54 protein-coding genes (1 of these 54 only partly in view) are annotated in these 56,925 nt (G+C 63.2%); 27 read left to right on the top strand and 27 right to left on the bottom strand.

The features are described 5' to 3' along the window. Positions 1–879, bottom strand: partial view of a DUF808 domain-containing protein gene (locus KBX17_RS07695; protein ID WP_256004494.1) — the 5' portion only. Its footprint begins 51 nt before the window's first position; the window shows 879 of its 930 coding nt (coding positions 1–879); its start codon is at positions 877–879; the stop codon falls past the left edge of the window. A gap of 58 nt (positions 880–937) precedes the next feature. Between KBX17_RS07695 and KBX17_RS07690 the strand changes: the two genes are divergently transcribed. Then, on the top strand, positions 938–1,270 hold the full coding sequence (locus tag KBX17_RS07690) for a DUF2218 domain-containing protein (protein ID WP_040423787.1): 333 nt from the start codon (positions 938–940) through the stop codon (positions 1,268–1,270). On the opposite strand, the gene KBX17_RS07685 is transcribed toward KBX17_RS07690, so the two are convergent. Then, positions 1,267–1,845 carry a DUF402 domain-containing protein gene (locus KBX17_RS07685; RefSeq protein ID WP_005290838.1) on the bottom strand — a complete coding sequence of 193 codons (579 nt, stop codon included), beginning with the start codon at positions 1,843–1,845 and terminating at the stop codon, positions 1,267–1,269. The two genes, KBX17_RS07690 and KBX17_RS07685, sit on opposite strands and share 4 nt — an antisense overlap. A 28-nt stretch (positions 1,846–1,873) precedes the next feature. Beyond that, the gene (locus tag KBX17_RS07680) at positions 1,874–2,614 is read right to left on the bottom strand and encodes a hypothetical protein (protein ID WP_256019213.1); all 741 of its coding nucleotides are present in this window, start codon (positions 2,612–2,614) and stop codon (positions 1,874–1,876) included. Positions 2,615–2,919: 305 nt separating this feature from the next. On the opposite strand from KBX17_RS07680, the gene typA reads away from it, so the two are divergent. The 7 genes from typA (at position 2,920) to KBX17_RS07645 (ending at position 10,047) form a co-directional block, all read left to right on the top strand. Next, complete coding sequence (gene typA / locus KBX17_RS07675) at positions 2,920–4,836, top strand: translational GTPase TypA (protein ID WP_255995256.1); 1,917 nt, start codon at positions 2,920–2,922, stop codon at positions 4,834–4,836. Between the two features lie 11 nt (positions 4,837–4,847). After that, the gene (locus tag KBX17_RS07670) at positions 4,848–6,545 is read left to right on the top strand and encodes an ABC transporter family substrate-binding protein (protein ID WP_256019211.1); all 1,698 of its coding nucleotides are present in this window, start codon (positions 4,848–4,850) and stop codon (positions 6,543–6,545) included. After that, positions 6,517–7,458, top strand: coding sequence for an N-acetyl-1-D-myo-inositol-2-amino-2-deoxy-alpha-D-glucopyranoside deacetylase (gene mshB, locus KBX17_RS07665; RefSeq protein WP_256019209.1), 942 nt, complete (start codon positions 6,517–6,519; stop codon positions 7,456–7,458). Before KBX17_RS07670 ends, mshB begins: the two co-directional genes overlap by 29 nt. Next, positions 7,455–7,841: a hypothetical protein gene (locus tag KBX17_RS07660; RefSeq protein WP_255995259.1), complete on the top strand. Its 387-nt coding sequence runs from the start codon at positions 7,455–7,457 to the stop codon at positions 7,839–7,841. The genes mshB and KBX17_RS07660 overlap by 4 nt, the downstream gene beginning before the upstream one ends. A gap of 39 nt (positions 7,842–7,880) precedes the next feature. Beyond that, positions 7,881–8,204: a ferredoxin gene (gene fdxA, locus KBX17_RS07655; protein ID WP_255995260.1), complete on the top strand. Its 324-nt coding sequence runs from the start codon at positions 7,881–7,883 to the stop codon at positions 8,202–8,204. Then, complete coding sequence (dapC, locus tag KBX17_RS07650; RefSeq protein ID WP_005290818.1) at positions 8,205–9,305, top strand: succinyldiaminopimelate transaminase; 1,101 nt, start codon at positions 8,205–8,207, stop codon at positions 9,303–9,305. Positions 9,306–9,471: 166 nt separating this feature from the next. Continuing rightward, positions 9,472–10,047, top strand: coding sequence for a GtrA family protein (locus KBX17_RS07645; protein ID WP_370687597.1), 576 nt, complete (start codon positions 9,472–9,474; stop codon positions 10,045–10,047). 48 nt (positions 10,048–10,095) lie between these two features. On the opposite strand, the gene KBX17_RS07640 is transcribed toward KBX17_RS07645, so the two are convergent. The 5 genes from KBX17_RS07640 to KBX17_RS07620 all read right to left on the bottom strand — a co-directional run bounded on the left by KBX17_RS07640 (position 10,096) and on the right by KBX17_RS07620 (position 16,305). After that, positions 10,096–11,214 carry an HNH endonuclease signature motif containing protein gene (locus KBX17_RS07640; RefSeq protein WP_256019200.1) on the bottom strand — a complete coding sequence of 373 codons (1,119 nt, stop codon included), beginning with the start codon at positions 11,212–11,214 and terminating at the stop codon, positions 10,096–10,098. A gap of 67 nt (positions 11,215–11,281) precedes the next feature. Next, positions 11,282–12,247 (bottom strand): 2,3,4,5-tetrahydropyridine-2,6-dicarboxylate N-succinyltransferase, encoded by a 966-nt coding sequence (dapD, locus tag KBX17_RS07635; protein ID WP_256019198.1) that lies wholly within the window; start codon positions 12,245–12,247, stop codon positions 11,282–11,284. A 123-nt stretch (positions 12,248–12,370) separates the two neighbouring features. Next, positions 12,371–13,705: an amino acid permease gene (locus KBX17_RS07630; RefSeq protein WP_256019279.1), complete on the bottom strand. Its 1,335-nt coding sequence runs from the start codon at positions 13,703–13,705 to the stop codon at positions 12,371–12,373. A gap of 128 nt (positions 13,706–13,833) precedes the next feature. Next, positions 13,834–15,300 carry an amino acid permease gene (locus KBX17_RS07625; RefSeq protein WP_305086235.1) on the bottom strand — a complete coding sequence of 489 codons (1,467 nt, stop codon included), beginning with the start codon at positions 15,298–15,300 and terminating at the stop codon, positions 13,834–13,836. A gap of 57 nt (positions 15,301–15,357) precedes the next feature. Continuing rightward, a complete protein-coding gene (locus KBX17_RS07620) occupies positions 15,358–16,305 on the bottom strand; it encodes a succinyltransferase (protein WP_255997016.1) in 948 nt (315 codons plus the stop codon). A gap of 51 nt (positions 16,306–16,356) precedes the next feature. On the opposite strand from KBX17_RS07620, the gene dapE reads away from it, so the two are divergent. The 7 genes from dapE to KBX17_RS07585 all read left to right on the top strand — a co-directional run bounded on the left by dapE (position 16,357) and on the right by KBX17_RS07585 (position 21,301). Then, a complete protein-coding gene (gene dapE / locus KBX17_RS07615) occupies positions 16,357–17,442 on the top strand; it encodes a succinyl-diaminopimelate desuccinylase (protein ID WP_256004506.1) in 1,086 nt (361 codons plus the stop codon). A 69-nt stretch (positions 17,443–17,511) separates the two neighbouring features. Beyond that, entirely contained in the window at positions 17,512–18,309 is a 798-nt protein-coding gene (locus tag KBX17_RS07610; RefSeq protein ID WP_256019197.1) for a TIGR00730 family Rossman fold protein, read from the top strand. Continuing rightward, a complete protein-coding gene (gene folP / locus KBX17_RS07605) occupies positions 18,309–19,157 on the top strand; it encodes a dihydropteroate synthase (RefSeq protein ID WP_256019195.1) in 849 nt (282 codons plus the stop codon). The genes KBX17_RS07610 and folP overlap by 1 nt, the downstream gene beginning before the upstream one ends. Further along, a complete protein-coding gene (locus KBX17_RS07600) occupies positions 19,157–19,867 on the top strand; it encodes a glucosyl-3-phosphoglycerate synthase (protein WP_005290790.1) in 711 nt (236 codons plus the stop codon). Before folP ends, KBX17_RS07600 begins: the two co-directional genes overlap by 1 nt. Positions 19,868–19,877: 10 nt before the next feature. Then, positions 19,878–20,243, top strand: a complete 366-nt coding sequence (locus KBX17_RS07595; RefSeq protein ID WP_255995269.1) for a cell division protein DivIVA — start codon at positions 19,878–19,880, stop codon at positions 20,241–20,243. Positions 20,244–20,249: 6 nt separating this feature from the next. Next, on the top strand, positions 20,250–20,420 hold the full coding sequence (locus tag KBX17_RS07590) for a DUF3117 domain-containing protein (protein ID WP_083770323.1): 171 nt from the start codon (positions 20,250–20,252) through the stop codon (positions 20,418–20,420). A gap of 5 nt (positions 20,421–20,425) precedes the next feature. Beyond that, on the top strand, positions 20,426–21,301 hold the full coding sequence (locus KBX17_RS07585) for a methyltransferase domain-containing protein (RefSeq protein WP_256019193.1): 876 nt from the start codon (positions 20,426–20,428) through the stop codon (positions 21,299–21,301). Positions 21,302–21,328: 27 nt separating this feature from the next. Here KBX17_RS07585 and KBX17_RS07580 read toward each other — a convergent pair whose 3' ends face one another. After that, positions 21,329–22,717: a GH32 C-terminal domain-containing protein gene (locus KBX17_RS07580; RefSeq protein WP_256019187.1), complete on the bottom strand. Its 1,389-nt coding sequence runs from the start codon at positions 22,715–22,717 to the stop codon at positions 21,329–21,331. A gap of 13 nt (positions 22,718–22,730) precedes the next feature. Further along, positions 22,731–23,903 carry a glycogen synthase gene (gene glgA, locus KBX17_RS07575; protein ID WP_256019185.1) on the bottom strand — a complete coding sequence of 391 codons (1,173 nt, stop codon included), beginning with the start codon at positions 23,901–23,903 and terminating at the stop codon, positions 22,731–22,733. A gap of 65 nt (positions 23,904–23,968) precedes the next feature. On the opposite strand from glgA, the gene glgC reads away from it, so the two are divergent. After that, positions 23,969–25,195 (top strand): glucose-1-phosphate adenylyltransferase, encoded by a 1,227-nt coding sequence (gene glgC, locus KBX17_RS07570; protein WP_256019183.1) that lies wholly within the window; start codon positions 23,969–23,971, stop codon positions 25,193–25,195. Here the strand turns inward: glgC and KBX17_RS07565 are convergent. Next, a complete protein-coding gene (locus KBX17_RS07565; RefSeq protein ID WP_256019182.1) occupies positions 25,192–25,851 on the bottom strand; it encodes an O-methyltransferase in 660 nt (219 codons plus the stop codon). The genes glgC and KBX17_RS07565 overlap by 4 nt on opposite strands. Positions 25,852–25,901: 50 nt before the next feature. Here KBX17_RS07565 and sigE point away from each other — a divergent pair, with 50 nt between their 5' ends. The 3 genes from sigE to tatB are packed head-to-tail and all read left to right on the top strand — an operon-like array spanning position 25,902 to position 27,354. After that, positions 25,902–26,537: an RNA polymerase sigma factor SigE gene (gene sigE, locus KBX17_RS07560; protein WP_370687594.1), complete on the top strand. Its 636-nt coding sequence runs from the start codon at positions 25,902–25,904 to the stop codon at positions 26,535–26,537. Between the two features lie 12 nt (positions 26,538–26,549). After that, positions 26,550–26,849, top strand: a complete 300-nt coding sequence (locus KBX17_RS07555; RefSeq protein ID WP_256019180.1) for a zf-HC2 domain-containing protein — start codon at positions 26,550–26,552, stop codon at positions 26,847–26,849. Between the two features lie 4 nt (positions 26,850–26,853). Then, on the top strand, positions 26,854–27,354 hold the full coding sequence (gene tatB / locus KBX17_RS07550) for a Sec-independent protein translocase protein TatB (RefSeq protein ID WP_256019178.1): 501 nt from the start codon (positions 26,854–26,856) through the stop codon (positions 27,352–27,354). A 16-nt stretch (positions 27,355–27,370) separates the two neighbouring features. Here tatB and KBX17_RS07545 read toward each other — a convergent pair whose 3' ends face one another. The 3 genes from KBX17_RS07545 to KBX17_RS07535 form a co-directional block, all read right to left on the bottom strand. After that, on the bottom strand, positions 27,371–28,021 hold the full coding sequence (locus KBX17_RS07545; protein WP_256004522.1) for a hypothetical protein: 651 nt from the start codon (positions 28,019–28,021) through the stop codon (positions 27,371–27,373). 6 nt (positions 28,022–28,027) lie between these two features. Continuing rightward, positions 28,028–28,216: a hypothetical protein gene (locus KBX17_RS07540; protein ID WP_040423784.1), complete on the bottom strand. Its 189-nt coding sequence runs from the start codon at positions 28,214–28,216 to the stop codon at positions 28,028–28,030. Between the two features lie 107 nt (positions 28,217–28,323). Further along, entirely contained in the window at positions 28,324–29,466 is a 1,143-nt protein-coding gene (locus KBX17_RS07535) for an Mrp/NBP35 family ATP-binding protein (RefSeq protein ID WP_256019176.1), read from the bottom strand. A 98-nt stretch (positions 29,467–29,564) separates the two neighbouring features. Between KBX17_RS07535 and KBX17_RS07530 the strand changes: the two genes are divergently transcribed. Together KBX17_RS07530 and KBX17_RS07525 are read left to right on the top strand one after the other, a co-directional pair. After that, positions 29,565–30,284, top strand: coding sequence for a general stress protein (locus tag KBX17_RS07530; protein ID WP_256019175.1), 720 nt, complete (start codon positions 29,565–29,567; stop codon positions 30,282–30,284). Continuing rightward, positions 30,285–31,145 (top strand): hypothetical protein, encoded by an 861-nt coding sequence (locus KBX17_RS07525; RefSeq protein ID WP_256019173.1) that lies wholly within the window; start codon positions 30,285–30,287, stop codon positions 31,143–31,145. Positions 31,146–31,228: 83 nt separating this feature from the next. Here KBX17_RS07525 and KBX17_RS07520 read toward each other — a convergent pair whose 3' ends face one another. The 3 genes from KBX17_RS07520 to KBX17_RS07510 form a co-directional block, all read right to left on the bottom strand. Next, on the bottom strand, positions 31,229–35,011 hold the full coding sequence (locus tag KBX17_RS07520; protein ID WP_256019171.1) for a multifunctional oxoglutarate decarboxylase/oxoglutarate dehydrogenase thiamine pyrophosphate-binding subunit/dihydrolipoyllysine-residue succinyltransferase subunit: 3,783 nt from the start codon (positions 35,009–35,011) through the stop codon (positions 31,229–31,231). 156 nt (positions 35,012–35,167) lie between these two features. Then, on the bottom strand, positions 35,168–38,839 hold the full coding sequence (locus KBX17_RS07515; protein ID WP_370687596.1) for an ABC transporter ATP-binding protein: 3,672 nt from the start codon (positions 38,837–38,839) through the stop codon (positions 35,168–35,170). Then, positions 38,836–39,822 carry a hypothetical protein gene (locus KBX17_RS07510; RefSeq protein ID WP_256019164.1) on the bottom strand — a complete coding sequence of 329 codons (987 nt, stop codon included), beginning with the start codon at positions 39,820–39,822 and terminating at the stop codon, positions 38,836–38,838. Before KBX17_RS07510 ends, KBX17_RS07515 begins: the two co-directional genes overlap by 4 nt. A gap of 103 nt (positions 39,823–39,925) precedes the next feature. On the opposite strand from KBX17_RS07510, the gene KBX17_RS07505 reads away from it, so the two are divergent. Next, entirely contained in the window at positions 39,926–41,491 is a 1,566-nt protein-coding gene (locus KBX17_RS07505; RefSeq protein ID WP_256004532.1) for a carboxylesterase/lipase family protein, read from the top strand. Positions 41,492–41,584: 93 nt separating this feature from the next. Then, positions 41,585–42,385, top strand: coding sequence for a hypothetical protein (locus tag KBX17_RS07500; RefSeq protein ID WP_256004533.1), 801 nt, complete (start codon positions 41,585–41,587; stop codon positions 42,383–42,385). Positions 42,386–42,395: 10 nt separating this feature from the next. Here the strand turns inward: KBX17_RS07500 and KBX17_RS07495 are convergent, their stop codons facing one another. Continuing rightward, entirely contained in the window at positions 42,396–42,875 is a 480-nt protein-coding gene (locus KBX17_RS07495) for a hypothetical protein (RefSeq protein WP_256004535.1), read from the bottom strand. 155 nt (positions 42,876–43,030) lie between these two features. On the opposite strand from KBX17_RS07495, the gene KBX17_RS07490 reads away from it, so the two are divergent. Then, entirely contained in the window at positions 43,031–44,242 is a 1,212-nt protein-coding gene (locus KBX17_RS07490; RefSeq protein ID WP_256019162.1) for an MFS transporter, read from the top strand. Further along, entirely contained in the window at positions 44,239–45,234 is a 996-nt protein-coding gene (locus KBX17_RS07485; RefSeq protein WP_256019161.1) for a nucleoside hydrolase, read from the top strand. Before KBX17_RS07490 ends, KBX17_RS07485 begins: the two co-directional genes overlap by 4 nt. Here KBX17_RS07485 and KBX17_RS07480 read toward each other — a convergent pair. From KBX17_RS07480 to KBX17_RS07455, 6 genes are all read right to left on the bottom strand, one after another. After that, on the bottom strand, positions 45,231–46,286 hold the full coding sequence (locus KBX17_RS07480; protein WP_370687595.1) for a ParA family protein: 1,056 nt from the start codon (positions 46,284–46,286) through the stop codon (positions 45,231–45,233). The genes KBX17_RS07485 and KBX17_RS07480 overlap by 4 nt on opposite strands. Positions 46,287–46,373: 87 nt before the next feature. Further along, positions 46,374–49,286, bottom strand: coding sequence for a DEAD/DEAH box helicase (locus tag KBX17_RS07475; RefSeq protein WP_256019157.1), 2,913 nt, complete (start codon positions 49,284–49,286; stop codon positions 46,374–46,376). Continuing rightward, the gene (locus tag KBX17_RS07470) at positions 49,283–49,687 is read right to left on the bottom strand and encodes a (deoxy)nucleoside triphosphate pyrophosphohydrolase (RefSeq protein WP_256019156.1); all 405 of its coding nucleotides are present in this window, start codon (positions 49,685–49,687) and stop codon (positions 49,283–49,285) included. The genes KBX17_RS07475 and KBX17_RS07470 overlap by 4 nt, the downstream gene beginning before the upstream one ends. 232 nt (positions 49,688–49,919) lie before the next feature. After that, positions 49,920–50,660 (bottom strand): DUF4352 domain-containing protein, encoded by a 741-nt coding sequence (locus tag KBX17_RS07465; protein WP_256019154.1) that lies wholly within the window; start codon positions 50,658–50,660, stop codon positions 49,920–49,922. A gap of 313 nt (positions 50,661–50,973) precedes the next feature. Continuing rightward, positions 50,974–51,531, bottom strand: a complete 558-nt coding sequence (locus tag KBX17_RS07460; protein WP_255996224.1) for a hypothetical protein — start codon at positions 51,529–51,531, stop codon at positions 50,974–50,976. 4 nt (positions 51,532–51,535) lie between these two features. Next, positions 51,536–52,015: a hypothetical protein gene (locus KBX17_RS07455; RefSeq protein WP_255996223.1), complete on the bottom strand. Its 480-nt coding sequence runs from the start codon at positions 52,013–52,015 to the stop codon at positions 51,536–51,538. A gap of 179 nt (positions 52,016–52,194) precedes the next feature. On the opposite strand from KBX17_RS07455, the gene KBX17_RS07450 reads away from it, so the two are divergent. Further along, positions 52,195–52,854, top strand: a complete 660-nt coding sequence (locus KBX17_RS07450; protein ID WP_040423781.1) for a LysE family translocator — start codon at positions 52,195–52,197, stop codon at positions 52,852–52,854. Between the two features lie 20 nt (positions 52,855–52,874). Here KBX17_RS07450 and KBX17_RS07445 read toward each other — a convergent pair whose 3' ends face one another. Then, a complete protein-coding gene (locus KBX17_RS07445) occupies positions 52,875–53,351 on the bottom strand; it encodes a carboxymuconolactone decarboxylase family protein (RefSeq protein WP_005290679.1) in 477 nt (158 codons plus the stop codon). A 123-nt stretch (positions 53,352–53,474) separates the two neighbouring features. Between KBX17_RS07445 and KBX17_RS07440 the strand changes: the two genes are divergently transcribed. Beyond that, complete coding sequence (locus KBX17_RS07440; RefSeq protein WP_256019275.1) at positions 53,475–55,502, top strand: DEAD/DEAH box helicase; 2,028 nt, start codon at positions 53,475–53,477, stop codon at positions 55,500–55,502. 117 nt (positions 55,503–55,619) lie between these two features. Here KBX17_RS07440 and KBX17_RS07435 read toward each other — a convergent pair whose 3' ends face one another. Further along, positions 55,620–56,102 carry a hypothetical protein gene (locus KBX17_RS07435; RefSeq protein ID WP_005290671.1) on the bottom strand — a complete coding sequence of 161 codons (483 nt, stop codon included), beginning with the start codon at positions 56,100–56,102 and terminating at the stop codon, positions 55,620–55,622. A gap of 6 nt (positions 56,103–56,108) precedes the next feature. Continuing rightward, positions 56,109–56,750, bottom strand: a complete 642-nt coding sequence (locus KBX17_RS07430; RefSeq protein WP_256019152.1) for an HNH endonuclease family protein — start codon at positions 56,748–56,750, stop codon at positions 56,109–56,111. Positions 56,751–56,925 lie beyond the last annotated feature (175 nt).

The following is a 56,925-nucleotide window of genomic DNA, read 5'->3' as shown; positions in this document are numbered from 1 at the left end:
AGCCAGGACGGCGAAGCCGACGATGAGACCCATCACCAGTGACCCGGCAGTATCCACAAGCCAGCCGACGAAACCGCCGCCGACTGCTTCCACTCCGCGGGCGAGAATGTCGTGCGGCCAGTGCCAGCCAAAGACTTCGTCGAAACCACGAATGATCAGGTGTCCGCCGACCCACAGCATGGCCACAGTGCCCACCACGCCGATCGCCTTGAGCACGTACGGCATGCCCTTGACCAGCGCGGTGCCCAGCTTTGGCGTATTGCCGCGCTCAACCATGCCCAGACCGATGTCGTCGACTTTCACCAGCAGCGCCACCGCACCGTAGACCGCGATCGTGATGAAGATGGCCACGGCCACCAGCACGAGGAATTCCATCCACAGCGGCTGGTCAGCGACTTCGTCGAGCGCGATGATCATGATCTCCGCAGACAGAATTAGGTCTGTCGTCACAGCGCGCTGGACCAGCGAGTCTTCGCTTTCAGCATCGCGGTTGACGGCGCGCTCTGCTGCTTCATCCTCGTCGTGCAGAAGCTTATCGACGATCTTCTCCGCACCCTCAAAGCACAGATAGGAACCACCAATCATGAGGATGGGCACCAAAGCCCACGGAGCAACGGCGTTGAGCAGTAGCGCGATCGGCAGAATGATGAGCAGCTTGTTGCGCAGCGAACCCTTTGTGATCCGCCAGATCATCGGCAACTCCCGCGCCGGCGTCACCCCCGTGACATATTGCGGCGTCACTGCAGCATCGTCGATTACAACACCTGCAGCTTTAGCGGACGTTTTCGCCGTCATGGCAGCCACGTCATCCATGCTGGATGCGGCGGTGCGGGCGATCAGGGCGACGTCGTCAAGCAGTGCGAGCAAACCACCGGCCATTGTTTGAGCCTTTCTGTAGGGAACGAGCAGAGCCTACCCCGTTATGTATGGTGTGAGCATGTCTGAAACGGTCACATCGACAGCCCGGGTGCGTTTGTCCAGCCCAGGGCGGTGCGGCAAGCGGCTGGCCGCCCACTTCGCTCAGACCATTGACGCGACGTGGGACAGCGACGGTTCCAAAGGCTTGTTCAAATTCCCGGACGCCACGTGCGATGTCATCGGCACCGACGGCGTGCTCATGTTCAGCGTCGAGGGTCCCCGTGACGGCGTTGAGGAGGCCGAACGTCAGGTAGCCACACGCTTGATCCACATCGCGAACGAAGACGATGTCGTCGTCGAGTGGCTACGCGGGGGAGAGACCGTCGCACGTTTCTCGCGCGACAGCGCCTAACCCACCGGCGCCAACTCCACTTCCTCAGCCCATGTCAGTTCGATGCCCTGGGCGCGGAGCCATTCCATCGCGTCGTCGTCGTGTCGGGTGATGCCCTCGACAGCGTTGAGCGTGGCATCGATCGCCTTCTCCGCTTCCGCGGCGCTGATCAGGCCTGCTGAGGTGGCCGCGGCAAGCTCGTCGATGTCGAGCACGTCGATCGCCTCGCCCTGGATGGCCACGAGGTCGACGTACAAGTCGCGTGTGCGCCACACTTCGCCCTCGTGATCAATGGCGGCGATGTCGAAGTAGAAGTCCTGCTCCACATCCACGCCCTCGCGGAAGTGGAAGATGTTGGCGCGCAAGTTGAGTTCCGGCAGCAACCAGCTCTCCAGGTAACCGAACTTCGGGTGGTTGGCCCCACGGGCCATGTACAGGCCGAAATCCGTCACCGTGAACGTGTCCACGTCGCGCAGGTACCCCTTCGGGTCCGTGTTCGTCTTCGACATCGTGTCGAAGGTCTCCTGCTTGACGGGGTGGAGATCCACGGCAGAATCTGCCGCGCCCGGGGTTACCTGGGGGCCTGTGCCAGTCATCTCGATCGCCTTTCCTACATCCGGCGTCCTACTTCACCGTCGCCGTCAGGGCCACCGGTGCGAAGCGGCAGGACTTCCCGCCTGTCTTCACCGCACCGTCGACCACTGCCAGAACGGGTCCGGGGCCCGTGGAGGCCACCCCGGACAAGGTTGCCGGTCCTGTGGGATTAATCCCGTTATTGCCCAGAGGCGTTACACCGCTGCGCAGCGAGCCAACATTCACCCAGTACACATTCATCTGGCCCTGCTGCTTCTCCGCAGCTCCCGTGCCCAGGGCGGTGAAGACGAACGTGCTCTCCCCGGCCTTCGGCGCCGGCTGCGGAGAGTTCGCCGGTCCCGGCACCGCGATAACGGACCCTGTGGAGTGCAGGCCCGGGCCCATGCAGTTCAGCGACACCGTTGGCCAGTACCCCTGGCGAAACGCCGGGCCGTTCGTCGGCAGGGCCGGTCCACCGGTCTGCCCCTTCCCGGCGGTGAACCCGACCGCTGCCAGAAGTGCGTCGCGCACCTGCGGCGGCACCCACGGCTGGTTAGCAAAATCGGTCACGGCGCGCTGGACCTGCGGGGTGGGGCGGCCGAGATCGTCGATAATTTGCGACGACGTGACGTTCGATAGATCCGGCAGTCCCGGGGCAGCGCTCTGCGCGGAGGCGGGAGCGGCCGCACCGGCCACGAGCCCGGCGGCGAGCATGGTCGCCGCAGCAGCAGCCTTCACAGGGCGCGACGGCACTGGCAGGGCCGGCAGGGCGGGGAGCTTCTTCAGCTTCATGGGAGTTGGGTCCTTCGCGTCGTGAAAGTAACGCATTATCACAGGACACTTTAGTTACTTTGAAAACAATTGCAACATAGACACCAGAGTTTTCTAACGTACGAATGTCGGGATTGGGGCGGGCGTTGCGTGTTGTTTCCTGTGTCCTGTTCCGCGTGTGTTGAGTTCTCTGTTGGGTTCTGTCTTCAGTTCGGCTGCGCCCCGACATCGCGTTACCCACCGTATGCGGGTAGGGTTTAACCGTTCAAGCGGGGCTGCCGTGACGGTGGCGTCGTCACGCAAAAGCAAGAAGGAGCAGATCCGCAGTGTCGCACCCCGAATTCCGCAACGTCGCTATCGTCGCGCACGTTGACCACGGCAAGACCACCCTCGTCAACGGCATGCTGGAGCAGTCCGGCGTGTTCGGTGACCACGGCGAGGTCGCGGACCGCGTCATGGACTCCGGCGATCTCGAGTCCGAGCGCGGCATCACCATTCTGGCGAAGAACACCTCCATCCGCCGTAAGGGCGCGGGCAAGGATGGCCGCGACCTAGTCATCAACGTCATTGACACGCCGGGCCACGCGGACTTCGGCGGCGAGGTGGAGCGCGGCCTGTCCATGGTCGACGGTGTTGTTCTGCTTATCGACGCCTCCGAAGGACCCCTCCCGCAAACCCGCTTCGTCCTGGGCAAAGCGCTCGAGGCGAAAAAACCCGTGATCATCTGCGTGAACAAGACCGACCGCCCGGACGCGCGTATCGACGAAGTCGTCGAAGAGGCCCAGGACCTGCTCCTCGAGCTCGGCGCGTCATTGGAGGATCCGGATGCGGCTGAAGCCGCAGAGAACCTGCTCGAGCTGCCGGTGCTCTACGCCTCCGGCCGCGCCGGCCGTGCCTCCTTCAACAACCCGGGTAACGGCGGCCTGCCGGACAACGACGACCTGCAGCCGCTTTTCGACGTCATCTACGACGTCCTCCCCGAACCCTCCGCCGACATCGATGCCCCGTTCCAGGCGCAGGTCACCAACCTAGACTCCTCGTCCTTCCTGGGCCGTATCGCGCTGATCCGCGTGTACCGCGGCAGCGTGAAGAAGGGCGACAACGTCGCCTGGGTCCACTACGACTCTGACGGCAACGAGCACGTCAAGAACGTCAAGATCGCCGAACTGCTGGTCACCGAAGGCCTCGAGCGCGTCCCGGCCCAGGGCGAGGTCGTTGCCGGCGACATCGCCGCGGTGTCCGGCATCGACGAGATCATGATCGGCGACACCCTGTGCGACCCGGAGCACGTCGAGGCCCGCGAACGCATCAAGATCGACGATCCCGCAATCTCCATGACCATCGGCGTGAACACCTCCCCGATGGCCGGCCGCGGCGGTGGCGACAAGCTCACCGCCCGCATGGTCAAGGCGCGCCTGGACCAGGAGCTGATCGGTAACGTCTCCATCAAGGTGCTGCCGACCGACCGCCCCGACGCGTGGGAGGTCCAGGGTCGCGGCGAAATGGCTCTGACCGTTCTGATCGAGACGATGCGCCGCGAAGGCTTCGAGCTGACCGTGGGCAAGCCGCAGGTGGTCACCAAGGAGATCGACGGCAAGACCTACGAGCCCTACGACCACATGGTCATTGACACTCCGTCCGAGCACCAGGGTGCTGTTACCCAGCTCATGGCCAACCGTAAGGGCCAGATGACCGCCATGGGCAACTCTGGCGCCGGTGACTGGGTCCGCATGGAGTTCGACGTCCCGTCCCGCGGCCTGATTGGCTTCCGCACGACGTTCCTCACCGAGACCCGCGGCGCTGGCATTGCCAACAGCTACTCCATCGAGCACCGCCCGTGGGCAGGGGAGATCAAGGGCCGCCCAACCGGCTCGCTCGTTGCCGACCGTTCCGGCCAGGTCACCGCCTACGCGCTGACGCAGCTGGCTGACCGCGGCGATTTCTTCGTCGAGCCCGGCGCGGAAACCTACGAGGGCATGGTCGTCGGCGCGAACAGCCGCGACGAGGACATGGACATCAACATCACCAAGGAGAAGAAGCTGACCAACATGCGTTCTGCCACCGCAGACGCGACGGTCACGCTGGCCAAGGCCAGGACCCTCTCTCTGGATGAGGCCATCGAGTTCTGCGACGACGACGAGTGCGTCGAGGTCACGCCCGAGGTCATGCGCGTGCGCAAGGTGATCCTCAACTCCACCGAGCGCGGCCGTGCACGTTCTCGTGCGAAGCAGATGAACAAGTAGCATTAGCGCGCATGAAAGCAGTTCGCTTGACGACGGTCACGCTCGCGTCGATAAGCCTGCTCTCCTCGTGCGCAGCCAACCCGGGCCCGCCCCCGATCGTCGAAGAGACGGTGACCACGGAGACAGCGACGACGACCGTCCAGCCCGGCCCGACGCGGTCGCAAGTCCAGGTCGGGGTGCAGCCGCTGCGCAACGGTCTCAACCCGCACCTCATCGCCGATGAGAATTCGACGGTGCAGGATATTGCCGAGCTCACCCTGCCCAGCGCGTTCTTAGACGGGAAGATGAACACTGATCTGCTCGTCAGCGCAAGCGAGCTACCCGCTGGCGAGGGTGACGAGGACGCGGCAATGACCGTGCGCTACGAGATCAGCCCCGCCGCCCAATGGTCCGACGGCAGCCCCATTACCGGCGCCGACTTCGCGTACCTGTGGCGCGGCATGACCTCCACGCCGGGCACGGTCGACCCGGCCCCGTACCGCGCCGTGAGCGATGTGCGCGTTTCAGGCGGCGGCGGCAAGATCGTCGACGTCGTTTTTGATGAGCCGGTCCGCGACTGGCAGGGAATGTTCCGCAACCTGCTGCCGTCACACCTGCTCGATTCGACCGCTGCCGATTTCTCCGCTGCGCTCGCAGACTCGATCCCTGCTTCGGCGGGTCGTTATATGGTCGACCAGGTTGACCGCGGCAGCGGCATCATCACGCTGAACCGCAATGACCGGTTCTGGGGGCAAAGCCCAGCGAGCATTGACATTCTGACGCTGAATTCGGTGCGCTCCACCGAGCAGGTCGCCGACCGTCTGCGCGCCGGCCAGCTCGCCTTCGTCGATCACGTGCCGGGGGAGACATCGGCCGACGCGTACTCCCTCATCCCCGGAACCCAAGTCCGCACGGAGCGCGGACCACGAGAATTAGGCCTGGTCATGAGCGTCGATTCGCCCATTCTCAATGACCTTGCGGCACGCGAGGAGCTGCGCTCGCTTATCGATGTCCCCCTCATCGCCCGCATCGCCTCCTCCCGCTCCCGCGACGTCGATGCCGCCGAAGCGACTCCGGCGTTAGGGCGAGATGCGGGTGAGTTGCGCGCGGCCGTCGATAGGCAGAGGCCTTTGCGTATCGCCGCCGACCCGCGCGACAACGAGTCGATGCCGGCTGCCAGAGCGCTCGTGGACATCCTCAACGGTGAAGGAATCTCCGCGGAGACCGTCGCCGCCGACATGACCGATATTGCGGAGCGACTGCCTGCCGGTGAGATCGATGCGGTGATGAGCTGGTCGCTCACCAACAGCTCGACTGCGTGGGCCAGCAAGGTCCAATGCCCCTACACCGCGGAAACGGAAGCCGGGGACAGCGGCGCCCAGGACAGTGGCGGCGATGGGGCCAACGGCAACGACGCAGGAGGTGCGGGCGCTGACCGCTACGCCTCCGGCAACCTGAGCGGATTATGCACCCCGGACACGGACCAACTAGCCGAAGCAATTCTCGCCGGCGACATCTCCAGCCAACAAGCCCGCGAACAGGTCACCGCCGCCACCGCAATCGAAGCCGTGTGGGTGCCGGTACTGCGCGAGCGCCGGATCATCGTCCTGGGGCAAGGCATCATTGGCCCGTCGCCGAACTTGGAAGAATGGGACCGTGGCCTTGCCGGGGCCGACACATGGAAAGAGGACACAACCGCCAATGAGCAACGCACGACAGAACCCGAGTAACGGACACCCCAACGCGCACTCTGTTCCCAGAGACCTCGCTGGGTACCGCGTCGTCGCCGTCCACGCCCACCCGGATGATGAGTCCATCTCCACCGGCGGCGCCCTCGCTGACCTGTCTCGCCGCGGGGCCGACGTCCTCGTTGTGACCTGCACGCTCGGCGAGGAAGGCGAAGTCATCGGCGAGACCTACCAGGGCCTCGTCGACGACCAGGACCGGGGCGCCAACCAGTTGGGCGGCTTCCGCATCCACGAGCTGGCCCGCGCGTTGGACATCCTCGGCGTGCGCGGCGAGTTCCTCGGCGGGGCGGGGCAGTACAGGGATTCGGGGATGGTAGGGTCGCCGGCGTCACGCAATGCGCGGGCACTCGTGAACTCGGGGCAGCGCGCGGTTGACGACCTTGCCGCCATCTTCGAACGGGAACGGCCCCACCTCGTGCTCACATACGACCCCAACGGCGGTTACGGCCACCCCGACCACATCCGCGCCCACGAGATCACGCACGCCGCCGCCGACCAGATCGGGGGAGTGCCGCGCATTCTCTGGGCCACGCGCCTGCGCAGCGAGCTTGAAGCTGAAACCGCCGAGGTTGTCCCCGCAGGCTGGACCCGTCCTGCGCCGGGCGAGCTCGATGCCGTCGACACTAGCGACACCTGGGTGGAGATGAACGACACCGTCTACGCCACTAAGATCGACGCCATGCGCGCCCACGCCACCCAGATCTGGATTGCCGACGGCTCCACCTCCACCACCAACCCCCACGCCGCCTTCGGCCGCGCCCCCTCCGCCGACGTGACCACCTACGCGCTGTCCAACCTCATTGCTCAGCCCGTCATTCGCCGCGAGCACTACCAGCTCGGGGCCGGGCAGCCGCTGGACCACGGTGCTGACCTGCTCAGCGGCATCGCGCCGTGACGCCCGAGCCACCCATGCGCCGGGAGCCGCAGGTCCGCACTGACTTCAGCCCCTCCGAAGCGCGCTGGGCCATCGCGTGGCTCAGCATCGGCGCGATGTTCGCCGTGCTGCTGCAAGTCACCTCCATCAACGCCGCGTGGGGGATCCCTTCTATCGCTACCGCGTTCCTCTTTCAGGGGGTGGTCACGCGGACGGGGCGGTTGTGGACGTCGAAAAGCGTGCGCGTGCTCGTGCCGACCCTCGTGTGGGCCGCCTGCTTTGCAATGCTCTATTTCGGCGTCGACGTCACCAGCGATATCCTGAACAACAATTCCATTCGCGCACTCGCGCTGTTAATCGCCGGTTGCCTCGGAGGGGTTTGGCCCCTCCTACGGCGCAAGTGACATACTTGACGGGCAACAGGAAAACCCAGAGGAGCAACAATGACCTACATCATCGCCGAACCGTGCGTTGATCTGCTCGACCGCTCATGCGTCGAAGAATGCCCCGTCGACTGCATCTACGAGGGCAAACGCATGCTCTACATCCACCCCGACGAGTGTGTGGACTGCGGCGCCTGCGAGCCCGCCTGCCCGGTCGAAGCCATCTTCTACGAAGACGACCTGCCCGAGGAGTGGAACCACTACTACGACGTCAACGTCGCATTTTTCGACGAGCTCGGCTCCCCGGGCGGAGCGGCTGCCGCCGGCAAGTACGACTTCGACCACCCATTCGTGGCCGCGCTGCCGCCGATGCGGGAGTCCTAAATGCCGCGCAGCCCGCTCTCCTCGACCCTGCCTGACTTCCCGTGGGACACAATCCTCGACGTCAAGAAGAAGGCGGCCTCCCACCCGGACGGTTTGATTGACCTGTCCGTGGGCGGGCCCGTGGATCCGGTGCCCCCGACGATCCAGCTCGCCCTCGCAGAGAATGCTGCCGCGCCCGGATACCCGCAGACCATGGGCACCCCGGAGCTGCGCGAGGCGATCGTGTCGGCTCTGGAGCGCCGCTTCGGCATCGCGGGGCTGAACGAGAAATCGGTTCTGCCGACGATCGGCCTGAAAGAGGCCGTCGCGTGGCTGCCGACGCTACTCGGGCTGCGCGGCGAGACCGTGGTCATCCCAGAAGTGGCGTACCCCACCTACGAAGTCGGGGCACTCATCGCAGGGTGCAACATCGTGCGTTGCGACGATCCCGCCGACGCCCCCCGCGACGCCGCCCTGGTGTTCATCAACTCGCCCTCGAACCCGACCGGCGCCCTGGCATCGGTGGAGCAGCTGCGAGCGTGGGTTGAGTTTGCCCGCGACACCGGCGCGATCGTGGCCTCCGACGAGTGCTACCTCTACCTCGGCTGGACCACCGACCCAGTGTCCATCCTGCACCCGTCCGTGACTGACGGGGACAACACCGGGCTGCTCGCGCTGCACTCGCTGTCGAAGACCTCGAACCTCGCCTCCTACCGCACCGGCATGATCTCCGGCGACGAGAACCTGGTCCAAGAACTGCTGGAGGTGCGCAAACACGCCGGCCTGATCGTGCCTGGCCCGATCCAGCACGCAATGACCGCAGCACTGAGTAGCGACCTCCATGAGGAGCTGCAACGGTCGGTGTACGCCACCCGCCGCGTCGAGTTGCTGAAGGCTTTGCCCGGCGCTGGGTTCACGGTCGATGCATCCGACGCTGGCCTCTACCTCTGGGTGCGCCGCGAAGGCATGAACTCCCGCGAGGCGCTCGACTGGCTCGCCGAGCGCGGCATCCTCGCCGCACCGGGCGATTTCTACGGCCCTGCCGGCGCTCAGCACGTCCGCATTGCGCTGACCGCGACGGACGAGCGCATCGATGCCGCAGTCGCCCGCCTAGCGCAGTAGCGCTTCTGGTTCGTCGCAGCCGCGTCCACGGGCGGTTCGACCGGTTCGTGAGCAAGATAACGCCACGACAATCCCAGAGTTCGCGCGTTACCAGAGTAATGTTGCCGGGAAGTTGCGCGTCGATTCGGGCGCCACTGAGGACTAAGGACGCTCATTGACGGACACTGTGACACCGGCCGAACCACGGCCAGCTGAGGGCGGCGGGAGTACCGCTGTCCGCTTCGCTAACGGCGCACGAGAATTCATCAAATTCGGGATTGTCGGCGGGTCAGGGGTCTTCGTCAACCTTGCGGTGGTTTATGTAGTCAAGAAGGCGCTCGAGCTCGGGTGGGATATCCACGAGAACGAAGTCTTCATGAACTTGTTCGGCACGCGGTGGAACGTCCGCTGGTACCACGTCATCATGACCATTGCGTTTGTGGTGGCAAACACATGGAATTACCAGCTCAACCGGTCGTGGACATTCCGCAATGTGCCGAAGAAGTCGTGGTTGCGCGGCTATTTCCCGTTCCTGACCACGGGCATTGTCGCATTCCTCGTAAGTCAGACCGTGGCGACGTTGCTGATGAATCCGACATCGCCCATCGCGCTTTCCGACGACATCTTCGACAACTCCACCGGCTTCCGCACCAAATTCTACTGGTCCGCCGCGATTTCGACCCTGGTGGCGATGCCGGTCAACTTCGTCATCAACAAGCTCTGGACGTTCGGGAAACCGAAAAGCCCCCTCGCTGTCGTCTAGACCGGCTTCGCCGCCCCTCGAGCTCGCCGCCCTTCGAGTTCCCGCAGTCTAAGCGGCGGCAACTGCAGGACCGAAGAGAGCGTCCATGGCGCCGAACCTATGCCGCTGGTTGGTGCGCACGGTGCCGTACGGGGAGACCCAGACTGGCCGGCCGTCGCGGATTGCAATGTGGCCTCGGGAGCGGTGCACGTCTGGGGTGTCGTGGTTAATACGGTTGTGGTAGCGGCACAGCGGAACCAGGTTGGCGATGTTAGTCTCCCCGCCGCGCGCCCATGCTTCCGCGTGATGGACCTGGCAGAAGTCGGCAGCATGGTGGCAGTCCGGGTGAGCGCACATCGGCTGGACTGCCTTGGCCAGGTCGCGTTGCTTGGCGTTGGCCAGACGCTCAGTGCGGTACAGATTCACGGCGCCTTCGGTGGGGTGGAACACTGCGGCTTCCAGCTCGTGGTCGCCGGTGGCGATGAACTGGTCCATGAATTCCTTGCCGGTCATGGTGGTGCCGTCGGTCAAGCCAAGGATGACATCGTCGCCGTCGCCGTCGCCGCGCACAATACGCGTCCATTCCGGCAGGGGAACAAGGAGCATGGGGCGGGGTGAGGCTTCGGGGACGCTGCCGTCGCCACGCAATAAGGCAATGAGCTTGCGCGCCATGTGCGCCCCTGGAGAAACGTCGGCACCCATGCCGGCCGTAAGAACGTGTTTGAGGTCGGCGAGGAAGCGTTTACCGGTCGTCAGGGTCAGGGTGGCCATGTCGTCGTCGCCTTCACTGATCGCGGCGCGCTCCTGGCGCGCGGGTGGGTTTTTCGGCGGGACGATCTTCTTGATCAGTGCTCCCAAGGCTTTGAAAGTGCGGGTGGTGCGGCTGGCGGCGTCGAGAAGCTTCAGGCGCATGGTGTGGCGGCGTGTCGCATGCTTGATGTGCGCGATGGAGCGCTCGATTTTTGCGAGCATGCCCACGGAGAGGCCCAAGCGCATCGCTTTCTTCGAGGCTTTCTCGCGCTTGGCTGCAGATAAGCCATCGCCGAAGTAGGCATCATGGACAAGTTTCCAGTTGTTCACCACCGACGGCTCCACGCCGGCGCTGAGTGCTTGCTGTTTGTTGAAATCTTTCAACGCCCCCAACCTTGGGGCGCTGAACGCGCTGACAAGGTTATCGAAAGTTTCCATGCCTCACACGCTAAAAGCCCCGCACAAGGCGGGGCAAGAGCGTGCACACTGCAGTGTGCAACAGGGGTTAGTTCTTGTGCAGCTCTTCGTTGAGCTCGACGGCGTGTGCGCGGGAAGCCTCGACGGCGCCGGTCAGGGAGTTGCGGCGGAACAGGATGTTGTTGTGGCCGGACAGCTCGACGGCCTTGACTTCGTCGCCGGCGGAGCGGCCCAGGTCGGCGGCGATGTTATCGGTGATGACGACCTTGGTGCCGGCGGTGACGTACAGGCCGGCCTCAACGGTGCAGTTGTCGCCGAGCGAGATGCCGATGCCGGCGTTGGCGCCGAGCAGGCAGCCTTCGCCGATCTTGATGGTTTCCTTGCCGCCGCCGGACAGGGTGCCCATGATGGAGGCGCCGCCGCCGATGTCGGTGCCGTCGCCGACGACCACGCCAGCGGAAATGCGGCCCTCGACCATGGAGGCGCCGAGGGTGCCGGCGTTGAAGTTCACGAAGCCTTCGTGCATGACGGTCGTGCCTTCGGCCAGGTGGGCACCGAGGCGGACGCGGTCAGCGTCACCGATGCGCACGCCGGACGGCACAACATAATCGACCATGCGGGGGAACTTGTCTACGGAGAAGACCACGACTGGGCCCTTGGCTGCCAGGCGACCGCGTACGACCTGGAAGTCAGACACCTCGCAGGGGCCGTAGTTGGTCCATACGACGTTGGCCAGCAGACCAAACAGCCCGTCGAGGTTCGCCTCGTGCGGCTTGACTAGGCGGTGGGACAGCAGGTGGAGGCGCAGGTACGCGTCGTACGCATCTGCGGGGGCATCGCTTATCGACGCAATCCGCGTCTCCACTGCCACACGCGCCACCCCACGATCCTCATCCGGCCCGGCCAGGTCTTCGAACTGCTGCGGGGTCTCTTCGAGGCGCGTGGTGCCGGCTTCGGTGACGGACTCCCCAATCTTCGGGGCCGGGTACCAGACATCCAGAACGGTTCCGTCGTGGGTGACGGTGGCCAGGCCCTTAGCAATTGCGGTGGTCATCTCTGTATCAGCTCTTTCTGCTCAGTGATGCGACGTGTCTACGGGGGACACGTCGCGTTGTTTCCGTGAGCCAGCTTAGAGAATCGGGGGCGATATCTCAGCTTTGGCACGCGTGAAACGCTATTAGGCAGAGGTTTTGTTCCCGTCCGGTGCGATTTCAGCGTTGTTTTTGACGCTTCTACCGCGGGTGAGAAGAGACAAGCCCACCAGCACGAGGGAGAGGATGGTGACGGAGATGACTTGGGGGCGGGCGGAGGCGTCGAAAAGCATCAGGACGACCAGGCCGAGGAGCGCAGCGAGCGTGACCCACGGGACCCAGGATGCGCCGCGGACCTGGACGGCGGAGTCGGCGATGCCCGGCTTGAGCTTGATGTAGCTCAGCGTAATCATGATCCACACCACGATGAGGCAGCCACCGGTCGCGTTCATGATGAAATCGATCATGCCCGGCGGGTTCCACCACTGCAGACCGACCGCCACGAAGGCGAAGAAGACGGAGACGAGCACCGAGTTGATCGGCACTCCGTGGGCGTTGGTGCGGGCCATCCAGCGCGGAGCGTCACCCTCGAGTGCCTGCTGGTAGGCCAAGCGGGACGTGCCGTAGATCTGCGCGTTGAAGGCCGAGAGCAGCGCCAAGACAATGACCGCCTCCATGAAGCCGGCCGCGCCCGGGATGTTGGCCAAGTCGAGAACTTGGGTGAAGGGGGATTCTGCGGCGGTGTCCGCGCCGTCGATCTGCCCGTAGGGGAGCAGCAGGATGATCACGATGACCGAGCCGATGTAGAACAAAGCGATACGCCAGATGATGGAGTTGACGGCGTTGCGCACGTTGCGGGCGGGGTCCTCGGATTCGGCGGCGGCGATGGTGACCACCTCGATACCTCCGAACGCGAAGGCGACCGCGAGAAGGCCCGCAGCGATACCGGCGATGCCGTTCGGGGCAAAGCCGGATTCGGTCACGTGGGTGAACCCGACGAAGCCGGTGGCGGGCAAAAGCCCGAGCCATAGGGCGGCACCGATCACCAAGAAGAGCAGGATCACGGCGACCTTGATCATGGCGAACCAGTACTCGAACTCGCCGAATCCTTTGACCTGCGCGAGGTTTACGGCGGTGAGAATGCCCACGACGACGAGCGCCGGAACCCACTGCGGCACCCCGAACCAGCTTGCCATGATGGCAGAGGCGCCAGTGATCTCCACACCGCACGCCATGATGAGCAAGAACCAGTAAATCCAGCCGAGGAGGAAGCCCGCCCAGTGGCCGTACGCTTGGCGTCCGTACGTCGCGAAAGAGCCTGACGACGGGCGCGCCGCCGCCATCTCACCCAACATGCGCATCACAGAGATGACGACGATGCCGGCAATGACGTAGGCCAACATGATCGCTGGCCCCGCCGCACGGATGCCCACGCCGACGCCGAGGAACAGGCCCGCACCGACGGCAGTGCCCAGGCCCATGAGCGTGAGGTGGCGCGACTTCAGGCCGCTGCCGAGTTCAGAATTCGCGTCCGCGGTCGACGCGGCGGCGGTTGTGGTGGCGCCGTGGTTGGCGCCGGAGTCCGGCCCGGAGGTGTTAGCGGCAGTAGTCATCGACGGGGTCCTTCGGTGGTGGTTTCGGTTGTGGAGTCGGTGTCTGCGGTGGCTTCATCGAGCGCTGCGGGTGCTGCGGGGGAGTTCGCGGCAATATCAGCGCGGCGGCGCTTGAACGCGCCGGTGTTGGTCCAGATCAGCCCGGCAACGGTGATCACGGTGACAACGACGGCGACGGCAATGACCTGGAAGCGGCCGCCGTCGTCGGTAAGCATGAGTACAACAATCCCAGCAGCCAGCGCAATGGTTGCCCACGGCAAGACAGACGGGGCCCACATGCGGACATCGGTCAGCTGGCCGGAGGCCTCCAGGCGCGGGTGGAGGCGCAGGAACGAGAACGCGATGGCGAACCAGATCACGATCAAGCAGCCGCCGACGGCGTTGAGCAGGAAGGCGAGCAGCCCCGGCGGGTTCCAGTATTGGAGGGCGACGGCGACGAATCCGAAGATGACGGAGACGATAACCGCGCGCAGGGGGACGCCGCGGGCGTCGGTAAGCGAAAAGGCGCGGGGGGCGTCGCCACGCACGGAGAGGTTGTGCAGGAAGCGCGAGGAACCGTAGATCTGCGTGTTGCACGCGGACAGCAGCGCGACGACGATGACCGCCTCCATAATGCCCACGGCGCCGGGGATGTTGGCCAGGCGCAGCACGGCGGTGAAGGGCGATTCGGAAGCGTCGGACGCGCCGCCGATCTGGTTGAACGGCAGCAACAGCACGATGAGCAGCACGGAGCCGATGTAGAAGACGGAGATGCGCCAGATGATGGTGCGGATCGCGGAGTGGACGGCGACCTCGGGGTCTTCGGATTCGGCGGCAGCGATGGTGACCAGCTCAATGCCGCCGAAGGCGAACGCGACGGCGAGCAGCGCGGTAGCCACGCCGCCCCAGCCGTTGGGCATGAAGCCGACGTCGCTGACATTGGACAGGCCGACAAACGACGTGCCCGGCAGCAGTCCCAGCCACAGCGCGACGCCGAGAATCAGGAACGCCACGATGACTACGACTTTGATCAGCGCGAACCAGAACTCGAACTCGCCGAAATTGCGCACGGCCGCGAAGTTGATCAACGTGAACACGACAATCGCCACAAGCGCCGGAATCCACGGCGAGATGCTGAACCAGGCGGCGATGATAGCGGAGGCACCGGTGATCTCCACGGCCATGATCATGATCATCATGAACCAGTACAGCCAGCCGATAAGGAAGCCGGCCCAGGGCCCGAACGCTTCCTCGGCATAGGTGGAGAAGGTGCCCGACGACGGGCGCGCGGCGACCATCTCGGCGAGCATCTGCATCACGCACACGGTGATGGCGCCAGCAATGATGTAGGCGATGAGCACAGCGGGGCCGGCGGCTTGAATACCCACCCCGGTGCCCAGGAACAGGCCGGCACCGATAGCTGAGCCGAGTCCCATCATGGTCAGGTGACGGGTTTTCAGCCCGGCGTTCAGGGATGTTGACATAAATGTCAAGTCTAGGAATAGCGGGGGCTGACCAAGAAATCAGGGGAGGATTTCGCGTTATTGCGCGCGCCGCTCGCGGATCACCGGTGTGGCGCTGTGCGCTTCGTTGGTGATGGTGATGTCGGACTGGCCGTTGATGGTGCGGGCGGGAACGTAGGATTCGAAGCCGGTGCCGATGCGGGAGTCATGGAGAATAGTGCCCGGTTCGAGCATGACGCCGGCGCCGATTTCGCAGCGGTCACCCAGGTCGAGGTCAATGATGCCGGCGGAGGGGTGGATGATGCAGTCCGCACCGATGTGGAGCGGGGTGCGGTTGGATCCGCCGGAGCGGCCGGCCATGACGAGCGACGACAGGCCCAGGTCGGAGCCGCCGCCGACGACGCACGCCGATGACAGTCGCCCTTCGATCCGGGCAGCGCCGAGTGTTCCGGAGTTGTAGGAGACGTAGCCTTCGCGGTTCACACTGGTGCCTTCGGCGAGGTAGGCACCAAGGCGGACGCGCTCGGCCTCGGCGATGGTCACACCGGTGGGCACGACGTAGTCGACCATGCGGGGCAGCCGCTCAATGCCGTAGACGTGAATGGTGCCGCGGGCGCGCAAGTTGGTGCGCACGTACTCGAAGTCGTCGGGCAGGCAGGGGCCTTTGTTGGTCCAGGCCACGGGCACGAGGTGCTCGAGGCAGTCGGTCATGTTGATCTCCAGCGGCCGCACTTTGCGGTGGGAGAGCAGGTGCAGGCGCAGGTAGACATCATGAGCGTCGATGGCGGGAGCGTCCAGGTCGGCGATTTCGGTGAGCACGGGCACCACTTCGACGCGGCGGTCCCTGTCCATTCCGACGAGGTTGAGCAGGCGCTGCGAAAGGTCGTTGGCGCTGACGCGGCGGGTGGAGGGGGCGAGGATGTCGGCGGGGTCGTCGATAAGCGACACGGAGGGGTACCAGCTGTCCAGCACGGTACCGTCGGCGGCGATGTTGGCGATTCCTACTGCGCGTGCGGATTGACCCATGCGTCACATCGTACGAAAGGGACTCAGCGGCCGCGCGCTAAGATCGCCCACGTGACGTTAGATCTATTTCAGGACCCTGTTGAGCTGACCAAAGCGCTGATCGACATCCCGTCGCCGTCGCATGAGGAAGAGCAGATCGCCGATGTGATCGAGGAGGCCCTGCGCGCGTTGGACGGCGTGGAGGTGACCCGGCGCGGCCACACGCTCATCGCGCGCACGCACCGCGGGTTGGGGCAACGGGTGGTGCTGGCAGGGCACATCGATACGGTGCCGATCGCCGACAACGTCCCGCACCGCGTTGAGGGCGATACGCTGTTCGGCTGCGGCTCGGTGGACATGAAATCGGGCCTGGCCTGCTATTTGCACGCGTTCGCCACGCTTTACGACGCTTCTTCCCTCACCACCGACCTGACCCTGATCTGTTACGAAGCCGAGGAGGTCGCCGCCCAATACAACGGCCTGGCACACTTGGAGCGGGATTGCCCGGAGCTGCTCGACGGCGACTTGACGCTGCTCGGCGAGCCGTCAGGAGCGATTATCGAGGCCGGATGCCAGGGCACGATCCGCGTGTTCGTCGACGCCCGCGGCACGCGCGCCCACTCGGCACGCGCGTGGCTGGGACACAACGCTATTCACGACCTGGCCGGGGTGCTCGGCCGCGTGGCGGCCTACGAGCCGCGCACGGTCACCATCGCCGGGTGCGAATACCGCGAGGGCCTCAACGTCGTGGGGATAAGCGGGGGAGTGGCCACCAACACCATCCCAGATGAGGCGCGGCTGACGGTGAACTTCCGCTTCGCTCCGGACCGCTCGTTGGAGGACGCCAAAGCGCACCTTGAGTCCGTCCTAGACATTGACGAGAGCCTTGAACTCACCTACGACGATGCGGTCGGCGGCGCTCTGCCGGGTCTCGACGACCCCGTCGCGAAGGGTCTGCTGCGCGCCGTCGGCGGGAACTTCCGTGCCAAGTTCGGATGGACGGATGTGTCGCGGTTCTCTAGTCTGGGGGTTCCGGCCGTGAACTTCGGCCCCGGCGACCCCGGCTTTGCCCACAAGATTGATGAGCAGTGCCCGGTGGATCAGATCCGCACCGTCGCCGACTCTCTGCGCGAGTTCCTCGCTCCGCAGAGTAGGTAAGAGCTGGCAGATGCCGGCCACCTTATAAGTTCAGCACCCCCGCACCCTACGCAAAGGCAAGTTTCCCCCGTGGCCCCACAGATCACACCCCGCCCGGACAGAAACCGCACGCTGTCCGGCCCGATTCTCAAGCGCAATAGAGATAAGGACGGGAGTTCGACCTATGACCAGCGCCTGCTCGAGATGGGCCGCGCCGATCACGATTGGAAGCACGCGGATCCGTGGCGCGTCATGCGCATCACCAGCGAGTTCGTCTCCGGTTTTGATGCACTGCAGGATCTGGGCTGGGCCGTGACTGTTTTCGGGTCGGCACGCCTGGGCGAGGGCACCCCGGAGTACGAGCAGGCCCGCGAGTTGGGCAAGGCCCTTGTTGACGCTGGGTACGCCGTCATCACCGGCGGCGGCCCCGGCCTGATGGAAGGCCCGAACCGTGGCGCGCACGAGGCACAGGGCATGTCCGTCGGGCTGGGTATTGAGCTGCCGTTCGAGCAGGGGCTCAACGACTGGGTCGACCTGGGTCTGAACTTCCGTTACTTCTTCGCCCGCAAGACGATGTTCTTGAAGTACTCCCAGGGCTTCATTTCCCTGCCTGGCGGCTACGGCACGATGGACGAGGTTTTCGAGGTCCTCTGCATGATCCAGACCGGCAAGGTGACAAACTTCCCGATGGTCCTGTTGGGCACCGAGTTCTGGTCCGGCCTGGTCGACTGGATCCGCGGTCAGCAGCTCGCCCGTGGCCTGATCTCTCCGGGTGATGATGAGCTTTTCCTTGTCACCGACTCCGTCGAAGAAGCCGTGGAGTACATTTGCGCGTCCCACCGCGAGATGACCGACCCGCGGAACATTCACACGCCGCACCAAGCCTGATGGGTGAGATGGCCCGGATCATGGGCATCCTCAACCGCACCCCGGACTCCTTCTACGACAGGGGCGCGACGTATGCCTTCGACAGCGCCGTTGAGCGAGCCCGCCGAATTGTCGCCGAGGGCGCGAGCATTATCGACGTCGGAGGTGTCAAGGCTGGTCCCGGCGACTCCGTCAGTGTGGCGGAGGAGATCGACCGGATCGTCCCGCTGATTGCTGCGGTCCGCGAGGAATTCTCCGCAAGCACCGTCGACATTTCCGCCGATACGTGGCGCCCGGAGGTCGCCGAAGCCGCGATTGCGGCGGGTGCCACCATCATCAACGACACATGGGCGGGGTGGGAGCCGGAGCTCGTTGAGGTCGCCGGCGACCACAAGGTCGGCTACGTCTGCTCCCATACGGGTGGTGCCACCCCGCGGACACGCCCGCACCGGGTGCATTATGACGACGTGGTCGCTGACATCATCGCCGAAACCACCGCGCTGGCCGAGCGCGCAGTTTCTTGCGGCGTGCCGGAGGACAAGGTCTTCATCGACCCCACGCATGACTTCGGCAAGAACACTTTTCACGGCTTGGAGATCCTCCGGCGTGTCGATGAAATCGTCGCCACCGGTTGGCCCGTCCTCATGGCTCTGTCGAACAAGGACTTCATCGGAGAGACACTGGGCAAGAACGGCCAGCCCGTCGGGGAGCGCGTGACCGGAACGCTCGCCGCGACGGCGTGGTGCGCTGCCCGCGGTGTCGCGGCCTTCCGCGTCCACGAGGTCGCCGACACCATGGACGTGCTCTACATGACCGCCGCGATCCAAGGGACTGTACCGCCCCGGGACACCGTCAGAGGGCTGGGCTGATGCGCGTTTCAGTCGTGGTGCCGGCGTTGGATGAGGGGGAGACGGTAGGGGGCGTCGTCAAGCAAGCGCGTGCGTCGGGTGCTGATGAAGTTCTTGTCATCGACTCGGATTCGCGCGATGACACGGCGCAGCGTGCGGCAGAGGCGGGCGCGACCGTGGTGAACTGGCGCGACATTGACCCGCAACCTGTGCGCCCCGGCAAGGGGGAGGCGTTGTGGCGCGGGGTGAAGGCGGCGAGCGGCGATGTCGTTGTGTTTCTCGACGCTGATGTCACCACCGTCGAACCGTGGTGGGTCGATACGCTCGCCGCACCGCTCGAGGACCCGGCGATCCACCTGGTCAAGGCCGCGTACCGCCGCGCCAACGACGGCGGCCGCGTCACAGAACTGACCGCGAAACCCCTGCTGCGCCTGTTCTTTCCAGACGTGCCGCAGCTGGACCAGCCACTCGCCGGCGAGTACGCGATTCGCCGCGAGACTGCCCTGCGCCTGCCGTTCGCCGCGGGGTATGGCGTGGAGGCGGGACTGCTTATCGACGTCACCACCCACCACGGCCCCGCATCCGTCACCCAAGTGGACCTCGGGTTGAAAACCCACCGCAACCGGCCGTTGACGGAGCTGACGCAGATGTCCGAAACGGTCGCGCGGACCATTCTGTCGCGCGCAGGGGTGCTCGAGCCGCACGCCGAGCGTCCGCCGTGGGTGCGGTAATATCCCCAGCATGCTGTCTTGGTTGCTGCTCATCCTCGTCATCGCCGCCATCGCCGTGTTCGGCGCGTGGGTGTCCGCGTCGATCTTCGGCCGCGGCGAAGTGCTGCCGCCGATGGATGAGCCGCACGACGTCATTCAAGCCAACCGCGCCGCCGTCGAGGGCGGCCGCATCGACGACATCGCGCTCGAAGTCGTCCCGCGCGGGTACCGCCAGGATCAGGTGGATGCACTCGTGGAGCAGCTCGTCGCCAAGTGCGGGATAGCCCCTGGGGCGGTCCCGGAGCTGGCTCCGGCCGCGCCGAATGAGCGTAAGATTGTAGACACCTTAACCGAGGGTTCTGAGCGAGGATCCTCTCACCTACATGTCGAGGAGTGACACTGCATGGCTGCAATGAAGCCACGTACCGGAAATGGTCCCATGGAGGTTGTGGAGGAAAGCCGCAAGATTGTCATGCGCATTCCGTCCGACGGTGGCGGCCGTCTCGTTGTGGAGCTGAACAACGAAGAGGCGGCTGAGCTGGGCAACCTGCTGCTCGGCGTCGCAGGCGAGTAAGCCGCATGCTGCGAGATATTGTCGACGTTCTCGCTGACCCCGTCGACGGCACACCTTTGCACGGCGCAGATGATTTCGCGCGTCTGGTGTCTGAGTCCGGGCATTCCTACGATGTAGCACGCCAAGGGTATGTCACGCTCGCGTCCGGTGCGGGCATCGCGCATGAGGGTGACAGCCCGGCGATGGTCGTTTCCCGCGAGGCGTTCTTGTCGCGTGGGCACTTCGCGCCGTTCGTGGAGACAGTCACCGAACGCGTCCTCGACGCCCTTGCGCTTAACGACGATTCCTCCGATCCCTCCGCCCCCACCATCCTCGAAGTCGGTGCCGGCACCGGTTACTACCTGGCCCACACGCTCGATGCGGTGGACGGGGCACGCGGGGTCGGTGTGGACATTTCGGTCCCGGCGGCGAAACATCTGGCGAAGTCGCACCCGAGAGTGGGCGCGATCGTCGCGGATGTGTGGCAGGGGCTGCCGGTGCGTGACCAGTCCGTCGACGTGATCACGGTCATCTTCGCGCCGCGCAACCCGGCCGAGTTCGCCCGAGCGCTTGTTGGCGGCGGTGAGGCGATCATTCTCACGCCTCAATCCGGCCACCTCGACGAACTGCGTGAGCCGCTGGGGATCCTCGGCGTCGAGGAGGGCAAAGTCGAGCGAATGCTTGAGCAGGCCGCCGGCTACCTGGAACCGGTCGGCGACGCCCCGCACGAATTGGTCGAGTTTCCCATGAAGCTCGACCGCGAATCGATTGCCGCCCAGGTGGGGATGAGCCCCTCGGCACGCCATCTCGCCCCGGAGGTTCTCGCTGAGCGCGTCGCCGCTCTACCGGAGACGATGACGGTGACGGCGCGGGCGCAGCTCACCCGTCTGCGGAAGGTCTAGGCGAGAAGGACCCAGCGCGCGGAGTGTTTAGCGCGCAGCGCCGCGGCGCCACTGGTTGAGGATCTGTGCGTCGCCGGAGGTGCTCACACGCAACCCCGTCGCGCCGACCTCGGGCCAGAAGCGGCTGGAGAAGGTGACGGCGCCGCCGCCGGCGAAGATTTCGAGGGCGGAGCCGTCGATAAGCACGGAGATGTGGTCCTCGTCCTCGTCGTCGAGCGAGGCGGAGGCCGGATCACCGTCGTGCCTGTCCACGGTGATCTTGTCGCCGGAGTGGGTGATGGTCACGCAGACGTTGTCGGCGGCGTCGACAATCTCGACCTTCACTTCGGAGCCGGCAGGGATGTCGCACATGCCGGTCCACAGCATCGCATGCTCGGTGGCGTCGACGGCGGCGGGCAGGCCCGGAGCGGGGGTCTGGTAGAGCTGCCCGCCGGCGAGGGTGACAACGCGCGGCAGGGACAGGGCGTTGGCCCAGCCTTCCGCTGCCCAGGACGGCTGGGATGTCGGGTCGCCGCCGCGGCCGGTTTCTGCGAGGAGGCCGAAGATGCGGGCTTCGGCGTAGCGCTCGTCGTCGGAAAGCGTGCCGGGCACGAAGTTGGTGGTGCGGGGGCGGGTGAAGTCGTGGCCGTGGTCGATGCGGCTAAACGGTGCTTTGACGGTGAATTCGTTGCCGTTGAGCTCGCCGATCAGGTAGCCGGACAGGTCCCATTTGTCCAGCTCTTGGGTGAGGAAGAGGACGTCGTAGATGAAGCCGTCGACCTCGTCTCGCAGGCGGAAGATGCGCGGAGCGACGACGGGGACGTCCGAAGGAATGCCGGTGTCGCCGACGAAGCGCAGCGGGCCGATGAGCGTCCAGGTGTCCTCTTCGGCGGATTCGAGCACGACGGGCACGGGGTTGTCGGCCTCGCCGGTGCTGGCGAGCATGAGCCAGCCGGATTGGCCCTGCTCACGGTCGTCGGAGGCACTCCAGTCGGGCACGACGCAGGGGGAGCGGAAGCGGATGAAGCGGCCCTTGTCTTTCACCACTGGGCCCATGCGGCGCACACCGGGGTCGACCTGGTGGGAATCGTCGATGTTGTCGCAGAGGGAACCGATGTCGTCGATACGCGCGACCTGGATCGTGGTGCCCGCAGAGGTCTCGGATGTGAAGTAGAGGTCGGTGCCTGCGGGCCCGGCGACGACAGAACCGGCGAGTACGCGCGTTTCGCCGCCGACGGGCGCGATGACGTCGTTGCACTCGTAGAAGTCGAACGGGTTGCCCTCGGAGAACTTGTGCGCCCAGCGCGCGGGTGCGCCCGGTTCGGTTTCGTACTGGTAGAACAGGTGCCAGTTGTCGCCGTCGCGAAGCATGCCGGCAGCGGCGTCGAGGATGCCGTTGTCCGCAGTGACGTGCAGTTCCGGTCTCAGGGTGCTCAACTGTGCTCCTTTGTTAGATCAGCGACTTGTAAATGTCGACGGTCTCCTGGGCGATCTTGTCCCAGGTGAATTCTTTCTTCACGCGCGTCAGGCCTGCTTGCGCGTAGCGTTTGGTCAGGTCGGTGTCCGCGGCGAGCGCGTTGACGGCTTCGGCCAGATCCTTCTCGAAGGTTTCTGTGTCATCTTTGTCGTAGTGGACCAGGGTACCTGTCTCACCGTCGACGACGACCTCCGGAATGCCGCCCACGTCGGAGGCGACAACGGCGGTTTCGCACGCCATGGCTTCGAGGTTGACGATGCCCAGCGGCTCGTACACCGACGGGCAGACGAAGATGTCGGCCACGGAGTAAATCTCGCGGATTTCTTCCTTCGGCAGCATGTCGGTGACCCAGTACACGCCTCCGCGGCCTTCACGCAGCTTATCGACGAGCGCCTGCGTCTCGTCCGCAATCTCCGGCGTATCCGGAGCACCCGCACAGAGAATGATCTGAATGTCCTCGTCGAAGTCCTGGGCCGCCTTGACCAGGTGGGGGACACCTTTTTGGCGGGTGATGCGGCCGACGAACGCGACGACGGGCTTGGAGGTGTCTACGCCGAGGCGCTCGATGACACCGTTGCTCTCTGCGTCATCAGGGGCGACGCGGTGCCAGTCTTCCGTGTCGATGCCGTTGAGCACGACGTGGACTTTGTCTTCGCCGATGTTCGGGTAGGCCTCAAGGATTGCCTTCTTCATGCCGGTGGAGACACCGATGACCGCGTCGGCGTTTTCCATCGCGTTCTTCTCGGACCAGGAGGAGATGTCGTAGCCGCCGCCGAGCTGCTCGCGCTTCCACGGGCGGTCCGGTTCCAGCGAGTGGGCAGTGACCACGTGGGGGACACCGTGCAGGAGGCCAGCAAGGTGGCCGCCCAGGCCGGTGTACCAGGTGTGCGAGTGGACCACGTCGACGTTGTCGGCGGCATGCGCCATCCGGAGACCAGTGGACAGCGTCTTGATCGCGCCGTTGGCCTCGGTCAGTTCCGGGTCGACGCCGTGGACGTAGATGTTCTCGCCCTCGCGCGGTTCGCCCATGCAGTGGACGTCCACGTCGACGATGTCACGCATAAAACGGGTCAGTTCAGTCACGTGGACACCTGCCCCGCCGTACACTTCCGGCGGGTACTCGCGGGTCATCATTCCGACTCTCATGCTTTCCGAGACTAGTGACATTTCAAACCGTGCGCACGGATGGGATTTTCCCTAGTCTGGGCAGTATGAACAGTCGCCAGCCGAATGTCCTCGCCATCGTCCTCGCCGGCGGTGAAGGCAAGCGCCTTTTCCCGCTGACTCTCGACCGTGCCAAGCCTGCCGTGCCCTTTGGCGGTAACTACCGCCTCATCGATTTCGTACTGTCCAACCTGGTCAACGCCGGATATATGCGCATCGCTGTGTTGACGCAGTACAAGTCGCATTCGTTGGACCGTCACGTGGCTACCGCGTGGAACTTCTCCGGCCCGACGCACCAGTACATCGCGTCCGTGCCGGCGCAGCAGCGCCTGGGCAAGCGCTGGTACCAAGGGTCGGCGGACGCGCTGCTGCAGTCGCTCAACCTGATCTTCGACGAGTCTCCGGATTACGTTTTGGTCTTCGGCGCCGACCACGTCTACCGCATGGACCCGGCGCAGATGGTGGAGGACCACATTGCGTCCGGCAAGGAATGCACGGTTGCTGGCATCCGCGTCCCGCGCTCTGAGGCCACGGCGTTCGGGTGCATCCAGGCTGACGAGGACGGCTCCATTACCGAGTTCCTGGAGAAGCCGGCTGACCCTCCGGGTACCCCGGACGACCCGGATGTTACCTACGCGTCGATGGGCAACTACTGCTTCTCCACGGAGGCGCTCATCACCGCTCTGCGCGAGGACAATGTCAACGAGGCTTCTGAACACGATATGGGCGGCGACATCATCCCGTTCTTCGTGCGTAAAGGCCAGGCCAACGTCTACGACTTCTCCTCCAACGAGGTTCCGGGCGCGACCGAGCGAGATAAGGGCTACTGGCGTGATGTCGGTACGATCGACAATTTCTATGACGCGCACATGGATCTCATCTCGATCCACCCGGTGTTCAACCTCTACAACAAGTCCTGGCCGATTCACTCGACCGAGGACGAGAACCTGCCGCCGGCAAAGTTCGTCTCCGGCGGTATTGCGCAGGAGTCCATCATTGCGCCGGGTTCGATCATTTCAGGTGCGACGGTGCGCAACTCGGTGCTGTCTACTGACGTGCACGTCGAGGACGGCGCGACGGTCGAATCTTCAGTCCTCATGCCGGGTGTGCGCGTGGGGAAGGGCGCGGTTGTCCGTCACGCGATCCTGGACAAGAACGTCTACGTGTCTGACGGCGGCACGGTGGGCATCAACCGTGCCCACGACGAGGAGCGCGAGTTCAAGATCTCTGACGGCGGGGTCACCGTCGTGGGCAAGGGCGAGGTCGTTTACTAGCCTTTTCGCGTCACCAGCGTCACGCCAGCATCTAGCGGAAGACGCGTGACGACGGCCCCCTCAAACCCCTCCACAACCTCATCCGCTTCACGGGCGGCGAGGGTGTCGCGGTCTTTCCGGGAGGGGTCGGCGATGGTGCCGTCGAGAAGCGATCCCACGACCACGAGGGTGCCGCCGGGGCTGAGCAGTGGCCATGCGGCCTCGATCGCGGCCGGCAGGTCGACGGGCTCAACGTCCATGTAAACCACGTGGTACGCCTGCGTTGCTAGGCGGCCAAGAACGTCGAGCGGGCGCGACGGGAGGAACCGGGTGCGCGAGGTGGGGTAGCCCGCTTCGCGGAACAGCGCTTTCGCGCGGTTTTGGTGGTCCGCCTCTGGATCGATACAGGTCAATGTGGATTTTTCGGGCAGGCCGTGGAGGATGTGCAGCCCGACGACACCAGCGGCCGGGGTGATCGCCACCGCACCCGTCGCGCCAGAACTCGCCGCACCTGCGCCTGCAGCCAGAGTGCCCAGCAGGTTGCCGAGGGCGGGGGAGGGGGCGGTGAGGCCGTACTCGGCGGCGTCGGCACGCGCGATGGCATGGTTGGCATCCATCGGCGCGGATTCGATGTAACTAGTCAGGGAAGTAAATGCAGAATCGCTCACGCGCCTCATCCTACTGGGCCGCGGGGGCAGGGACTGTCAGCAACTTGGCAGGACCTGTTATGGCGCGCGGAAAGCGGATGGTGGACAATAACACCATGAGTTTGGCATCCTCCGATCAAGAGCTAAGCGGCACGGCCGCATTCGACGCGGGGCACTCTGCGATGCCGACCTGGGCGGAGCTCGTGGAGGAGCACGCCGACAGCGTCTACCGTCTCGCGTTCCGTCTTTCCGGTAACCAGCAGGACGCGGAAGACCTGACGCAGGAAACGTTCATGCGCGTGTTCCGCAGCGTGAAGTCCTACAAGGCGGGCACCTTCGAGGGGTGGTTGCACCGCATCACCACCAACCTGTTCCTGGACATGGTGCGCCACCGCAGCAAGATCCGGATGGAGGCTCTGCCGGAGGATTATGAGCGTGTTCCGGGCACCGCGATGACGCCCGAGCAGGCATATACCGTCTCCAACCTGGACCCAGCGCTGCAGGAGGCGCTCGACGAGCTCAGCCCCGAATTCCGTGTCTCCGTCGTGCTGTGTGATGTGGTGGGCATGAGCTACGAGGAGATCGCCAAGACGCTCGGGGTGAAAATGGGCACCGTCCGCTCCCGCATCCACCGTGGCCGCAGCCAGCTGCGCGACTCCCTTGAGGCGAAAGCCCGCACCAATGAGGGGGCCCGCGAACTCATCCGCGCACGCTAAAGGGGTCCCAGCATGCGCCAGTTCGATTCCATCGACCACTTGAGTTATGAAGCCGTCGCCGCGCTTATCGACGGAGAATTGTCCCCCTCCGCTACCCAACGCGCCCATTCGCACCTCGCCGAATGCTCGGATTGCCGGGAGGAAACGAAGCGCCAGCAAGCGGCTGCTGCGGCAGTGCGGTTGCACAATGGGGATGGGTGTTTGCGGGCGCCGCGTTCGCTCGTCGAAAAGCTCGCGTTGATGACGGATGATGAGATCCCCGCCGAAGAAACGCACTCGCTGTGGTCGAAGTTGCGCGGCGGGTTAAAGTGAAGGTGTGTTTGATTCCATCGGCTGGCTCGAGATCTTCGTTGTCATTCTCGTGGGCCTCATCGTCATCGGGCCCGAGCGCCTGCCTGGAGTCATCGAAGATGTCCGCGCCGCGATTTTCGCTGCCCGCCGCGCCATCAACAACGCCAAGGCCGAGCTGAACGGCGAATTCGACCAGTTCGAGGAATTCCGCCAGCCGATCAACACCGTCACCGAGTACGCCGCGATGGGCCCCAAGCGCGCCATCGCCAAAGTGCTTTTCGACGAAGAAGGCGACTACCTCGACCAATTCGACCCCCGCACAATGATGGGTGAGGACCCGCACTTGGCATCCTCCGGTAAAGCGACCGGTTCCACCGCCGCGAGTTCCGGATCGGGTTCTACCGCAGCGCAGCAGACCCAGCCGCAGCGCCCGCGCCGCCGTCAGCCGGGGGTGAAGAAACAGGAGCCGCCGCAGCCGCCGCCGCAGGCTTCGGGCGGAGGTTTTTCCTGGGCCGACGTGACCTAGAGCCGCGACCCGCTTATCACGGTGAGCTAACTGTGTATCCCAGATCCTCTAGCACCGAAATTGCAGTTGGAATGTTGTCCCGGATAACCGAGCTGGCTTGTAGTTCGTAGAATTTATCGCGGCTTTCGTCAAGGTGGCGCTGCCAACCGTCCCGCGGCCTAGCTCCGAACTCCTTGACTAGTAGTTCGATGACATCTTCAAGACTAACTCTGAATCGTCGATGACCCATCGGGAAGTGAACGTCTTGCTGGTGCGCTGCGGCATCGTATTTTCCGGCTCGCGCGAGGAGTAGGCCCAACGGCACCGAATCAGAATGAAACTGAAAATGACTAGACGGTTTGTTTCGAGCATCGCGTTCATACTCGAACCGCACGATCGGAACGAACTTCTGGAGAGCCTTGAACTGCACCTTGTAACTACTCGTTTCGATGGCTATCTGGGTTCCATCGGAACTCGTGCAGAGACGATATTCGCAGCGGAGGCTCAAACGGTCGCTCCCTGACTGCTCAATTTCCAGTGATTTTGTCAGGTTAAAGGTTGCACGGTTTTTATCTTTGGAGATGAGAAAGTCGCTCAACTCGGTTCTGCCGACGAGAGTGTCGTTAAGTAGGTCCTCGCTTTGCGAGGAGAAGTGGTGAACTTTCGCACTAAAAGTCTGCGAGTCCAAGGGATTCTAACCCTCGATGAGCCAGTTCAGAGATTCGTAGCGGTTGAGCAGACGCTCTTCTTCGAAGTTGATCGCACCCGCGTCTTTCAATCGGCGGAGCACATCAACGGTGTAGGGGGCCATTTCGTTCTTGACGCTGGTGAGCTGCTCCCGGAGCTGAGCTTCACTGAGCTCCTTGAACACAGGTGCTGACATGATTCCTCCTTCGCACTGAGAAACGTGACGTATTCGGGATGTATGCCACAAGAATACTGAACAAGTCAGCAGCCCGCGAATGGCTCGCCAGGTCGGGTGGGACCGCGCTAGTTACCCGTCACGCCGAGATTGAGGTTCTTGCCCGCCAGGGACTCTCGGCGCACCTTGAGCTTCTCAGCGATAGCGTTGATCGCCTGCGCCGAGGGGGAGTCAGGGGCGGAGATGGCGACGGGTGTGCCGTCGTCGCCGTGTTCGCGCAGCGAGGGATCGAGCGGGATGGAGCCGAGCAGGGGAACGTCCTCGCCGGTGATGAGGGAGAGGCGCTCGGCCACGTGCTCGCCGCCGCCGGTGCCGAAGATATCCAACATGGTGCCGTCAGGCATGGCCATCGCGGACATGTTCTCGATGACGCCGGCGATCTTCTGGCCGGTCTGCTGGGAGATGGAGCCGGCTCGCTCGGCGACCTCCGAGGCGGCGGCCTGCGGGGTGGTCACAATGATCAGCTCTGCGTTGGGCACGAGCTGAGCCACAGAGATGGCGATGTCACCGGTTCCCGGCGGTAAATCCATGAATAAGACGTCGAGCTCGGACCAGTACACATCGGTGAGGAACTGCTGAATAGCCCGGGTGAGCATGGGGCCGCGCCAGACAACGGGAGCGTTGCCTTCCACGAACTGGCCGATGGAGATGTGGCGGACGTCGTGGGCGATCGGGGGGAGGAGCATCTCGTCGACAACCGTGGGGCCTTGGCCGGCCGAGCCCATGAGGCCGGGGACAGAGTGGCCGTAGATATCGGCGTCGAGAATGCCCACGGTCAACCCCTGGGCCGCGAGCGACGTCGCCAGGTTGACTGTCATCGAGGACTTGCCGACACCACCCTTGCCCGACGCGACCGCGAACACGCGCGTCGTCGAACCGGGCTGAGCGAACGGAATGACCGGATCGGACTTGTCACCCTTGAGACGCTGCGCCAACGCGCGGCGCTGCTCCTCGCTCATGGTGTGCATGGTCACGCTGACTTCGCCGACGCCGTCGAGTTCCTCAAGCACCGCGCGCACGTTGCCGTGGATAGTGTCGCGCATCGGGCATGCCGCGATGGTCAGATAGATGCCCACGGCGACATCGCGGCCTTCGATCCGGACAGATTCGACCATGTCGAGGTCGGTGATCGGTTTGCCGATCTCGGGGTCGTCGACACGCGCGAGGGCGTTGCGGACAGCTGCTTCAGTAATTGGTGCGGTGTCACTCATCGTGGGAACAGTATATGTCAGTGCTCAACCTGCTCCTAGCCTGGCATTACAATCATGGGAGTACGCGATATCTATTACCGAATTGAGGATTAGCAGCCATGACCCAGCCGTATAACCAGCAAGCCCGCCCGCAAGCGTTGCAGCGCCCGTCCGGGTGGCCGGTCGGTAGCTTCAATACCTACGCCGAGGCGCAAGCTGCTGTCGACGGCCTGTCCGACCGAGAGTTCCCCGTCGAGAACCTCACCATCGTCGGTGTGGACCTGATGCAGGTGGAGAAGGTCACCGGGCGGCTGACTTGGGGGCGCGTCCTGGGCGGCGGTGCGCTGTCGGGCCTGTGGCTGGGTCTGTTCGTCGGTCTGCTGTTCGCAATGTTCAGCCCCAACGTCTGGGGTTCGCTGTTCACCGCGCTCGTTATCGGTGTCATCTTCGGCCTCATCTTCGCGGCCGCCGGTTACGCATTCACGCAGGGTAAGCGCGACTTTTCCTCCATGACCACCATCGTCGCCGGGCGTTACGACGTCCTCTGCGAAGCCTCCCAAGCCCCCCGCGCCAGGGACATGATCAACCAAATGGGCAAGCCGGGACAGCCCGCGCCGCAGCGGGAGCAGATCCAGCAGGGGCAGCCGCGGGAGCCGCATGTTGGTGCCCAGCCGCACGAGCCGCACGAGCCGCAAGCGCGTCCTCAGACCGCCCAGCCGGAGCCCACGCTGCATGAGCGCCCGGTTCAGCCGGAGGCGTCGGAAAGCTACCGCGTTGAACCGCGCGACCACGCTGAAACCAACATTGACCCCGACAACCCGGCTCACCCGGAGCGTTAAGTGCTGGGGAGAAAACTCGCTGTCAACGTCCTCGCAGTGGCGACTGCGCTGACGCTTTCGTCCTGCGCGCAGGACGGTTCTGAACCGGTGGTCATTGCCGCCGATCCTTCCGATCCGGAGCAGTGGGTGCTTGCCGAGATCTACCGGCAGGTCATTGAACTCGACGGCCGCCCGGTTGGGATCGTCGGAGTTGAACTCGCGACTGCCTCAGACAAGCTGGAAATGCTCCAGTCGGGTGAAGCGAATCTGGGAGTCTTCTGCTCCGGCACCCTTGTGGAAGGCGAGAACCCCGGTGAGGAAGCGAAACTTCGCGCGCAGATCGCCACCGCCAATGAAGAAGACCTGGATGTCCAGGACGCGACCTACGATGCTGCTGCTGGCACGCTCCCCGGTGACTTCATGACGTTGGATCCTTCGCCAGCTCAAGGGTGCGAACCCGAGGACGACGGCGGTGCTTTGCAGAATCCGGAAAGCACACGCGGGGTTGAGCCGATACGCGGGGACAACGCGAAACCGGAGGACGATATCCCGGAGGGACAGCCCCCAGAAGGGCAACCCACGGACGCACCGCCAACGGACGCACTACCCACGAACGCACCGCCCGCCGAGGCGAACGAGCAGGAGACTCTGCCACGCAACATCATGCCCGTCTTCAAGGTGGGATTGTTCGATCGTGGTATCCGGCAAGCGATGCATAAGGCCACCCGCGCGCTGAGCACGGAGGATCTCCAAAAGCTGGTCGAGCGGACGAAGACGGAGGGCGATCCCTCGCGTGCTGTGAATGATTGGATGATGGAGAAGACCGGTATGGGCGCTGAACTCCAGCGCATCGTCGAAGAGGGCGAAGCCCGGGACTCCTAAGCAGAGCCCAACGCACGACGGAAAGCCCGCCACCCGGAGGTTGAACTCCAGGTGGCGGGCTTTAGGTTGTCTAAGGGGAGGGGTTAGTCGGCGAAAGCTTCGTCGAGAAGCGCCTTCTCCTCTTGCTGGTGCACCTTGGACACGCCGGTTGCAGTCGTGGACTGGGAGCGGCGGGAGATGCGGCGCATCGGCGGCATGTTCTCCACGTAGTTGGCCAGGTGCTCGTTGTAGAACGGCCACGGACCCTGGTTTGCGGGCTCGTCCTGGACGAAGCGGATCTCTTCGGCGTTCGGGTAGTTGGCGAAGGCGTCGGAGAGGCGGTTGAAGGGGATCGGGTGGAGCATCTCGATGCGGATGATCGCGACGTCGTCACGCCCGTCCTTCTGGCGGCGCTTCTCCAGCTCGTAGTAGATCTTGCCGGAGCACAGCATGATCGTCTTGACCTTCTCGGTGTCGCCGATGACCTTGTTGTTCGCGTCAACGAGGTGCGGGTCATCGATGACGGAACGGAACCCGGTGGTCTCGATGAATTCTGCCGGCTGCGAGACAGCTGCCTTGTTGCGCAGCATGGACTTCGGGGTGAAGATGACCAGCGGGCGGCGCATTTCACCGAGCGCCTGGCGGCGCAGCAGGTGGAAGTGGTTAGCCGGGGTGGACGGCTGAGCGATGGTCATGGACCCCTCAGCAACGAGCTGCAGGAAGCGCTCGATGCGTGCCGACGAGTGGTCCGGGCCCTGGCCCTCGTAACCGTGCGGCAGCAGCATGATCAGGCTGGAAAGCTGGCCCCACTTGGTCTCACCGGAGGAGATGTACTCGTCGATGATGGTCTGGCCGCCGTTGGCGAAGTCGCCGAACTGGGCCTCCCAAGCAACCAGGGCGTCCGGGTTGCCGACGGTGTAGCCGTACTCGAAGCCCAGACCGCCGAACTCCGTCAGAGCGGAGTTGTAGATCTGGAAGCGGCCGCCGTTGCCAGCCTCGATGGCGATGGCGTCGAGCGGGTTGTACTGTTCCGCGGTGCTCGGGTCGAACAGGACACCGTGGCGCTGGGTGAAGGTACCGCGCTTGGAATCCTCGCCGGCGAGGCGGACGAGCTTGCCGCCGTGCGCCAGGGAGCCGAAGGCGAGCAGCTCGCCCCATGCCCAGTCGATGTCGCCACCGTCGAAGGAGCCGCCGCGGGCCTTCAGAACGGTCTTCAGGCGCTTGTTCGGCGTGAAGTCGTCCGGCAGGTCGGCGTAAGCATCGGCCAGCGTCTTGAACAGGTTCTCATCGATGGAGGTGTCCAGGCCGCGGGTGAGCTCCTGGGACTCGGTGATGCCGGTCTGCTCGGCGGGGGAGCCGCCGCCTTCCTTGACGTCGTTGAAGACGGAGTCCAGCTGGTCGTGGAAGTCCTGTGCGGCGATCTCGGCCTCTTCCTCGGTGATGTCGCCACGGCCGATGAGGTCCTTGGTGTAGCGGGTACGCACAGAGGGGTGGGAGTCGATGCGCTCGTACATGATCGGCTGGGTCACCGACGGGTCATCAGCCTCGTTGTGGCCGCGCAGGCGGTAGCAGATGAGGTCGATGAAGACGTCTTTTCCGAATTCGCGGCGGTACTCGGTGGCCAGCTGGCCCACCCAAGCGGCCGCTTCGGGGTCGTCGCCGTTGACGTGGAAGACCGGGCAGTCGAAGCCTTTGGCCAGGTCAGTGGCGTAGTAGGTGGAACGGCCCTGGTCCGGGGTGGTGGTGAAGCCGACCTGGTTGTTCACCACGATGTGGACGGTGCCGCCGACATCGTAGCCGGTCAGCTTGGACATGTTCAGGGTCTCCTGAACCACGCCCAGGCCGGTGAAGGAGGCGTCGCCGTGGAGCATCATCGGGACGATGGGGTGGTCGTCGGCGGATTGGCCGTGGTTGATGATGTCCTGCTTCGCGCGGGCGATACCGACCAGAACCGGGTCCACAGCTTCCAGGTGGGACGGGTTAGCGGCCAGGGAGACCTTGATGTCGCCGTCGCCGAACATCTGGATGTGCTCGCCTTCGAAGCCGAGGTGGTACTTCACGTCGCCGGAGCCGCCCTGCTGGGCGGGCTGCAGGTTGCCCTCGAACTCGCCGAAGATGGTCTTGACCGGCTTGCCCACGATGTTGAACAGCACGTTGAGGCGGCCGCGGTGCGGCATGCCAATGACAACCTCGTCGAGGCCTTGGCCGGCAGCGGTGTCAATGACGGCATCCATGAGCGGGATCAGCGTTTCCGCGCCCTCGAGGGAGAAGCGTTTCTGACCCAGGTACTTGGTCTGCAGGAAGTTCTCGAAGGCCTCAGCGGCGTTGAGCTTCTGCAGGATGTACTTCTGCTCGGCGTTGGTCGGCTTGGGCATGCCCACCTCGAGGCGGTCACGCAGCCAGTCGCGCTCGTCGCGGTCGAGAACGTGGGTGTACTCGGCACCGACGTGGAGGGTGTAGGCGGCGCGCAGGCGGGTAATCACTTCGCGCAGCGTCATCTTCTCCTTGCCGCCGAAGCCGCCGACGTTGAATGTGCGGTCCAGGTCCCACAGGGTCAGGCCGTGGGTTTCCAGCTGCAGGTCGGACACGTCCGGCTTGGGCAGTCCCGGCTGCTCCCAGCTGAGCGGGTTGGTGTCGGCGATGAGGTGGCCGCGGGAGCGGTACGCCTCAATCAGGTTCATCACACGGGTGGACTTGTCCACACCGGTGTTGGGGATGTCCTGCGCCCAACGCATCGGGGCGTACGGGATGGACATGGCGTCGAAGATTTCGTCCCAGAATTTATCGTCGATAAGCAACTGGGAGATGTCGCGCAGGAACTCGCCGGACTCCGCGCCCTGGATGACGCGGTGGTCGTAGGTGGAGGTCAGCGTGGTCAGCTTGCCCACACCGAGCTCGGCGAGACGGTCCTCAGAAGCACCGGCGAACTCAGCCGGGTAGTCCATCGCGCCGACACCGACGATGGTGCCCTGGCCCTTGGTCAGGCGCGGGATGGAGTGGCGGGTGCCAATCCCGCCCGGGTTGGTCAGCTGAATGGTGACACCCTGGAAGTCGTCGATCTTCAGCTTGTTGTCGCGGGCGCGGGCGACAATGTCCTCGTACGCCCGGACAAACTGCTCGAAGGTGAGGGTCTCGCACTCCTTGATGGCGGCGACCACGAGCGCGCGGGTGCCGTCCTTCTGCGGGAGGTCAATAGCTAGACCGAGGTTAATGTGCTCCGGCGTGACCACGAACGGTTTGCCGTCCTTGACGGTGTAGTTGACGTTCATGCCCGGGTGGATCATGGCGGACTTCACAATGGCCCAGCCGATGATGTGCGTGAACGAGATCTTGCCGCCGCGGGTGCGCTTGAGGTGGTCGTTGATCTGCGCACGGTTTTCGAACATGAGCTTGACCGGCATGTCGCGCACGGTCGTCGCCGTCGGGACGGTCAGGGACTCGTCCATGTTCTTAGCGATGGCCTTGAAGGTGCCCTTCAGCTGGGTCTCACCAGCCTCAGGCAGCGGCTTGACCTTTTCCATCGGCGACGGCTTCACGGTCTTCTTAGCCGCCTTCTTCTCGGAAGGCTGGGACTTGGCCGTAGTCTCAATGGCCTTGTCCACCTTGGTTTCACGGCCGTCCTGGGACGGGGCACCGGTGGTCTCTGCGACCTTGGTTTCGGTGCGGGCCCGGTGCGGGCGGTCGTCTACTTCGGCGTTAGCTGCGTTAGTTGCTGCGTTCTTCGCAGGGGCAGCGGCGGAGACAGGCTTAGCGTCGGCGCCCGCCGTGCCCTCTTTCTCAAACAACTCGCGCCATTCTGCGTCGACGGAGTTGGGGTCCTCCTTGTACTGCTGGAACATTTCGTCCACCAGCCAGTCATTTTGGCCGAACGTGTTTTCGCTGCTCACGGCGGTTGCTCGCCTTCCTTCGGGTAGATTTCTTCGGATCGTTTTATCCGGCTGTAGCCAGTCGTAGCCCATACTACGTGCTTAGCCGTCGGCTGACCGACACCCACCCATCTAGCTGTGCCTAACCTTGCTAGCGGAACGGAAAAGAGTTACGGGTCACCGACTCGCGGCCCACATCCGGCTGTACCGTCCGTCCTGGGCGAGCAGGTCCTCGTGGGAACCGTCCTCCACGATCCGCCCAGGGTCAATGACGAGGATTCGGTCGGCCCTCCGCGCCGTAGCGAGGCGGTGCGCGACGATAACGGAGGTGCGTCCGCGGGTGGTTTTCGCGGCCGCGTCGAGCACGTCGCGTTCGGTCACGGGGTCGAGGGTGGCGGTGGCTTCGTCGAGAAGCACGACGCGCGGGTGGAGGATTTCCGCGCGGGCGAGCGCGATGATTTGGCGCTGGCCGGAACTCAAGCCCCGACCACGTTCCCCGACGGGGTGGTTGAACCCGCCGGGGATGGAAGCGATGACGCCGAGCGCCCCGATACGCCTGACAGCATCCTCGATCTCGGCCGCGGTGGCATCCGAGACTCCATATGAGATGTTGTCGGCCACAGTCCCGGGAAAGAGGTAGGACTCTTGCGGCACCTGCGCCAGCGCGCGCCGCCAATCCACGAGCGGGAAGTCACGCACGTCCGCGCCGCTCGCGGTCACAGCGCCCGTCACGGGATCATAGAAACGCGCCAACAGCTTGACGACGCTTGATTTGCCCGCCCCCGTCGGCCCCACCAGGGCGACAGTCTGGCCTGGCTTGACGGTGACGTCGACAGCAGAAAGCACATCGGGGCCGTCGGCGGTGTAGGAGAAAGTGACGTTCTCCAGGGCGAGCTCGCCCTGTGCGGCGGTGGCAGCGCCCGTGCGGGCACCGGTGTCGGGAACCGTGGTCTCAGTGTCGAGCAGTTCGCGGATGCGGTCGAAGCTGACGGTGGCTTGCTGCCAAGAGTCGAAAATCTGGCCCAGCTGCTGGATCGGCCCGTACAGCAGGCTCAAGTACATGGTGAAGGCGACCAGCACACCGACCGACAGGGTGCCTTCGGCGACGCGGGTCGCGCCCACGCCGACCACAACGGCCGTCATGATCTGGGTGATCGCCTGCATGCCGTTGAAGTAGAAGGCGACGAGGAGCTGAGAACGCATGCGCAAGCGCCGATACGTATCACTTTCGTCGCTGAAGCGTGCTTCGGCGACCGGCTCCATTAAGTGCATCTGGCTGCTGCGGATGCCGCCGATGAGCTCCGCGAACTCCCCGTTGACCGCCGAGATCTGTGCACGGGCTTGGGCGTGGAAACGCTTCGAGTAATGGCGGAACACCACCGTGATCACCGCGATGATCGGCACTGCGGCCAGAGCAATGAGTGCGAGTGAACCGTCCGTTGCGACGAGCATGACCGTGACACCGATGAGCGTGCCGACGGAGACCACCGCCTGCGCCAATCCCGTCTGCAGGAAACTGGACAGCGTGTCGATGTCGGTGGTCATCCGCGTCATGATCCGCCCCGAAAGATTCGACTCGAAGTAGCTCAGACCCAGTTTCTGCAAGTGGTCATAACTACGGACCCGCAAGCCGTAGAGGAGCCGCTCGCCGGAGCGCGAGGACAGTACCGTCATCGCGGCGTTCGCAGCCCAGGCGATGACCACAACGATGAGGGCGGCCGCGCCGACGATCCACAGCGCGTTCGAGTCGCCCGCCTGAATGCCGCGGTCGATCGCGGTGCGCACCAGGGTGGGGAAGGCCAAGTCCGTGAGCACCCCGACCACGAGCAAGAGAGTGACGGCGAGAATGAGCCAGCGCACGGAGCGCAGCATCGCGCGCACACCCTCCGGGATGGTGCCAGTGGGTTGTTCCGTGGCAGGAGGGAGGTGTTCGAGGCGTTCCAACAACTCCGGTGTCGCGGTGACCACGCGGGCGGCACCCCCGCCTCCGCCGCCGCGGCCACCGCCACCGCCGAAACCGGCCCCGGCGCCCGCTGCTCGGGTGAGCACGTGCTCGTGGCTTTCTTCAGCGACCTCGGGCCAGAGTTGGTCGTGGGTTGGTTCGGGACGCTGGGCGCGGCGGACATCCGGATCCATCAGTGCGCGGTAGAGGTCAGTCTCCACAATCTCCTCGCGCGGACCGTCGGCGACCACGCGGCTGCCGCCGCTGCCCTCACCGTCCGCAGGGGAGAGGATGATCACCCGGTCGGTGTGGTCCACAGTCGACTGCCGGTGCGCCACGGCGATGAGCGTTACACCTTTGAGGTTCTCGCGCAGGTTGCGCAGGATGGTGGATTCGGTGGTGGCATCAATAGCTGAGGTAGCGTCGTCGAGCACGAGCACGGCCGGCTGAGACAGAAGCGCGCGGGCGAGCGCAATGCGTTGACGCTGCCCGCCAGATAGCGTCAGGCCGCGCTCGCCGACGACAGTGTCGTAACCGTCAGGAAGGTTCTCGATGAATTCGTCGGCGCACGCCATCCGGGCGGCGTGGGTAACTTCAGCATCGGTGACGTCAGCACCCATGGCGATGTTGTCCCGGATGGAGACAGAGAACAGGAACGCCTCGTCAAAGACGCAGGTGACTGCTTTGCGGATCTCCCTGGCGGGAAGGTCTGAGTAGCGGAACCGTTGCCCGGAGGCGTCGATAAGCGACATGCTCCCGGAATCTGGGGTGTAGAACGCGCCTGCGAGTTGGACCGCCATGGACTTGCCGGCGCCGGCGGGGCCGATGACGCTGACATGCTCACCGGGGGAGACGGTGAAGCTGACTTCGTCGAGCACACAGCGTCCGTCGGTGGTGAAGGTGACGTGGTCGAAGTCGATGCCGGTGGGGCCGTTGGGCAGCGCTGGTGCAGTGGGCGCGGGTTGCTCCGGGGAGAGGGCGAGAACTTCGTCGAGCCGGTCGATGCCGCTCATGCCCATCTGCAGCGTGACGTAAGTGTTGGCCAGCATCGACATCGACTGCGTGAGCGAGGTCAAATAGACGGTGAAGGCGACGAATCCGCCGACCGTCATCCCGCCGCCGAGCGCGATGAGACCGCCTGCGACGATGGTGACCACCAGTGCGATGTTGGGGAGCTGGGTCAACGTCGGTTGGAACCGGGCCGTGAGTTTGGCCGCCCGCATCTTCACGGCGTAGAGGTCGCGGGCGAGCCGGTCGAGCTTTGCTACTTCATGCTCGGCACGGCCGAAGGCCTTGACCACGCGGACACCGGAGACGGTTTGCTCGACGTGGCTGGCTAGCTCTGCTGCGGACTGCTGGTTCGCCCACGTGGCGGCGTACATGGATCTGCGCGACCGGCCGCCGACCCACACGATGAGCGGGAGGAAACCCAGCGACATCAGCGTCAGCGGAACGTCAAGGGAGAGCATGACCGCCAGCGTGAGCAGCAATTGCACGAGGCGGGTGAGCGCGAGCGGCGCCATGGCAAAGACTGAGAACAGCTGCCCTAAGTCAGTAATCGAGCGCGAGACGATCTGCCCGGTGACAATGTCGTCCTGACCGGGACCGTCAAGGCGGTGCAGAGTTCTCAGCAGCTCCACCCGCACCCAATGCTGCGAGCGGGTGGCCAGTGAACCGGCTGCCCAGCGGCGCAGCACCTGGAACGCGAACTGGGCTGCCGCTATGCCCACCATCGCCCACGCGATCGTGGTGACGGATCCCTCGCGGGTGCCGGTGGCAACGTCAACAGCTGCACCAGTCAACCCGGGAACAGCGACTTGCAGGACCGCCGCGACCACAGCGGTAATGAGGGTAAGTGCAGCGAATCCCGCATTCGCTTTCAGCGCGCGGGTCAGCAGGGGACTTATTCGGATTCACCCTTCGTGCCGCGAGAGAAGCGGCTGCGCAGAGCGTTTTCCTCCAGCTCGTCAGCGTTACCGGTGATGCCGAGCTTTTCCAGGATGCCCTTCGCGTCTGGGTCGCCTTCGATCTCCGGGCCGTTGTCGCGGTTTTTACGGAAGACGGAAATCATCGCCGCGAGGCGGGAATTCTTGTCAGACTCTGCCTTGTCCAACTCTTCCTCGACCTCCGTCTTCGGCGGTAGCTCCTGAAGGAACTGGGCCGGCGGGTGGCCGAGGTTGTTCGACACGTTGTCCACGACAGCCTTCGCCAGCTTGCGGTTGGCGTACAGGCCGGCCACCGCACCGATGCCGAACGGCATCAGCTTGCCGATCCACATCCGGCGCAGACGCTTCGAGATCGACTTCCTCAACGCCCGCGTCATCATCGAGTTCGCCTGGTTGAGGGTGGGGCCGGTGAAGTTCTTCAGCATCTTCGGTCCAGGCATTCGCGCGGCCTCGGGCCCGATGAGCGTATCGACGATCGCCGTGCCCTGCGTGCCCAGCAAGACCATGAGAACGATCGCCTTGCGGTGTTCCTCATCGGAGATGTCTGCACCGCGCAGGTACGCGGAACCGACCGTGTAGACAGCCGCCAAATCCACAAACAGGAGGGACTCCCCGGCAATCGCCGCCGTGCCGGTGACGAATCCGATACCAGGGATGGCGGCAGCACCGCCCGCACCGGCACCAGAACCGGCCGCGATAGTGAGGAAGTGCTTATCCATCATCTCCTGGATCTGCTGCGGAGTGGCCTCCGGGTTCGCGCGGCGCAGGCGGTCCACGTAGGCCTCGATCAGCCCGCTCTGCAGCCGGACTGCGCGATCGAGGGCTTTGATGAAGCCCTTGCCGATGGCAGAGGCGTTCTCCTCGATCTGCGCGGAGTCCGTGTAACCGCCCTGGGGGCCGCTTTCGGCCACGGCTTGATCGTTCTTCTTCTTGCGGCCGAACACGGTGATCTCGTCTCCTTGGGGGTTGGTTGGGGGAACATTAGTGTCGTGTTCCCGGCCACGTCATCATAGGCCGGGATTACATGACACGGCTACAGTTGTCCGCATGGCAGCTGTTTCCGCCACTGACCCCGTCGTGCACACCCATGCTGGGACAGTGCGCGGCGTTGTCGATCCTGGCTCGGGCATGCGCACGTGGCGCGGCATCCCGTACGGGGCACCGACCGGGGGGAAGCACCGCTTCCACGCGCCGCGCCCCCGAGAGGCGTGGCGCGGGGAATTCGACGCCTCCGAGTTCAGCCAGCCCGCCATGCAAGGCACCTACGGGTGGAACGACAAAGTCATTGGCACCGAGGACTGCCTCACCCTCGACATTGTCCGCCCCGACACCGACGATGTTCTACCCGTCGTCGTCTACATGCACGGCGGGACCTTCCTCACCGGTGCCTCCCACGAGAAGGTGCTGCAAGGCCACGGTCTGGCCGCGGCGGCGGACATCGTCTACGTCTCGTTGAACTTCCGGCTCGGCGTGCTCGGCTACTTGGACATGCGCTCGCTCGGGCCGGACTGCGTGGCCAACCCCGCCACGTTGGACCAGATCCTCGCTCTGCACTGGGTGCGCGACAACATCGCCTTCTTCGGTGGGGACCCGGACCGGGTGACCATCATGGGTGAATCCGCAGGAGCCAACGCTGTGACCACCTTGATGAGCTCCCCGCAAGCGCGCGGCCTGTTCCACGGTGCAGTCGCGCAGTCGAATCCCGCCAGCGCGGTGCATTCGCGCGTCCAGGCGGCCATGTGGGTGCGCTCGCTTCTCGACGGCATGGGCATGTCCCGCCTGTCCACCCTCTCCGACCTCCGCGAGGTCGATGGAGAAGAACTAGTCCGCGTAGGCAATTCGTTGCTTGTGCGCTCTGGTGAGATGAAGTACCTCAACCTCGCGTTCATGCCCACGGTGGATGAGAACGTCTTGCCTAAGCACCCCATCGATGCCTTCACCGACAATGAGGAAGCGCCGGTGCCGCTGCTCATCGGCTCTAACTCCGGCGAAGCCAGCTTCACCAAAGCCATGTTCGTCTCCAGCAAGGCCCGCGGCCGGGCGGCGCGTCGGCTGCTGGAGGTCTACGACCCCGACCACGCCGACGCGATCCTGGAGGCCTACGACTGCGCGACCGAGCGCTCTGACTTCGCTGAGCTCGTCGCCGATGCTGTTTTCTGGGCCCCGTCGGTTCGGATTGCGACAGAACACCGCCGGGTTGCGCCGGTGTGGATGTACCACTTCGACTACGTCGTCCCCGCTCTAGAGCGTCTCGGTGTAGGCGCGATCCACACCGCCGACCTGGAGGCCGTCTTCGGCCACCAGTTCGCCACACCCGCCGGCTTGCTCACCCGTTTGGGCAAACGCGACGACTTCGCCGCCGTGAGCGAGCGCATGCAGCACCACTGGGGCCTGTTCTTCCACACGGGCCGCCCCGGCGATGACTGGCCGGAGTATGGTTTTCGCTCTGACCAGCGACCCGGCCGCGCCACAGCCGTCATCCGCACTCAACCCACGATCGTGTGGGACCCGAAGCCTGCCAAGCGCCGCGCTTGGGAAGGCTTCGAGATGACCCAGTGGGGCACTGGCCGGCCTGAGCTGCTGGAGTCCATCGCGGACTTCATCGGTGTCTAGCAGCGAATCCTCATGCAGGCTGCGACCAGCGCAGCTAGGCTAGTGGCGTCCGGGCGCGTCTAACCCCGGGAACCAAGGAAGGGAACCGGATCAATGAGCTTCTTCGAGGACATCGCCGCAGGTCTTGACCGCGAGGGCATTGAATCGCGCGTGCACGACGACACCATGTTCGTGCCCATTACCTCCGAGGTGGAGATCCACTTCGTGGAGATCGACCCGCACCTGCCGGCCGCGAACGTGTACATCGCCGCCGCAGACGTCGACGAAGATGACGAAGACTTCGAGGCTGTGCTCGTCTCCGTGGTTTTTTCTGTCGATGACGCAGTGGCGACCGTGGCACGCCACATGGCCACCGATCAGATCATCACGGTGCTGCGTGACCTGCTCGAAGGCACTGACGAGCGCATCGGCGACCTGGAGTTCTTCCAGGATCCGATTGACCCCCACCTGGTTCGTGCGGAGGTCGGTGAGAACGCTGAGCTCCACGTCCAGGTCGAGGTCACAGACGGCACCCCGTGCGCTGCAGTCAAGTTTGTCGCGCTGCCTGACACCTACGACGACCTGCTCGACGACGCTATCGGTGAACTCTGGGATTCCGATGGCGATGCCGAGCTGACGGATGAGGACCGCGAGCGCCTCTTTGCCTCCCTTCACGCTGAGGCCTCTGCCGACGCCGAGTCCCTCGATTTGGGCACCTTCTCCGACTTCGACCGGCTTTTCGACGTTCTGTGTCTCGCCGCCGACCAAGCCGAGGATTGGGAATCCCAGCTGCTTCCCTTTGACGACGATGACTTCGACGAGCCCGAGGTCTACGACATCTTCGGAGCCGACGACGACGAAGACGCGGAAGACCTCGATCCCATTGACGACGTCGACACAGAGGACGAAATCTAACGCCCCTCGGTTAGGCCGCCGCTAGACCCTCGAACATGGAGGGCGGGGAGTAGACGGGGGCGAAGGTGCCGTCGACAAGCCAGACGAAGGTCGCGCCTGTGGGGGAGTAGACCTCGTGCACGGCGCCGGCCATGCTCGATGGGACAAGGGCGCGCACCCACGCCTCGGCGATGTCGTGGTCGACGGTGATGCCGCTGGCGTCAGTGAAGCGGACCTCAATGAGGTAGGCGGGGACATGGCGCTCGCCGAAGCCCTTGATGCGGGCGCGTGCCCGAGGGCCGACGCGGCGCCGGGTAATGGCCACGTTCAGTTGAGGCCCTCCGTCCATGCGGGGGAGAGTACGGGTCGGTGGCCGCCAGTCGGGGTTGGGTCGCGCCAGGGAGCGCGGGTGATGAATGACCGCCTCAATGCGGTCGAGGGTCGGTGCGTGGCTGGAACGGATCTGGCGGGCGAGTTCTTGGCTGTAAGAGCTGTGGCTGATGTATGTCATGGCCCAGAATCTACGAAGTGGCCCAGACACTCCCTCATCGAGGTTCGAACAAGCGTTCTACTGCAAGCCGGAGTCCTGCACTTTCACGGGTTCATGTGGCGCAATATTCGGCCGAATCCCTAAATCTGTCCCGGCGCAGTAGGCTCAAACACGCCATGAGCACCCCGAAACCCTCTGAACATGCCGCGCGGCCCAAGATCCCCCAAGAGATCTGGGTTCTTGTCGCCGCCGCTTTCCTCATAGCGCTCGGGTATGGGCTCATTGCGCCGATCATCCCGCAGTTCGCGGTGAGCTTCGGCGTCTCGATGGCGGCTGCGGCTGCGGTCGTTTCGGTATTCTCTGGCGCCCGGTTGGTGGGGGCGCCGGGGGCGGGATGGCTCGTCGATAAGCTTGGCTCGCGCAAGGTGTACATCACAGGTCTCCTGATTGTGGCCGTGACCACCGCACTTGTGGCAGTGGCTCAGGAGTATTGGCACATGCTGGTGCTGCGGTTCCTCGCGGGGCTGGGCTCGACGATGTTCACGATCTCGGCGCAGGCGCTCATCGTGAAAGTGGCGCCGCCGCGAATTCGTGGGCGGGCGAGCTCGACCTATGCCACGGCGTTCCTGCTGGGCAACATCATCGGCCCGGTTGTTGGTGCAGGCTTGTCGTTTCTGGGTATGCGCTGGCCGTTCGTCATTTACGGTGCTGCCGTTGCAGCCGCGGCCGTGGTCGTGTGGGTGCGTTTGCCTAAGCATGATCGGGACGTGGACCTCGCCGCGCGTCCGCCGATGCGCCTGGATGAGGCATTCGGCCATCCCAGTTACCGCGCGTTGCTCGCCTCCGCCTTCGCCAACGGCTGGGTGAACATGGGCGTGCGCGTGGCGGTCCTCCCGCTGTTCGCTGCCTCGGTTTTCCCGCATGGTGCGGCGGAGGCTGGTCTCGCGCTTGCGGCGTTCGCGCTGGGCAACGCCGTCACGTTGCAGTTTTCGGGCAAGCTTGCCGACGACATCGGCCGCAAACCCCTCATCCTTACCGGCCTTACCGTCACCGCCTTGTCGACAGCCGTCATGGGCTTTGCAACGAGCTTCTGGCCGCTCATCGCGATCTCTGTCATCGCTGGCGTGGGCGGGGGACTGCTCGTGCCCAGCCAGCAAGCGAGCCTGGCGGACATCATCGGCAATGACCGTTCCGGCGGCAAGACTATGTCTGTCTTCCAGATGTGCATGGATGCCGGCCAGGTGATCGGGCCGATTCTGATCGGCGCAGCGGCCGGTCAGTTCGGTTTCCCAGTCGCGTTCGGAATCTGCGGTGCCATCGCAGTACTGGCACAGGTCGTCTGGGCAGTCGTCGGCAAGGAAACGCATCCGGAGAAAGCTGACCAATGAGAATCATCCTCGACTGCGACCCGGGTATTGATGACACCTACGCGCTGATCCACCTCACCGCCGCCGCGCACGCCGGTGAGCTGGAGTTGGAGTGCGTGACCACTACGGCCGGCAATGTCGAGGCCGACCAGTGCGCCCGCAACGCCGCTTGGATCCTCTCCCTGTGCAATGTCCCGTGGACTCCACTGGCCGCGGGCATCCCGGAGCCACTCGGCTGGGAGCTGACCACCACGCCTGACACCCACGGCGACACTGGCCTGGGTTATGCGACTGCCCCTGAGCGTCACATCGAGAGCGACTGGGACATGCTCTGGATAGATGCGATCGAGCGCGGCACCGACGATCTTCATCTCATCGTCACCGGACCGATGACGAACCTCGCTGCCTTCGCGCGCCTCCACCCGGAGCACTACAAAAAGCTCAAGCACATCACCGTCATGGGCGGCGCATTCAACTACCCGGGCAACACCACGCCCACCGCCGAATGGAACTTCTGGGTGGACCCGCACGCGGCCAAGGAGGTTTTCGATTCCGCGCCCGTGCCCATCACTCTGTGTCCGCTCAATGTCACCGAGCGCATGGTGCTCACGCCCTCTCGCTTGGACGGCCTGGTGTCTGCGCTCAGCGGCTCACCGCTCGCAGAGCATCTCGAGCCGATCACGCGGTTCTACTTCGAATTCCACGAGGACGTAGGGGAGGGCTACCAAGCCCAGATCCACGACCTGCTCACCGTCATGGTCGCGCTCGGTCAAGTCCCCGCCACTTTCGCCCACGCGACGGTCGACCTCGACCCGGATTCCGAGCTGTTCCGCGGCACCGCCGCCGCCGACTTCAAGGGCCTCTGGGAGCGCGAACCTAACGCGCGCATTCTCACGCACGCAGACATTGACGCTGCCTGGACGCTTTTCGACGCCTCCTGCGCTATCCACTCCCGCATTGCTACCGGCGACGCGGAACTCGATCGGCTAAGGCATTTGAGGGCGGAGGACTAAGGGTTAAGTCGTTCGTAAACGGTGTCCGAGATGCTCATAATCTTTTCCGAGTAGCTGTCCCGTTGATTGCCTTGGGTGCCCTTGATGCCGTCTAGATACGCGAGCTCAGCGATAGGGGCGTGCCCGTCTTGAGCCGTGGCAGGCATCGAGTGCATGTGGGGTACGTGGCCGATCAGGTAGTTGTTTCCGTTTTGGCCCAAAGTCGACGCGATGAGTTTCGCTTCATCGGCGAACTTATCGCGGAAGCGCTCGAAAGCACCGACGAGTTGCTCTTTCCCATTTGCCTTCTTCTTGACGTATTCGAGGGTGGTGTAACCGAGGTACTTCAGGTTGTGGTTGTGCTGCCCACCAAGCCGCAGATTGCGGGACTTCTTTTCGAAGCTCACTGAGAAGGACTTCCATGTCGCGATGTTTGCCTCAGACATCTCGGAGTACTCAGCGACCCATTCGTCGAACCAACGGGCGAGGTTGCCGAATGCGTGGTAGCTAAACAGATCGGTCGCCGTCGGGGTCACGAAGGCATCGCAACCGAGTAGAACGGTTCTGTTGAACGGGCCGAGGCTCGGACCAACATCGAAGAAGACGTAGTCATAGCGGTCCTCGTCTTCCATGTGAGTGACGAGTTGGCCAGCCCAGTGCACTCGTCGGAAAGCAGCGGTCTCTTTGCCTAGAGCCGTTTGCCAGGCGGCAGACATAACGTCCTCGATTTGCGAGAGCTGTGGGTGTCCAGCCATGACATCGACCTTGAATCGCTCCGAGCGGTACACCGGAACGTCCGTCTCGATCTCCGGTTCGCCTTCACGCAAAGGAATGAAAAGCCCGTACACCGTTTTCAGAAGGGATTCCCGGCGCGCCGTTTGCGGATCATCGTTGCCATCGTAGATCTCTTGAGTCTGCTGCTCTGAAAGCATCAACTGGGTGGCATTGCACTGGGGGTCGCAGTCGACGTACAAAACACGTTTCCCACGCATGGCAAAGTTGTAGGCGACATTGGTGGACAACGTCGTTTTCCCGACTCCGCCTTTGTTATTGAAAAAGCTGAGCGTTTTGATTGCCGACATGAAAACCTCCCACCGGAAATAAATATGACCAGATTTAAACGTATGTCGTGGCAAGAGAGATTTCCATGAAATACCGGATTAGTTGGGTGCTGCCACGGTCTTACGGGCGATAAGGCTGTCGAACAGGTCCGCGGGGATGGGCACACGAAGCTTCAAGTCCGAGGTGACCACGTCCAACTTCTGTTTATCGTTGCCAATCATTGTGGTTTGCGCGGGATTCATCGCATCTACTTGACCCAAGTAATAGAAATCGGTGCCGTCCGCATCTTCTCGCTTAGCAAAGAGGTGGAGATCAGCGTCGCCATTCAGGATGGGCTGTAGTTCTCTGCTCTTCAACGTGCGCTTATGCCGTGTAAACCAGTGAAGAGTAGATCTATCGATCAATGTGTCCTCGTACCTGACGCTGGCCGAAATGTTCGCGTCTTTGTGATAGGTGACAAATATCGGGCAGGTCATGGTCGCGGCATCGGTTTTGTACCCGTAGACGGTGGATTCCTGATTCTTGGACCAATTCAAGAGGCGACATGCGTCTTTGCGTGAGTATCGTTTGGCATGAATGAAATCATCTCCGCTTCGGTAGTGCTTCCGATTCAGAAACAATCCCGTTTCGACTACATCGTCTACGTGATCACGGAAACTGATGGGCGACGGTTCCGGTGTTGACGCGTACGAGGAGTAGAGTCGCGAGAAATCTTCCCCGAGTACAAATTGATCACCGAGTCGAAGTGCGACGGGAAGGCCACCGTAGGTTGCTCGTTGCCGATCGGCGAACCACTCAAGGTTGAGGATTTTCTCGATAGCTTCCAAGCAGGCATTACTGTGATTGAGACCGCGACTGCGGAGTTGCAGCGCGAACTCCGCAACATCGACGGATCCCTCCCGACATAGTGCGCGCAAGAGAAGCAGTTCTTGAGGCCGCTTCCCGTTGAGTAGTTCGTTCGAGAGAAAGGTCAAGAAGGCATCCTCGGTGGTAGAGGGACCCTCATCGACGAACCGAAGGGAGTGCAGTAAAGACCAGTAGTTGCGGTATTTGCTCGCCAGAACATAAGGGGCAATAGACTCGTGCGTTTCGAAATCTACGAGCCTGGGTACTTTTCCCAGGCGGTGCTTGAGGTTTTGGATCGCTTCCTTGCACTTGCGTTTGTCTAGGAGGGTCACCTTCTGGAGAGACTCGAGTACTCGCTGAGTACTGACTTCATCGAAGCTAATAGTTGAAGAACCTGAGATGGGGTGCCGTCGGGTTCTGCGGATGACTTCTCGCACGGGATCTTTGCTGCTTGAACGGTCGCCTGACAGTGCAATCGGGATCAGATAATTGTTCGCATAGTTTCCGATGACATCGATGACGCGCAGGGTCTCTTTGTTTTCAGCTTTTCGCAAACCCCGGCCTAGCTGCTGTGTGAAGATGATGGACGATTGCGTGCTGCGGAGAAGAACCACAACGTTAACATCGGGAATGTCGATACCTTCGTTGAAGATGTCCACAGTGATGATGAAGTCGATCTGGTCGTTCTGAAGATCGAATACGGCTTGTTCTCGCTCATCGATTGTGTTCGCTCCGCTAAGAGCAACCGTTCGGAGCGGACGGCCATACAGTTCGTGTTCATTTAGCGCTTGCGAAAGCAAACGAGCTTCTTTATTCGAGCTACAGAAGATCAAGCCTTTTGTTCCGCTCGGGAAGCAGTAATTCTGCAAAGTCTCAACTACGTGGTCAACGCGTTCTTTAGAAACACGCTCATCCGCTGTTGAGTCATCCGTGATCGTGTACCCGGACATTGATTCGTAGTCCGAGACTCCGTAGTAGTCGAAGGGGACCAGCATTCGCGATTCGAGAGCGTCTCCGAGCCTGATCTCGAAGGGGACATTGTGATGAAAGAGCTCGAAAACGTTGAAACCGTCAGTTCGTTCCGGTGTAGCTGTTAGTCCGAGCAGAAAATCTGGACGGAAATGCTCGATGATTCGCTTGTAGGATTCGGCGCCGGAGCGGTGCACCTCATCGATGATCATGTATTCGAAGAGTTTGGGGGAAATGTCAGTCAGGTGCTCAAGCCGTGAGAGTGATTGCACGGTGGCAAAAACGAACCGCTTGTCTAGCTGCCGCTGTCGTCCAACGAAGAAGCCGATATCTTCTTCTGAGCAGCGGAACACTTTCTTAAACTCACGGGCGGCATTACGAAGAATCTGCTCGGTATGAGCGACGAAGAGAACACGCTTCGGGTCAAACCGCTGAGCAGCAAGCGCGGCAAGAATTGTCTTGCCGGTTCCTGTTGCAGAGATGATTAAGGCACGAGTTTCACCGGAATCGATAACCGTTTGGAGACGCTCCAAGGCTTCGGTCTGCATCTTGTTCGGCAGAATCTCGACGCCGTCAGCGCTTACCGAATGGGGCTGATCCGTCGCATCCGTAACAATGACGCGCTGTTGCCGCCTCTGTTCGTAGGACTGGATCCATTCCTCTGTGAGAAGGCCCGAAATCCTCACGTGGTGGTCGAGCGCTCGTTCCAATTGATCAGCAATGTCGCCGTCGCGGTGAGTAGAAAATTTCAAATTCCACTCACGGGTGCTCATGAGCGCGTTGCGGGTTAGGTTCGAGCTCCCGACGATGGCAGTTGCGTGGTCTCCGTGGCGGAAAACGTATCCCTTGGCATGGTGCGGAACTCCAGAAATGATCCGTGCTTCGATGTTGGGGAGTGCAAGCAGCTCTCGAAGGGCATCGGGATCATTGAAGTCCAAGTAGTCGGACACGATGATCGTACCGCGACCAGCGAAGTCAACGAGTGATTGCTTGATAGCGCCGAGTCCGCCGCTGCTGACGAAAGCAACGGAGAAGATGAAGCTCGAAGCGGTCAATAGTTCAGAACGCAAAGCGGCAAGCATCGAGTTGTCTGGCTCGTTGGCCACCAGAACTGGGTTTTCAACACGATCGGATTCTCTGCGGTGGTTGAGGTATCCGAATTCGGTGTCTGCGGTTAACCGTTCCAAATTGCTCATGCGGAACCGTAGGTCTTGATGATCAGATCCACCGCCGGGACATCCGCCGGCGCCCAGTCCAGGGATGCCAGCTCGTCGATGGGCACCCACCGAGAGTCGGCGTGCTCGGTCAAGGTGGGTTCTTGGTCACCGGTGAGGGCGCAGCGGAAAGTGGATAAGCGGATGGTGCCGAAGCCGTACGTGTGCTCGGTGGTGGTGATGTGGGGGCCGACAGTGGCGTTGATAAGCAGTTCTTCTTTGAGCTCGCGTGCGAGGGACACTTCGGGGGTTTCGCCGGGTTCGATCTTACCGCCGGGGAACTCCCATTTGCCGGCGAGTGCTTTGCCGGGGCCGCGCTGTGCGGCGAAGACGGTGCCGTTTCGGATGATGACGGCGCCGGTGACGGGGATAGGTGCGGACATAGGACCGATATTAAGGGGGCCGGAAGGCGTGTGGCGTCCCAAAGGCAAATTGATTCGCGGTACTGCGGGGTGAATCGGTGCTTTAAGTCAGATGGATGCGGGCATGGGAGTTTCGAATCGACTCCGCGTCTGTGCCGAACTAGCCTAGAGTCGGACGCGATTTACGATGCTGGACAGGAAAAGACCTAGCTCGCTTTAGGGGCGCGCTAGGTCTAGGCCTCATTGGTTCGGTTTAGAGTTGTCCCTTCCAGAACGCCTCTCGCAAACCGAAAGCTGGTTGGTAACCTACTTTGTATTCTCCTGGGGCAGCATCACTCTCGAAACAGACGATACCGCCGTGCTTTCCACCGGGGTTAACCTGTGCGCTCTGGAAGTCAGAGGAACCGGTGAAAGTGGAATCAACTGTCAAACCAGCAGGTGTAGATAAGTTGAAGTCGAACTGATTGAAGTTGTACTCCTTATCGGAGTCATTCTGTACTGCTACGTCGACACAAACGTGGCTGGTATCGAAGACGTCAACTCCGTCATTGCGAAGTGCGCTCACGGTTACCTTCAATCCTTTGAGATCGGCTGTTTCTCCCATGGAAAGGTCACCGGTCGGAGCGTCTCCGTGATTGGCGTTATCAGCTTCATTACCGTCGGCACTATCGGCAGAGTTGTCAACCGCATTACTGTCCTGATCGGATTGATCCTCTTCATTGACGGGGGCGGAGGTGTTCTCCGTTTCACCAAAAAGGCTAGCCAGGATGCCTAGCACAAGTAGAATGCCGCCGACTATCAAACCCCATTTTAGACAGCCACCTTTCTTCTTGCCCTGTGGCGTCTGCGGTAACGGTTGATGTTGGTTTTGATAGCTAGCGTTCTGGTTCTGGGCAGAGCCAGGATGTTGCCCATATGGATTCACTTGACCGTGAGGCTGTGGATCACCGTAGGGGTTGTTCGGGTTACCTGGGCCCGGGTAAGCGGTACTCAAAGCGGAGTCCTCTCAAGTTGCGGGAAATATGACAGATGCTAGACCGACTGATCTAGTGCTTGATTAGCGTATATCTGCCGCAACCTCTTAGAGGCCAGATCGGTTAAGATGCTTGCTTTTTCATTGAAATATTGAGTGTTACCTGGGGCGAATGATGAATTAAATAGTTGCTCACTTCTGGGCATTGAGCTGTGGAGACGTCGGCATCTCGTACCTGCCCTAGCTGGTAGCTGAACACCTCGAGACATCCAGAAGGTGCCAGCCGTTAGATTGTGGACTGTGTTGGAGAGGGCCCTAGCTAGTCTACGACGCCTTAAACCGGAAGTTCGCTGACCCGCTCCGGATCGACGGCGACGAACTCGGAGTGCTCATAGCTCGGGCCGCAGGCGGGGTAGTGGTTGAATTTGGTGTTCTCGTCACCGGGGATGAGGTAGGCGTTTGCTCCGCAAATCCAGCCGTTGGGCGCGTGCCAAATGGCGCCGGAACCCTGCGGTGGCATGCCGGACGGCGAGTCAGAGAAGTAGTCGGTGAAGACCTCCATTGCTTCCTCGCAGGTCAACTCGTCCTGCATAGAGACGACGCTCAACGTCCCGCCCGTCGCGTTGGTCACCTCGCCGCAGACCGTGCCAGCAGCTGCGGTTTTCGCCTCCGTCGCTTTCTCGGAAGTCTCTTCCTCGGTTGCCTCGTCTGACGGGGAGGGTTCTTCCTCGCTTGGGACGGTGTCGGAGGGGGAGGTGGGGGCGTCGTCAAGCGACGTGCTCTCAGAGCTTTGAACGATCGGCGGTTCCTTGATGGGCTCCTCGCGGCTGCACGCTGCGAGGGTGAGGGTGGAGGCGATGAGGAGTGCGGTGATGCGTCGTGAAGCTGTCATGGGATTACTCCGGCTGGGGCAACAACAGCACGCGGGTCTCGGCGTCCCAGCAGTTCACGGTGTATTCCTCGGCATCTTCGGGCTCACCCTCGAGGCGGGTTCCGCGGCCGCAGCGCCAGTCGTTGGAGACCTGCCAGGTGCCCTCAGACTCCTCAACAGCTTCGGAGTCTTCGGATGTGAACTCAGTGACGGCCTGCATTGCTTCCTCGCACCGCTCGCCGCCCTGGATGGCGATGACGTTGTATGCCTCTCCGTCGCGGGTGGCTTGACCACACATCGGGCCGACAGCCTCGCGGACGACGTCAGGGATGGGGCGCTCGTCGGCGGGAGTGGTCGCACTCTCGCCGGCCGTTTCGGTGGCCACGCTGGTCACGGTGGCTTCCTCGGTTTCCGGCGCTGCGTTCGTGTCCTCGGCGGAGCATGCTGCGAGCGACACGGTGGAAACGATGATGAGAGCGCCTAAACGCCACCTGCGTGAATTCATGCTTTTAAAGATAGTGAATGGCGGCCGCTAAGGGGCCGAAGTGGTGCATTCCATCACATGGGGTGTTGCGTTTGCGCTAAACTCCTCCCGTTAAACCGCATCCCACGGGGCCAGAGCGACGTTCCGCTATCCGAGACTAGGACAGCTCCCATTCGTGCCTCATACTTCGAAGGAGAATTGTGACAACCGGAGATTTTCTAGCCCTGATGGGGGTTTTCGTTGCTGCTGTCGCAGTACCCGGTCCGGATGTCGTGCAGATCATCCGGTTTAGCGTGAAATCACGTGCAGCTGGTGTCGCGTGCGCCACGGGAATCATGGTGGGTTACGCGATCTGGATCGCCACCTCTCTGCTGGGTTTGAGTGCCCTCATGCAAGCTGCACCGCATCTGCTTTCGGTACTGCAGTTAGTGGGTGGAGCCTACCTTTTGTACATGGGCTTCAGTGCAGTGCGAAGCGGCTTCAAAGCGTGGCGGTCTGGAATAGCTACTGATCTGCCTAGTAGCGGAGCTGCTCAGTCAACTGTATCCCAGAGAGCCTTCGTGGTGGGGTTGGCTACGAATTTGTCCAACCCGAAGTCAGTTCTCTTCTTTGGCGCGGTTTTTGCTCAATTTGTTAAACCGGGCATGGGATGGGAATGGATGTTCATCATTCTCGTCACGCTATTCGTGGTCGGTTTTGTCATGTCTGCCGGGTTCGCGGTCTTGGTCGACGTTTTCGCCGGTTTTTTGTCACGCTTCGGACACGCGGTGGACATGATCACCGGATCGATCTTCATCGGCCTAGGAACCTGGATGTTTTCCGAGGGCGCCGTGAACCTGAACAGCCCTCGGAAAGCCTGATTCACCACTACCGGCGGCAGCTATTCCTCGCCGAGATCGAATGCATCCACGTTCGCGAGGCTACGGGGATCCAACCGAGTGGTGATGCCGATCCGGTTCCACGCGTTGATAGTGACAATCGCCATGAGGAGATTGCGCGCGCCCTTCTCGCCGTGGTGCGCCTCAACGCGATCCCACAGCTCGTCCGGCACCGACTCTTCGCCGTGGATCTGCGTCACTGCATCAGTCAGTTCAAGCGCAGCTTGTTCTGCGTCCGAGAAGACGTCGCGGTGGTTCGTCCAGTCTTCAGCCTGGGAGACCTTGTCCTTAGACCAACCGTCTTTGCGTGCGTCACGACGGTGCATCGCCAGGCAGTAGACGCACTGATTGAGCGCAGACGCGCGGAGTTGGACAAGGTGGGAGAAATCTTTCTCAACCCGTGCCCGGACATAAGTTTCAAGGCCCAGCATGGGGGCGTAGGCGACTTTGGGGATGGGCTTTCTATTCCTGTCGGTCATGACACCACGCTACGCGCGAAGTAGTCGGCGGGGACTGTGCGCCCGGTGCGCTCGAACACGGTAAGCAAGCCAAAAGCGCAGCAAATAGCTATAGATCGCGTGTTCACGTAGGCTTTGGCAGTGATGAATACAGATGACTTCGCGGCCGAGGACCAGGCCGACACCGCCGGCGAGGTTGCCGGCACAGAGGCTGATACGCAGCCTGACACCCACAACACCCAGACTGAAGAGAACACCGAAACTCCGGCTGAGGCTCCGGCCGAGACCTCTGCTGAAAACTCCGAGCCGAACCAGGACGGCGAGAACGCCGAGACTTCCGAGACCAAGCCCGAGGGCTTCAACGGCCTTGGGCTCCCAGCGCCGGTGCTCGACGCGATCAAGCGCGTCGGCTTCGAATCGCCGTCGCAGATCCAGGCTGAGACGATCCCGCTGTTGATGGAAGGCCGCGATGTTGTCGGCCTAGCCCAGACCGGTACCGGTAAGACGGCGGCATTTGCGCTGCCGATTCTGGCGCGCATCGATACGTCGGCACGCTACCCGCAGGCCCTTATCCTCGCGCCGACGCGCGAGCTGGCGCTGCAGGTGTCTGACTCCTTCCAGTCCTTCGCGGACCACCTCGGTGGCATCTCCGTTCTGCCGATCTACGGCGGCCAGGCTTACGGCATTCAGCTGTCGGGCCTGCGCCGGGGCGCGCAGATCATCGTCGGCACGCCAGGCCGCGTCATCGACCACCTGGAGAAGGGCTCGCTGGACATCTCCAACCTGCGCTTCCTCGTGCTGGATGAGGCAGACGAGATGCTCAACATGGGCTTCCAGGAAGACGTGGAGCGCATTCTGGAGGACACCCCCGACGACAAGCAGGTCGCTCTGTTCTCCGCGACGATGCCGAACGCGATCCGTCGCATCTCGCACGACTACTTGAACGACCCTGAAGAGGTCACAGTCAAGGCGAAGACCCGCACGAACACCAACATCACCCAGCGCTACCTGTTCACCGCGCACCGCAACAAGCTCGACGCCATCACGCGCGTGCTGGAGGTGACTGAGTTCGACGCGATGATCGTCTTCGTCCGCACCAAGCAGGAGACCGAGGAGATCGCCGAGAAGCTGCGAGCACGCGGGTTCTCCGCGGCTGCGATCAACGGCGACATCGCTCAGCAGCAGCGCGAGCGCACCGTCGACATGCTTCGCGACGGGCGCTTGGACATCCTCGTCGCCACCGACGTCGCCGCGCGCGGCCTGGATGTGGAGCGCATTTCCCACGTGCTCAACTACGACATCCCGAACGACACGGAGAGCTACGTCCACCGCATCGGCCGCACCGGCCGTGCGGGCCGCACTGGTGAGGCGCTGCTGTTTGTCACGCCGCGCGAGCGCCGCATGTTGCGCTCGATCGAAAAGGTCACCGGCGCGAAGATCGAGGAAATGGACCTGCCCACCGTGGATGAGGTCAACGTCTCTCGCATGAACAAGTTCGCCGACTCCATCACCGAGTCCCTCGAGAACGACCAGATGGAACTCTTCCGCGGACTCGTGCGCAGCTACTCGGTCGACCACGACGTGCCAATGGAGGACATCGCCGCCGCGCTTGCCGCACAGCAGCAGGGTGATGAGTTCCTGATGAAGGAGCCCCCGAAAGACAAGCGCGACCGCCGCGAACGCGAGCGCTTCGACCGTGAGGACCGACGCGACCGTGAGCGCGGTGGCCGCGGGCGCGACCGGGACCGTGGCGACCGCGGGGGCAAGGGCCGATTCCACAACGATGACGTCAACTTTGACACCTACCGGCTTGACGTGGGCAAGCGTCAGAATGTTCGCCCGGGCGCCATCGTCGGCGCGCTGGCGAACGAGGGCGGTCTGACCAACCGCGACTTCGGCCGCATCACCATTGGCGGCGACTTCACCCTCGTCGAGCTGCCGAAGAACATGGACAAGGCCGTGCTCGATCGCCTGTCCGACACCCGGATCTCCGGCCAGCTGATCAACATTCAGCGCGACACCGGCGCCCCGCCGCGCGACCGTGGTGACAGGGGCGGCCGTGGTGGACGCGGCGGCTACCGCAAGCGTGACGACGACCGCGATCGCGGCCGGGGACGCGGCGGCCACGGTGGCCGTGGCGGTGGCCGGGGCAAGCGCGACTGGCGCGACTAAGGTTGCGCGCCTGGGCATGAGAAAACCCAGCTACTGAGAGGCGAGGATTCGTCGAAAAGCGAATCTCTTGTTCTTGGTAGCTGGGTTTTGCGTTGGGCCCGTGGAGGGCAGAGGGGTTTAAGCCGGGGATGGCAGGAACATCAGAATCAGCGTCAGGAACCACAGCAGGTTGAAAATGCCTGCGCCGGCAGCTGCCTTGACGCGGGAGGACTCGAAGTCCGGGGTGACGTCGCGAGAGTCGGCCTCGGCCGGGTTGAGGGCGCCGAGGGAACCCATGATCTTGCGCTGCTGCGGGATCACCATGCCGAACAGGAAACCCCACGCCAGGACGGACAGCACGATCGCGGTGTGGAACCAGTAGTTAGAGCGGTAGGAATCCCAGTCGAAGGCCAGCACGGCAGCGCCGAGCAACGGAACCAGCAGGGAGATCATGCCGTAGGTGGAAGAGATGCGGTGGTAGATGGAGGCGCGTCCGAGGGTCTCCTCGCCACCAGCTTGCGCCTTGGCGGCGGCGCCGGGGAACGCGGAGGTGGCTACCATGACCGGACCGATGAGAATGATCGCGGCGGCAACGTGCAGGAAAATGAGGAATGTGGTCATGGCACCTCACTCTACGGAATGCACAGGCATTTCTACATTTGACACGAGTCCCTGCAGGCCAGAACAGTGCCGGCGGATAGCACGTAGATCGGCGCGGGGGAGGGGAAGCTCGTAGCCGCGCGCAATGGCGGCGAGACGTTCCCCGTAGGCGCAACGCACGCGGCGGTTGTCAGGAACCCACTCACTGGGCAGCATGTCGGACTTCGCCTGGTTGGCCTTGGAGGATGTGACCACGAGGTTGATCGGGTCGTTGGCGAAGGCGACGCGCTTCTCCGCCGGCCACGCGTGCGCGCCCATGTCCCAGGCGGCGCGCAGCGGGAAAATGTGGTCGATTTCCACGTCGGCCGGGTCGAGCGGGGCGGCGGTGTAGGGGTCCGTGAAAGGCACCGTATCGGACGGAGCCCACTGGCGGTAAGGGGTGCGGCATGAATCGACGTCCCACGCATCGGCCATGACGGCCTCGCGGGTGGTGCACCCGGTGGGCTGCATGCCCCAGTCGCCGAAGTCTGCGGCACGGTCATAACCCAGGATGGTGGGGCGAGGGGAGGGGGTCGATGGGGCGTCGATAAGCGAACGCGGCGTGGGGAACGGGACCACCGCGACTGTGGCGGCGATGAGCATGGCGAGATAGAAGCGGAACCAAGGCATACCTTGTTGGACTGCGCGGCGGGGGCGATCGGTTCCGTGGGAGGCGCAGACGCCATGAACCTCTGCCTATGAACTGAGTAAACGGCAGCGGCCGGGGGGGCGGTATCAAGGGGTGATTGCGCCACCGTTGAATAGTTCTTTTAGTTTTTCACGGGGTGTGGCACCGTCAAATTTG

This window comes from Corynebacterium sp. CCUG 65737 (genome assembly GCF_024454115.1).
Taxonomy (GTDB): Bacteria; Actinomycetota; Actinomycetes; order Mycobacteriales; family Mycobacteriaceae; genus Corynebacterium; species Corynebacterium genitalium.
This window is presented reverse-complemented; position numbering and strand designations above follow the sequence as displayed.

Bases quoted from the DNA above. Each gene is read 5' to 3' on its own strand.
- mshB (WP_256019209.1), top strand. From the start codon at position 6,517: ATGAGCAACGCACGACAGAACCCGAGTAACGGACACCCCAACGCGCAC.
- KBX17_RS07500 (WP_256004533.1), top strand. From the start codon at position 41,585: ATGAGCTTCTTCGAGGACATCGCCGCAGGTCTTGACCGCGAGGGCATT.
- KBX17_RS07670 (WP_256019211.1), top strand. From the start codon at position 4,848: ATGAAAGCAGTTCGCTTGACGACGGTCACGCTCGCGTCGATAAGCCTG.
- KBX17_RS07470 (WP_256019156.1), bottom strand. From the start codon at position 49,687: ATGTCCGCACCTATCCCCGTCACCGGCGCCGTCATCATCCGAAACGGC.
- KBX17_RS07430 (WP_256019152.1), bottom strand. From the start codon at position 56,750: ATGCCTTGGTTCCGCTTCTATCTCGCCATGCTCATCGCCGCCACAGTC.
- KBX17_RS07535 (WP_256019176.1), bottom strand. From the start codon at position 29,466: ATGAGTGACACCGCACCAATTACTGAAGCAGCTGTCCGCAACGCCCTC.
- KBX17_RS07540 (WP_040423784.1), bottom strand. From the start codon at position 28,216: ATGTCAGCACCTGTGTTCAAGGAGCTCAGTGAAGCTCAGCTCCGGGAG.
- KBX17_RS07595 (WP_255995269.1), top strand. From the start codon at position 19,878: ATGCTGTCTTGGTTGCTGCTCATCCTCGTCATCGCCGCCATCGCCGTG.
- dapC (WP_005290818.1), top strand. From the start codon at position 8,205: ATGCCGCGCAGCCCGCTCTCCTCGACCCTGCCTGACTTCCCGTGGGAC.
- KBX17_RS07530 (WP_256019175.1), top strand. From the start codon at position 29,565: ATGACCCAGCCGTATAACCAGCAAGCCCGCCCGCAAGCGTTGCAGCGC.
- KBX17_RS07620 (WP_255997016.1), bottom strand. From the start codon at position 16,305: ATGGGTCAATCCGCACGCGCAGTAGGAATCGCCAACATCGCCGCCGAC.
- KBX17_RS07440 (WP_256019275.1), top strand. From the start codon at position 53,475: ATGAATACAGATGACTTCGCGGCCGAGGACCAGGCCGACACCGCCGGC.
- folP (WP_256019195.1), top strand. From the start codon at position 18,309: ATGGGTGAGATGGCCCGGATCATGGGCATCCTCAACCGCACCCCGGAC.
- dapD (WP_256019198.1), bottom strand. From the start codon at position 12,247: ATGACCACCGCAATTGCTAAGGGCCTGGCCACCGTCACCCACGACGGA.
- glgA (WP_256019185.1), bottom strand. From the start codon at position 23,903: ATGAGAGTCGGAATGATGACCCGCGAGTACCCGCCGGAAGTGTACGGC.
- KBX17_RS07435 (WP_005290671.1), bottom strand. From the start codon at position 56,102: ATGACCACATTCCTCATTTTCCTGCACGTTGCCGCCGCGATCATTCTC.
- KBX17_RS07495 (WP_256004535.1), bottom strand. From the start codon at position 42,875: ATGACATACATCAGCCACAGCTCTTACAGCCAAGAACTCGCCCGCCAG.
- KBX17_RS07680 (WP_256019213.1), bottom strand. From the start codon at position 2,614: ATGAAGCTGAAGAAGCTCCCCGCCCTGCCGGCCCTGCCAGTGCCGTCG.
- KBX17_RS07585 (WP_256019193.1), top strand. From the start codon at position 20,426: ATGCTGCGAGATATTGTCGACGTTCTCGCTGACCCCGTCGACGGCACA.
- KBX17_RS07630 (WP_256019279.1), bottom strand. From the start codon at position 13,705: ATGGGCCTGGGCACTGCCGTCGGTGCGGGCCTGTTCCTCGGCGTCGGC.
- KBX17_RS07640 (WP_256019200.1), bottom strand. From the start codon at position 11,214: ATGGAAACTTTCGATAACCTTGTCAGCGCGTTCAGCGCCCCAAGGTTG.
- KBX17_RS07485 (WP_256019161.1), top strand. From the start codon at position 44,239: ATGAGAATCATCCTCGACTGCGACCCGGGTATTGATGACACCTACGCG.
- KBX17_RS07490 (WP_256019162.1), top strand. From the start codon at position 43,031: ATGAGCACCCCGAAACCCTCTGAACATGCCGCGCGGCCCAAGATCCCC.
- sigE (WP_370687594.1), top strand. From the start codon at position 25,902: ATGGCGCGCGGAAAGCGGATGGTGGACAATAACACCATGAGTTTGGCA.
- KBX17_RS07460 (WP_255996224.1), bottom strand. From the start codon at position 51,531: ATGACAGCTTCACGACGCATCACCGCACTCCTCATCGCCTCCACCCTC.
- KBX17_RS07445 (WP_005290679.1), bottom strand. From the start codon at position 53,351: ATGACCGACAGGAATAGAAAGCCCATCCCCAAAGTCGCCTACGCCCCC.
- KBX17_RS07505 (WP_256004532.1), top strand. From the start codon at position 39,926: ATGGCAGCTGTTTCCGCCACTGACCCCGTCGTGCACACCCATGCTGGG.
- KBX17_RS07690 (WP_040423787.1), top strand. From the start codon at position 938: ATGTCTGAAACGGTCACATCGACAGCCCGGGTGCGTTTGTCCAGCCCA.
- KBX17_RS07475 (WP_256019157.1), bottom strand. From the start codon at position 49,286: ATGAGCAATTTGGAACGGTTAACCGCAGACACCGAATTCGGATACCTC.
- KBX17_RS07565 (WP_256019182.1), bottom strand. From the start codon at position 25,851: ATGAGGCGCGTGAGCGATTCTGCATTTACTTCCCTGACTAGTTACATC.
- KBX17_RS07625 (WP_305086235.1), bottom strand. From the start codon at position 15,300: ATGTCAACATCCCTGAACGCCGGGCTGAAAACCCGTCACCTGACCATG.
- fdxA (WP_255995260.1), top strand. From the start codon at position 7,881: ATGACCTACATCATCGCCGAACCGTGCGTTGATCTGCTCGACCGCTCA.
- KBX17_RS07600 (WP_005290790.1), top strand. From the start codon at position 19,157: ATGCGCGTTTCAGTCGTGGTGCCGGCGTTGGATGAGGGGGAGACGGTA.
- KBX17_RS07685 (WP_005290838.1), bottom strand. From the start codon at position 1,845: ATGACTGGCACAGGCCCCCAGGTAACCCCGGGCGCGGCAGATTCTGCC.
- KBX17_RS07555 (WP_256019180.1), top strand. From the start codon at position 26,550: ATGCGCCAGTTCGATTCCATCGACCACTTGAGTTATGAAGCCGTCGCC.
- glgC (WP_256019183.1), top strand. From the start codon at position 23,969: ATGAACAGTCGCCAGCCGAATGTCCTCGCCATCGTCCTCGCCGGCGGT.
- KBX17_RS07455 (WP_255996223.1), bottom strand. From the start codon at position 52,015: ATGAATTCACGCAGGTGGCGTTTAGGCGCTCTCATCATCGTTTCCACC.
- KBX17_RS07590 (WP_083770323.1), top strand. From the start codon at position 20,250: ATGGCTGCAATGAAGCCACGTACCGGAAATGGTCCCATGGAGGTTGTG.